The 57,671-nt window shown below is 37.4% G+C and carries 51 protein-coding genes, 1 tRNA gene, 1 other RNA gene and 1 pseudogene (1 of these 54 running past the window's edge); 27 read left to right on the forward strand and 27 right to left on the reverse strand.

Annotated features, from left to right (window positions below; translation table 11 throughout):
• Window positions 1-280: 280 nt before the first annotated feature.
• Together yajL and panE are read right to left on the reverse strand one after the other, a co-directional pair.
• Window positions 281-874 (reverse strand): protein deglycase YajL, encoded by a 594-nt coding sequence (yajL, locus tag PR767_RS15175; protein WP_004914556.1) that lies wholly within the window; start codon window positions 872-874, stop codon window positions 281-283.
• Complete coding sequence (panE, locus tag PR767_RS15180) at window positions 837-1,748, reverse strand: 2-dehydropantoate 2-reductase (protein ID WP_272520558.1); 912 nt, start codon at window positions 1,746-1,748, stop codon at window positions 837-839. Before panE ends, yajL begins: the two co-directional genes overlap by 38 nt.
• Before the next feature lie 187 nt (window positions 1,749-1,935).
• On the opposite strand from panE, the gene PR767_RS15185 reads away from it, so the two are divergent.
• Window positions 1,936-2,427: a YajQ family cyclic di-GMP-binding protein gene (locus PR767_RS15185; protein WP_109911888.1), complete on the forward strand. Its 492-nt coding sequence runs from the start codon at window positions 1,936-1,938 to the stop codon at window positions 2,425-2,427.
• Between the two features lie 46 nt (window positions 2,428-2,473).
• On the opposite strand, the gene PR767_RS15190 is transcribed toward PR767_RS15185, so the two are convergent.
• From PR767_RS15190 to PR767_RS15230, 9 genes and pseudogenes are all read right to left on the reverse strand, one after another.
• Complete coding sequence (locus PR767_RS15190; RefSeq protein WP_123382492.1) at window positions 2,474-3,835, reverse strand: MFS transporter; 1,362 nt, start codon at window positions 3,833-3,835, stop codon at window positions 2,474-2,476.
• A gap of 312 nt (window positions 3,836-4,147) precedes the next feature.
• On the reverse strand, window positions 4,148-5,035 hold the full coding sequence (gene cyoE, locus PR767_RS15195; RefSeq protein ID WP_004914545.1) for a heme o synthase: 888 nt from the start codon (window positions 5,033-5,035) through the stop codon (window positions 4,148-4,150).
• A gap of 12 nt (window positions 5,036-5,047) precedes the next feature.
• Window positions 5,048-5,380, reverse strand: a complete 333-nt coding sequence (locus PR767_RS15200; protein WP_004905459.1) for a cytochrome o ubiquinol oxidase subunit IV — start codon at window positions 5,378-5,380, stop codon at window positions 5,048-5,050.
• Window positions 5,381-5,995, reverse strand: coding sequence for a cytochrome o ubiquinol oxidase subunit III (locus tag PR767_RS15205; RefSeq protein ID WP_109911890.1), 615 nt, complete (start codon window positions 5,993-5,995; stop codon window positions 5,381-5,383).
• Window positions 5,985-7,976 carry a cytochrome o ubiquinol oxidase subunit I gene (gene cyoB, locus PR767_RS15210; protein WP_272520559.1) on the reverse strand — a complete coding sequence of 664 codons (1,992 nt, stop codon included), beginning with the start codon at window positions 7,974-7,976 and terminating at the stop codon, window positions 5,985-5,987. Before cyoB ends, PR767_RS15205 begins: the two co-directional genes overlap by 11 nt.
• Before the next feature lie 4 nt (window positions 7,977-7,980).
• A complete protein-coding gene (cyoA, locus tag PR767_RS15215) occupies window positions 7,981-8,952 on the reverse strand; it encodes a cytochrome o ubiquinol oxidase subunit II (protein WP_042851662.1) in 972 nt (323 codons plus the stop codon).
• Window positions 8,953-9,379: 427 nt separating this feature from the next.
• Window positions 9,380-10,150, reverse strand: a pseudogene (locus PR767_RS15220) (nucleoside-specific channel-forming Tsx family protein).
• Window positions 10,151-10,422: 272 nt separating this feature from the next.
• Window positions 10,423-11,925: a muropeptide MFS transporter AmpG gene (gene ampG / locus PR767_RS15225; RefSeq protein ID WP_272520560.1), complete on the reverse strand. Its 1,503-nt coding sequence runs from the start codon at window positions 11,923-11,925 to the stop codon at window positions 10,423-10,425.
• A gap of 130 nt (window positions 11,926-12,055) precedes the next feature.
• Complete coding sequence (locus tag PR767_RS15230; RefSeq protein ID WP_004914528.1) at window positions 12,056-12,637, reverse strand: YajG family lipoprotein; 582 nt, start codon at window positions 12,635-12,637, stop codon at window positions 12,056-12,058.
• 256 nt (window positions 12,638-12,893) lie between these two features.
• Between PR767_RS15230 and bolA the strand changes: the two genes are divergently transcribed.
• From bolA to PR767_RS15275, 9 genes are all read left to right on the forward strand, one after another.
• Complete coding sequence (bolA, locus tag PR767_RS15235; RefSeq protein WP_004914525.1) at window positions 12,894-13,232, forward strand: transcriptional regulator BolA; 339 nt, start codon at window positions 12,894-12,896, stop codon at window positions 13,230-13,232.
• 352 nt (window positions 13,233-13,584) lie between these two features.
• Window positions 13,585-14,889 carry a trigger factor gene (tig, locus tag PR767_RS15240; protein WP_004914522.1) on the forward strand — a complete coding sequence of 435 codons (1,305 nt, stop codon included), beginning with the start codon at window positions 13,585-13,587 and terminating at the stop codon, window positions 14,887-14,889.
• 540 nt (window positions 14,890-15,429) lie between these two features.
• On the forward strand, window positions 15,430-16,050 hold the full coding sequence (clpP, locus tag PR767_RS15245) for an ATP-dependent Clp endopeptidase proteolytic subunit ClpP (protein WP_004905443.1): 621 nt from the start codon (window positions 15,430-15,432) through the stop codon (window positions 16,048-16,050).
• A gap of 114 nt (window positions 16,051-16,164) precedes the next feature.
• The gene (clpX, locus tag PR767_RS15250; RefSeq protein WP_004914518.1) at window positions 16,165-17,442 is read left to right on the forward strand and encodes an ATP-dependent protease ATP-binding subunit ClpX; all 1,278 of its coding nucleotides are present in this window, start codon (window positions 16,165-16,167) and stop codon (window positions 17,440-17,442) included.
• A gap of 206 nt (window positions 17,443-17,648) precedes the next feature.
• The gene (lon, locus tag PR767_RS15255) at window positions 17,649-20,087 is read left to right on the forward strand and encodes an endopeptidase La (RefSeq protein ID WP_004914515.1); all 2,439 of its coding nucleotides are present in this window, start codon (window positions 17,649-17,651) and stop codon (window positions 20,085-20,087) included.
• A 226-nt stretch (window positions 20,088-20,313) separates the two neighbouring features.
• Complete coding sequence (gene hupB, locus PR767_RS15260) at window positions 20,314-20,589, forward strand: nucleoid-associated protein HU-beta (RefSeq protein ID WP_004914513.1); 276 nt, start codon at window positions 20,314-20,316, stop codon at window positions 20,587-20,589.
• Window positions 20,590-20,764: 175 nt separating this feature from the next.
• On the forward strand, window positions 20,765-22,636 hold the full coding sequence (ppiD, locus tag PR767_RS15265) for a peptidylprolyl isomerase (RefSeq protein ID WP_272520561.1): 1,872 nt from the start codon (window positions 20,765-20,767) through the stop codon (window positions 22,634-22,636).
• A gap of 144 nt (window positions 22,637-22,780) precedes the next feature.
• Entirely contained in the window at window positions 22,781-23,152 is a 372-nt protein-coding gene (locus PR767_RS15270; RefSeq protein WP_109911895.1) for a ComEA family DNA-binding protein, read from the forward strand.
• Between the two features lie 175 nt (window positions 23,153-23,327).
• The gene (locus PR767_RS15275) at window positions 23,328-23,756 is read left to right on the forward strand and encodes an acyl-CoA thioesterase (RefSeq protein WP_109911896.1); all 429 of its coding nucleotides are present in this window, start codon (window positions 23,328-23,330) and stop codon (window positions 23,754-23,756) included.
• 61 nt (window positions 23,757-23,817) lie between these two features.
• On the opposite strand, the gene queC is transcribed toward PR767_RS15275, so the two are convergent.
• Window positions 23,818-24,507, reverse strand: a complete 690-nt coding sequence (gene queC, locus PR767_RS15280) for a 7-cyano-7-deazaguanine synthase QueC (RefSeq protein ID WP_109911897.1) — start codon at window positions 24,505-24,507, stop codon at window positions 23,818-23,820.
• 277 nt (window positions 24,508-24,784) lie between these two features.
• Here queC and PR767_RS15285 point away from each other — a divergent pair, with 277 nt between their 5' ends.
• The 5 genes from PR767_RS15285 to amtB all read left to right on the forward strand — a co-directional run bounded on the left by PR767_RS15285 (window position 24,785) and on the right by amtB (window position 30,650).
• On the forward strand, window positions 24,785-25,246 hold the full coding sequence (locus PR767_RS15285; RefSeq protein ID WP_004905429.1) for an Lrp/AsnC family transcriptional regulator: 462 nt from the start codon (window positions 24,785-24,787) through the stop codon (window positions 25,244-25,246).
• A 75-nt stretch (window positions 25,247-25,321) separates the two neighbouring features.
• Entirely contained in the window at window positions 25,322-27,067 is a 1,746-nt protein-coding gene (locus PR767_RS15290) for a SmdA family multidrug ABC transporter permease/ATP-binding protein (protein ID WP_109911898.1), read from the forward strand.
• Window positions 27,064-28,848, forward strand: a complete 1,785-nt coding sequence (locus PR767_RS15295; RefSeq protein WP_272520562.1) for a SmdB family multidrug efflux ABC transporter permease/ATP-binding protein — start codon at window positions 27,064-27,066, stop codon at window positions 28,846-28,848. Before PR767_RS15290 ends, PR767_RS15295 begins: the two co-directional genes overlap by 4 nt.
• Window positions 28,849-29,020: 172 nt before the next feature.
• The gene (gene glnK, locus PR767_RS15300; protein WP_004905421.1) at window positions 29,021-29,359 is read left to right on the forward strand and encodes a P-II family nitrogen regulator; all 339 of its coding nucleotides are present in this window, start codon (window positions 29,021-29,023) and stop codon (window positions 29,357-29,359) included.
• Between the two features lie 10 nt (window positions 29,360-29,369).
• On the forward strand, window positions 29,370-30,650 hold the full coding sequence (gene amtB, locus PR767_RS15305) for an ammonium transporter AmtB (RefSeq protein ID WP_109911900.1): 1,281 nt from the start codon (window positions 29,370-29,372) through the stop codon (window positions 30,648-30,650).
• Window positions 30,651-30,788: 138 nt separating this feature from the next.
• Here the strand turns inward: amtB and tesB are convergent, their stop codons facing one another.
• Window positions 30,789-31,658, reverse strand: coding sequence for an acyl-CoA thioesterase II (tesB, locus tag PR767_RS15310; RefSeq protein ID WP_109911901.1), 870 nt, complete (start codon window positions 31,656-31,658; stop codon window positions 30,789-30,791).
• A 239-nt stretch (window positions 31,659-31,897) separates the two neighbouring features.
• Between tesB and PR767_RS15315 the strand changes: the two genes are divergently transcribed.
• Window positions 31,898-32,356 carry a YbaY family lipoprotein gene (locus PR767_RS15315; protein ID WP_004914482.1) on the forward strand — a complete coding sequence of 153 codons (459 nt, stop codon included), beginning with the start codon at window positions 31,898-31,900 and terminating at the stop codon, window positions 32,354-32,356.
• 141 nt (window positions 32,357-32,497) lie between these two features.
• Window positions 32,498-32,594: signal recognition particle sRNA small type (gene ffs, locus PR767_RS15320), an RNA gene on the forward strand.
• Between the two features lie 323 nt (window positions 32,595-32,917).
• Here ffs and PR767_RS15325 read toward each other — a convergent pair.
• The 4 genes from PR767_RS15325 to gloB form a co-directional block, all read right to left on the reverse strand.
• Window positions 32,918-33,121, reverse strand: coding sequence for an HHA domain-containing protein (locus PR767_RS15325; RefSeq protein ID WP_004905417.1), 204 nt, complete (start codon window positions 33,119-33,121; stop codon window positions 32,918-32,920).
• Window positions 33,122-33,194: 73 nt separating this feature from the next.
• Complete coding sequence (gene tomB / locus PR767_RS15330; protein WP_004914480.1) at window positions 33,195-33,563, reverse strand: Hha toxicity modulator TomB; 369 nt, start codon at window positions 33,561-33,563, stop codon at window positions 33,195-33,197.
• Window positions 33,564-34,085: 522 nt separating this feature from the next.
• On the reverse strand, window positions 34,086-35,456 hold the full coding sequence (gene mltD, locus PR767_RS15335; protein WP_109911902.1) for a murein transglycosylase D: 1,371 nt from the start codon (window positions 35,454-35,456) through the stop codon (window positions 34,086-34,088).
• 81 nt (window positions 35,457-35,537) lie between these two features.
• Window positions 35,538-36,293: a hydroxyacylglutathione hydrolase gene (gloB, locus tag PR767_RS15340; RefSeq protein WP_117162848.1), complete on the reverse strand. Its 756-nt coding sequence runs from the start codon at window positions 36,291-36,293 to the stop codon at window positions 35,538-35,540.
• 40 nt (window positions 36,294-36,333) lie between these two features.
• On the opposite strand from gloB, the gene PR767_RS15345 reads away from it, so the two are divergent.
• On the forward strand, window positions 36,334-37,068 hold the full coding sequence (locus PR767_RS15345) for a class I SAM-dependent methyltransferase (protein ID WP_109911903.1): 735 nt from the start codon (window positions 36,334-36,336) through the stop codon (window positions 37,066-37,068).
• On the opposite strand, the gene rnhA is transcribed toward PR767_RS15345, so the two are convergent.
• Window positions 37,065-37,535, reverse strand: coding sequence for a ribonuclease HI (rnhA, locus tag PR767_RS15350; protein WP_004914473.1), 471 nt, complete (start codon window positions 37,533-37,535; stop codon window positions 37,065-37,067). The two genes, PR767_RS15345 and rnhA, sit on opposite strands and share 4 nt — an antisense overlap.
• Before the next feature lie 54 nt (window positions 37,536-37,589).
• Here rnhA and dnaQ point away from each other — a divergent pair, with 54 nt between their 5' ends.
• Both dnaQ and PR767_RS15360 read left to right on the forward strand, forming a co-directional pair.
• Window positions 37,590-38,351 (forward strand): DNA polymerase III subunit epsilon, encoded by a 762-nt coding sequence (dnaQ, locus tag PR767_RS15355; RefSeq protein WP_004914471.1) that lies wholly within the window; start codon window positions 37,590-37,592, stop codon window positions 38,349-38,351.
• 153 nt (window positions 38,352-38,504) lie between these two features.
• A tRNA-Asp gene (locus PR767_RS15360) sits at window positions 38,505-38,581 on the forward strand.
• Window positions 38,582-38,878: 297 nt separating this feature from the next.
• Here PR767_RS15360 and PR767_RS15365 read toward each other — a convergent pair.
• From PR767_RS15365 to PR767_RS15405, 9 genes are all read right to left on the reverse strand, one after another.
• Entirely contained in the window at window positions 38,879-39,160 is a 282-nt protein-coding gene (locus tag PR767_RS15365; protein ID WP_004914468.1) for a helix-turn-helix domain-containing protein, read from the reverse strand.
• A gap of 550 nt (window positions 39,161-39,710) precedes the next feature.
• A complete protein-coding gene (locus tag PR767_RS15370) occupies window positions 39,711-40,205 on the reverse strand; it encodes a FidL-like protein (RefSeq protein ID WP_004914465.1) in 495 nt (164 codons plus the stop codon).
• Window positions 40,198-40,923: a winged helix-turn-helix domain-containing protein gene (locus tag PR767_RS15375; protein ID WP_162598834.1), complete on the reverse strand. Its 726-nt coding sequence runs from the start codon at window positions 40,921-40,923 to the stop codon at window positions 40,198-40,200. The genes PR767_RS15370 and PR767_RS15375 overlap by 8 nt, the downstream gene beginning before the upstream one ends.
• Window positions 40,924-41,447: 524 nt before the next feature.
• Complete coding sequence (locus PR767_RS15380; RefSeq protein ID WP_442959516.1) at window positions 41,448-42,077, reverse strand: fimbrial protein; 630 nt, start codon at window positions 42,075-42,077, stop codon at window positions 41,448-41,450.
• 142 nt (window positions 42,078-42,219) lie between these two features.
• Window positions 42,220-43,836, reverse strand: coding sequence for a fimbrial protein (locus PR767_RS15385; protein WP_272520564.1), 1,617 nt, complete (start codon window positions 43,834-43,836; stop codon window positions 42,220-42,222).
• Between the two features lie 25 nt (window positions 43,837-43,861).
• Window positions 43,862-46,357 carry a TcfC E-set like domain-containing protein gene (locus PR767_RS15390; protein WP_272520565.1) on the reverse strand — a complete coding sequence of 832 codons (2,496 nt, stop codon included), beginning with the start codon at window positions 46,355-46,357 and terminating at the stop codon, window positions 43,862-43,864.
• A 19-nt stretch (window positions 46,358-46,376) separates the two neighbouring features.
• Window positions 46,377-47,060 (reverse strand): hypothetical protein, encoded by a 684-nt coding sequence (locus tag PR767_RS15395; protein ID WP_272520566.1) that lies wholly within the window; start codon window positions 47,058-47,060, stop codon window positions 46,377-46,379.
• Between the two features lie 94 nt (window positions 47,061-47,154).
• Complete coding sequence (gene ecpA / locus PR767_RS15400; RefSeq protein ID WP_004914448.1) at window positions 47,155-47,763, reverse strand: common pilus major fimbrillin subunit EcpA; 609 nt, start codon at window positions 47,761-47,763, stop codon at window positions 47,155-47,157.
• A gap of 97 nt (window positions 47,764-47,860) precedes the next feature.
• Window positions 47,861-48,166, reverse strand: a complete 306-nt coding sequence (locus PR767_RS15405; RefSeq protein ID WP_004914446.1) for a helix-turn-helix domain-containing protein — start codon at window positions 48,164-48,166, stop codon at window positions 47,861-47,863.
• A gap of 1,811 nt (window positions 48,167-49,977) precedes the next feature.
• Here PR767_RS15405 and PR767_RS15410 point away from each other — a divergent pair.
• From PR767_RS15410 to tkt, 7 genes are all read left to right on the forward strand, one after another.
• Window positions 49,978-50,298 (forward strand): helix-turn-helix domain-containing protein, encoded by a 321-nt coding sequence (locus PR767_RS15410; RefSeq protein WP_198641857.1) that lies wholly within the window; start codon window positions 49,978-49,980, stop codon window positions 50,296-50,298.
• A gap of 135 nt (window positions 50,299-50,433) precedes the next feature.
• The gene (ecpA, locus tag PR767_RS15415) at window positions 50,434-51,039 is read left to right on the forward strand and encodes a common pilus major fimbrillin subunit EcpA (protein ID WP_272520567.1); all 606 of its coding nucleotides are present in this window, start codon (window positions 50,434-50,436) and stop codon (window positions 51,037-51,039) included.
• Between the two features lie 22 nt (window positions 51,040-51,061).
• Window positions 51,062-51,745, forward strand: a complete 684-nt coding sequence (locus tag PR767_RS15420; protein WP_272520568.1) for a hypothetical protein — start codon at window positions 51,062-51,064, stop codon at window positions 51,743-51,745.
• Between the two features lie 19 nt (window positions 51,746-51,764).
• Window positions 51,765-54,263 carry a TcfC E-set like domain-containing protein gene (locus PR767_RS15425; RefSeq protein ID WP_272520569.1) on the forward strand — a complete coding sequence of 833 codons (2,499 nt, stop codon included), beginning with the start codon at window positions 51,765-51,767 and terminating at the stop codon, window positions 54,261-54,263.
• Between the two features lie 7 nt (window positions 54,264-54,270).
• Window positions 54,271-55,887: a fimbrial protein gene (locus PR767_RS15430; protein WP_272520570.1), complete on the forward strand. Its 1,617-nt coding sequence runs from the start codon at window positions 54,271-54,273 to the stop codon at window positions 55,885-55,887.
• Window positions 55,874-56,596, forward strand: coding sequence for a fimbrial protein (locus PR767_RS15435; protein ID WP_272520571.1), 723 nt, complete (start codon window positions 55,874-55,876; stop codon window positions 56,594-56,596). Before PR767_RS15430 ends, PR767_RS15435 begins: the two co-directional genes overlap by 14 nt.
• A 579-nt stretch (window positions 56,597-57,175) precedes the next feature.
• Window positions 57,176-57,671, forward strand: the beginning of a protein-coding gene (gene tkt, locus PR767_RS15440) for a transketolase (protein ID WP_109911908.1). The gene runs 1,499 nt beyond the window's last position; 496 of the gene's 1,995 nt are visible here — the first part of the coding sequence; it begins with the start codon at window positions 57,176-57,178; its stop codon lies off the right edge, out of view.

Raw genomic sequence — 57,671 nt, forward strand, 5'->3', positions numbered from 1 at the left:
CAATTTTGGCCATTCCTCTTGACTCCTTTTCTAAAAGGAGACAGAATCAAATTGTTGAGATTTGGAAACTGCCTCGGATTAAGATTAACATCTAAATTCGGGGCTTTCGTCTTTTTGGCTCTCACAAATGCTTGAACTAAAATGATCCAAGCACCCGCGACAATCATAGCAAAAAATGGTGATAAACAAAGGTTTTTTGTTGAGGGTTTTTATTTTAATCCTTTATTATTCAAACGATTAAATGATTTTAATCATTCGTTGTTAATAGCGGATTTTTCCGTTAATCCTCTAAATAATCATTAATACCATTAGGTAAAACTAATTGGGCTGCAACTTGGCCTGCAATTTCGCGCCCGACCAATAACTCAATCAATTTTAAGGCAAAATCAAAGGACGTTGCGGGCCCTTGACTTGTTAATAAATTAACGCGTTCATCAAAGTAGACTCGGCGATCGACCCATTTATGGGCTGGAATTTTATCTTTCATTGATGGAAAACCAGTCATATTACCTAGCGGAAACAATTGGTGATATTCAAGTACAAGCGCTGGCGCCGCACAAATAGCCGCCACAATTTTACCATCAAGATGCATTCGGCGAACTTTTTCCACAACCAGTGGGCTATCACGAAATGTTTCCGCTCCAGTCATACCACCAGGCAGTACAATGGCATCAAAAGGTTCATCAGCAACTTTAATCAATGGGGTATCGGCACTAATTTTTAGCCCTCGTGAAGCGGTAATGGTTAAAGAACCATCTTCCGTCACGCTCGCTAAAGTCACATCAATACCTGCTCTAACTAATAAATCAGCAGTAATGGTAAATTCAATTTCTTCACTACCATGAGCGATGCAGATTAGAACGGATGTCGTCATATTGTTGTTCTCTATTTTTGACTAAATGGTAAAGGCGATCGTTTTCAGGTGTACTGATCCCATGAGCTCGTGCTTGTTTGATTAAAAAGCCAGTGATGTAATCAATCTCTGTACGGCGATTGTTTCGTATATCTTGTAACATAGAAGAATAGTTATCAGCGGTATTATTAATAATGTCGTAAATATACTCTGTTAGCTCTGCTTTATCCGTATGCAGCCCTTCTGCCGCCATAGCATGACATATTTCATCAATGATCCGAGATATTTGTGCAGAATGTTGGATTAATTCACCATTTTTACAGTCATGTTCTACTGTTAGTGGGTTAATGACACAGTTTACAATCAATTTACGCCAGCAAGTGGTTAAAATATTATTATGCCAAGCCACATCAGGTAAGGCTTCATGCAAGATATCTGCTATTGGGTAGTATGCTTGTGCTTGGGAATTGATAGCGCCAATATGTGTGATCCCATTTGCGACATGAAATACTTGGTTATTTTCTTGCCAAGCCGCATGGGTTGTGACGCCCGCTAAGATAGGATGGCGTAAAGGCGTCAACTCTTCAACCGTTCCCATGCCATTATGCAGTAATAAAATAGGCGTATTTTCTGGGATAGTATTAATCAAAGGTAATAAAGCATCAGAAACTTGCCATGCTTTTAAACAGACAATGATTAATTCACTGGTTTGTAAGTGGTTAATATTATTAGAAGGAATCAGTTCTCGGAAAGTACGTCCATCAGGTTCATTAACATCGACGAATAAATCAGACTGTGCAACACGTAGCCAACCTTGTATGTCATGCCCTTGTATTGCAAGTGAAGCAAGCCACAGTTTACCTATCGCACCACAACCAATTAGAGTTATTTTCATTGTTTCCCCTTTGAATATGGGACTTTAACGTCTTATAAGGTAAGGCGGAAGTGATTTATCACCAGTATAACCTTTTACCATACGAAGTTGTAGTTAACGAAATATCATAGGCTCCGATAACTTGAAGTAATGTGAGTAAAAACGTTATCATGCGCACAATCTAAAAATTATCAGTGAGGTTCTAGCTATGCCATCATTTGACATTGTATCTGAAGTGGAAATGAATGAAGTACGTAATGCGGTGGAGAATGCGCAGCGTGAGTTAACCAGCCGTTGGGATTTTAAAAATGTTGAAGCCAGTTTTGAGCTCAATGACAAAAATGAATCAGTTAAAATCACTAGTGAATCTGATTTCCAGGTACTTCAGTTAGTTGATATTTTAAGAGAAAAAATGGCAAAACGTGGTATTGATGGTGCGGTATTGAATGTGCCTGAAGATATCATTCATAGTGGAAAAACCTATAGCGTTGAAGTTACGTTCAAACAAGGTATTGATGCTGCAATTGCCAAAAAAATCGTTAAATTGATTAAAGACAGTAAATTGAAAGTCCAAGCACAAGTTCAAGGTGACCAAGTGCGTGTGACAGGCAAAGCCCGTGATGATTTACAATCGGTTATGGCATTAGTACGTGGCGGGAACTTAGGCCAACCTTTTCAGTTTAATAACTTCCGCGACTAGTTATTTTTCAAGTATTCGTTTAAAGCCCGCGCTAGCGGGCGAATTTTTACTGATTTATTAATGCTTCAAGTTGTTCTCGATTGATGATTTTTCTATCAACTTTAACATAAGCACTATATTCTTCGTCAACGACGAGTGCTTCCATCACCCCTTTCTGGGCTTGTAATTTCTTCTCAAGAGCCCTTGTATCTCCAATATGATTGGGTAATTCAATACGAATACTGCTGACATACGGAGGTTGCTGCATAGTTAAGCTAATGATAAACCAGATAATGGTTAATATTAGTCCGCCAATAAAAACCGTATTAGCACCTTCAAAGCTGTACAACCACCCACCGACAATACCGCCAATGGCAACACCTAAAAACTGGCTGGTGGAGTATACGCCCATGGCAGTTCCTTTATAGCCAGCAGGTGCCTCTTTGCTTATGAGTGACGGTAAAATGGCTTCCATAATATTGAAAGCAATAAAAAATAGTTGGATACCTAAGAAAATCACCCATAAGTGATTACCAGAAAACCATAAGGTAATTTCAGCCAATGCCAAAACGACAATACAAAATAAGAAGACCTGCTTCATTTTGCGGTATTTTTCCGCATAAATTATGAAAGGAAGTACGGTAACAAAGGCGATTAACATCGTGACTAAATAGGCTTTCCAGTGGTCTTTCGCTAAAAAACCAGAATCAGTCATAATAAGAGGTAGAGCAACAAAACTGGACATCAGTAGGGTATGTAAGCTGAGGATACCTATATTTAACTTGAGTAGCTGAGGGTGCATTAAAACCGTTTTTAAATTACCTTGTACAAATGCAGACTCACGGTTTAGAACATGAGTATTGGTACTAGGAACAATAAAAACCGTCACTGCAATAGCACCAGCTGCAAGTAGTGCAATTCCCCAAAATAGGCCACTTAACCCCACCACGTTGGTGAGTATTGGGCCAAGAACTAGGGCAATGGCAAAAGTTAAACCGAAACTAATACCCAAAAATGCCATGGCTTTAGTCCGATTTTGCTCTCGAGTTAGGTCAGAGAGTAGCGCCATAACGGCAGCTGAAATTGCTCCGGCGCCTTGTAAAGCACGCCCAATAATAATTCCCCAAATAGAATCGCTTAATGCTGCAACGATACTTCCGATAATAAAAATGACTAACCCAATAATAATTAAAGGCTTTCTTCCGATTTTGTCTGACATCAAACCAAAAGGGATTTGGAAAATAGCTTGGCTAAGACCGTAGATACCAATAGCGACACCTACTAAGAACTCGTTAGCTCCCTGTAAATGCATCCCATAGCTGGTCAAAATAGGTAATACCATAAACATTCCAAGCATTCGCAAGGAGAAAACAGAGCCTAATCCCCAAGTGGATCTAAGCTCTGCGGATGTCATTTTGTTATCATTCATTTTTATTCTTCATATTTCGTGCTGTAGCGGTGTTGGCTTCTCTCTGCTACTTAGGTCACATATTAGTAAATACAACAACTTGAACAAATATGCAGTACGTTGTGGTGTTATATTTTTAGTATCAATCTATTAGAATTTTAATAGTGCATTTAATATCTAGCTTATCAATGGCAAGCGGCTATTTAACCATAAAATAGATTCATAAGGATAGGCAGAATAAGTAAAAGTGAGTTGTAAAAGCAGTTAGAGACAAATAAAAACGGCGGGGAAGGCCCGCCGTTTAGACATTGTTATCATCAGTAAACAGATAAGTTATCTGACGAGAGCTATAACAGTATCGCTTGAGACTATAGGATCAACTGACATCATTACACTCAATGAAGTAATTGCTACGATTGAGAAGATGAATAGTTTTCTTGCCCAGACTCGGTCGTCATTTTCGGTTTTGAAACCCGAAATTGCCATACCTAGCCACCATAAGCTGACTGCTGCACCTACGATGAGGTACTTATAGCCCGCGTATCCGCTGATAGCTAACATTAATGTTGCGACCATAAACGCTAGGATATACAGGAAAATGTGCGTCTTCGCGACGGAAATTCCTTTAATAACCGGTAACACAGGAATGTTTGCGGCTTTGTAATCCTTAAAACGGAAGATAGCAATGGCATAAGAATGAGGCATCTGCCACAAACTGAATATCAATAACAGGATAAGAGCACCCATATCGAATTCATTTGTAACAGCGCAGTAACCGATAACCGGTGGTGCTGCGCCTGAAAGGCTGCCAATCAGCGTGCCATAAACGGATTTACGTTTCATATATAGGCTATAAACACCTACATAAACAATGAAACCGATAACTGCAAGCAGCATTGCCAGCGCATTGGCTGCTACAAGTAGCAGCACCATACCAGCAATACCCAATGCAGCAGCGTAAATCAGGCTAACTTTCGGATCAATCAACCCTTTAACTAAAGGGCGATTCTTCGTTCTCTCCATGATACGGTCGATATCACGGTCGATGTAGTTGTTAAAAACACAACCAGAAGCCACGACCAGTGATACACCCAGCAAAGTCGCAACGAACAGTGGGTAATCAATTGACCCTTTTGAAGCCAATAAAAAACCACCGATCACAGAAATCAAGTTTCCGAATATAATTCCTGGTTTGGTCACTTGCAGGTATTGCTTAAACATATCGGCAACTCTTTAGTCGAGCATCATATTGATGTTCAGGTTGTACATAATCCACAGCGAGCCGATGACCACGATACCAACAATTAGCATCGTGAACAGGAAGGCAACTAAATTCCAGCGCTCATCTGATGATGTATTCATATGTAAAAAACAAACCAAATGAACTAGAATTTGCACAACAGCCATACCTACTACAGTCCAAAGGATTGCTGAGGTTGACGCTGTACCTTCCATCACCATCCAGAAAGGAATCACTGTCAGGATAACTGATAGAATAAAGCCAATTAGGTATGTTTTAACGCTACCGTGGCTTGCTCCAGTGTGAGCATCTTTTGCATGACTCATTTAAATAGCCCCCAGAAGATAAACAACGGTAAATACACAAATCCAAACAACGTCTAAGAAGTGCCAGAACAAACTTAGGCAGTTTAAACGTGTTTTATTGACATCAGTTAAGCCACGGCGAGTCACTTGAATCATCATAATGATAATCCAAATCAGACCTGCTGTTACGTGTAGACCGTGTGTTGCAACAAGTGCAAAGAAGCCAGATAAGAAACCGCTACGGTCAGGGCCAAAGCCTTCTGCGATCAGTTCATGGAACTCATAGACTTCCATGATCACGAAGCCAAGGCCTAACAGGAACGTTGCAAACAGCCATAAGTTAACGGCAGCAATCTTACCTTTATGCATCGCGATCATTGCGAAGCCGTAAGTAATACTACTCACTAACAGTAAGAAGGTTTCGCCTAATACGAACTTCAGACTGAAGATATCTTTACCAGCTGGTCCGCCGGCAGTTCCATCGGCCAAAACAACATAGGTAGCAAATAAACAAGCAAACAGAATCAAGTCGCTCATAATATAGAGCCAGAAACCGAATACTTTTGTTCCACCTGTATCGTGGTGCCCATGCTCAGCATGGGCGATATTTTGGTTAGTCATTGTATTAGTTGACATCGTTCACACCTGCCTTACGCAATTCTTCAAAGTGCTTATTCTCGATTTCTTCGATTTCAGCCACAGGTACGTAGTAATCAACATCTTCGTCGAAGCTTTTTGCAATCCAAGTTACGATCATTCCACCGAAACCAATGATTGCGAGCCACCAGATGTGCCAGATCATTGCGAAACCTAAAATCAAGCTAAATGCAGCTATAATAACGCCAGCGCCTGTATTTTTAGGCATATGAATTTCTTCATATGAAGCCGGTTTCTTGTGAGCAAGGCCTTTTTCTTTTAGATCCCACCACGCATCACGAGTTTGAACGTGAGGTTCAATCGCAAAGTTATAGAATGGTGGTGGAGAAGATGTCGCCCACTCAAGTGTACGTCCACCCCATGGGTCACCGGTTAAATCACGGTTTTCATGACGGTCACGGATACTCACGATGATTTGGATAACTTGGCATGCAATACCGATTGCGATTAACGCAGCACCACCCGCAGCAACAACTAGCATTGTGTGGTAAGTCGGGTCAATATTCTGACTTAAACGACGGGTCATACCCATAAAGCCAAGAATATACAGTGGCATAAAGGCCATGAAGAAACCGATGATCCAGAACCAGAAGGCACGAACACCCCATTTCTCATTTAGCGTGAAGCCATATGCTTTCGGGAACCAGTAAGTCATACCCGCGAAGCATCCGAATACAACACCACCAATAATAACGTTATGGAAGTGAGCAATCAGGAATAAACTGTTATGCAGAACGAAGTTTGCACCTGGAACAGCAAGCAGAACACCCGTCATACCACCGACAGAGAAGGTGATGATGAAACCGATAGTCCACAGCATAGGTGATTTAAATTCGATACGACCTTGGTACATGGTAAACAACCAGTTGAAAATCTTAACCCCTGTAGGGATTGCGATAATCATTGTGGCGATACCAAAGAAGGCGTTAACGTTCGCTCCTGAACCCATCGTAAAGAAGTGGTGCAACCAAACGATGAAGGACATAACGGTAATCACGATTGTCGCCCAAACTAATGAGGTATAACCGAATAAACGTTTTTTCGAGAAGGTTGCTGCAACTTCAGAGAATACACCGAACACAGGCAGAACAAGGATATACACCTCAGGGTGACCCCATGCCCAAATCAGGTTGATGTACATCATCATGTTGCCGCCCATATCATTAGTGAAGAAATGGGTACCTAAATAACGGTCTAACGTCAGAAGCGTTAATGTAACAGTTAAGATAGGGAAAGCAGCAACAATCAATACGTTAGTACATAACGCAGCCCAGCTGAATACAGGCATTTTCATCATCGACATACCCGGCGTACGCATACGGATAATAGTCGCGATGAAGTTAACCCCTGTTAATAGTGTACCAATACCGGATATCTGGAGACTCCAGAGCCAGTAATCGACCCCGACCCCAGGGTTGTACTCCAAGCCTGATAACGGCGGATAAGCCAACCAACCAGTCTGTGCGAATTCACCTACCCCTAGAGAGATGTTGATTAATACAACACCAACAACAAAGAACCAGAAGCTCAATGAGTTAAGGAATGGGAACGCCACATCTCGTGCACCAATTTGCAGAGGTACAACTAAGTTCATCAGACCAACAACGAATGGAGTTGCCATGAAGAAAATCATGATAACGCCGTGCGCGGTAAAGATTTGGTCATAGTGATGAGGATTTAAGAAACCCTCTTGGCCAGCAGAAGCTAGAACTTGCTGCCCACGCATCATGATTGCATCAGCGAAGCCACGGAATAACATGACCATCGCCACAATGATGTACATGACACCAATTTTCTTATGGTCAACAGAGGTTAACCATTCTTTCCACAGCCATTTCCACTTACCGAAGTAGGAGATCACACCGACTAAGCCAAGCCCACCAAGGACAATAGCAATCAGTGTAACAACGATAATCGGCTCATGGAGCGGAACTGCATCTAGTGTTAATTTTCCGAACATGCCCTTATTCCTCAGCGCCTGCTGCATGAGCACTGTGGCTCATTTGCATTGAATTGCCTGTAGCATCGTTATGGTCAGTCATTGAATGACTTTGATTTTCTACAGGAGCGTGACCTTTATGGTGCTCATGACCAAACTTCAGAACGATATCTTCATAAAGTTTAGGCTTCACGCTAGAGAAGTAGGTAACAGGAACGTTCATGCTTGGCTTAGCGACTTCGTCGAATGCCTGCATGGTGTCCATTGTTTTAGGAGAAGCTTTTACCTTTTGTACCCACTCATCAAAACCTTGACGATCTGGAGTTGCAATAGCATTAAACTTCATATCAGAGAAACCGTGGCCACTGTAGCTTGCAGAGAAGCCTTTATAAGTACCTGGTTCGTTAGCGATTAAGTGAAGCTTTGTTTGCATACCGGCCATCGCGTAGATTTGGCCACCTAAAGATGGAATGAAGAAGGAGTTCATCACCGAATCTGACGTGATTTTGAAGTTAACTGGCACACCTGTAGGGAATGCGATTTCATTAACTGTTGCAATTCCTTGCTCTGGATAAATGAATATCCATTTCCAGTCAGCGGAAATAACTTCAATAGTGACAGGTTCCTGATCACTCACTAATGGCTGATATGGGTCCAGCTCATGTGTCGTCTTCCAAGTGATAGCACCCAGAATAATGATAATGATGATAGGAACAGTCCAGCAGACTAACTCAATTTTATTCGAGTGAGCCCAGTTAGGACGGTAAGTAGCTGACGTGTTGGATTCACGGTATTTTCTTGCGAAGATAATCGTCATGAAAATAACAGGAATAACAACAAGTAGCATTAAGCCAATTGCAATAAGAATTAGCTCTTTTTGTTTAACGCCAACGGCGCCTTTTGGATCCATCAACACCATATCGCAACCACCTAATAGTAAGGTAGCTACAACGAGTGAGATTGCTCCAATGCTTTTTTTGTAGTTCATAAGTCTCATCCACGACCCCAAATGACAAAGATTCTAATTGTCGTTTCATCAGTGCGGGCATTTTACGGTAAGGTTATGCGAGTGTAAATGATTGTAAGGCAAAGAAACGGAATTGTTAGCTCTTTATGTTAATATGATCACATGTAAAGAGCTTATAAAGAAAACGTTAAAATTGATGCGATTTATAAGTATGCATTGATAAAACTCAATTAATAGTAAATTATCTTAGTAATTTTTCAAAGAAAAATATATACAAAAGAAATGAAAAAACAGTGAAACTGATATAAATGATTAGCAATATGCTAAGGGAAGTTACAGTTTTTATTGCCGATAAAGCTATTTTGGTTGCTTTATCGGCTAAATCATAAAAAAAAATTCTTATTTTACTGATAAAAAAAAGAAAACTATTAACTCTGATACAATTTTATATCGAGCGCTAAAAGGTATACTTTAATGTATAAATGATTGCATCTTGGTAGAAAGTATCGCCTAATTTATTATCAGCATAGCGGTATTGTACCCCAGCAGAAACATGGTTTGTGGCATTCCACCAAAAAGCGAGAGCGCCATTTATGCCATTACTCTTGTCCCCGTTATAGCGTTTGTTCCTAGCAAACTCCATTTCATGCCAGTTCGTTATCATGAAATTTTCGTCAAATACGCTGAAATTATAACCGGCTACCCAACCCGCTACATATCCATTATTACCTGAATAGAATGTCTGGTCGGTGTAATTAAGAGCAATAAAAGGTTTAAACCATAAGTCACCGAATGCCGTGTTATAGCCAATACCATATAAAGTGTTCACATCATGGAAATTACCACCATATTTGGCACCAGGTAATGACCAAGTACCATAAACGTGGCCATATAGGTTGAAACCAGTGTCACCTAAATAAAAGCGGCCTGTTGTTTTAATGGTATAACGTTTATTTCATCCTGAATCGGTGTGTTGGCTGTGGAATGGGTTTTCGAGATCAAAAAAACCATATAACTCCCCCCAATTAAAATTGGCACCTCCTTCAAGTTCAATATAGGCAAAGTCTTTTTTACGTGTCGTATTTTCTGTTTTATTTTCAGTACGATGTGACCAATCTAAATAGTTTACATTGACATCAGCAAAGCCATTTTTATAGCCAATAATATCGTCAGAATATGCCGTACCTGCTAGAGAAATTAAGGTGGCAATGTAAATGATTTTTTTCATATATAGATTATTTTCACTTATAGATTGATGGGGTTTAGTAAAGCGTTAGTTATTAACATTTTAGCTAACCAACTTGTAACTTGTGATATATTAGACTTGAAAGTTGCAATTAAGAAATATTTTACACGCATGAAGTGATCGCAATCACGATATTCTGACATTATCGCTTTATTTTGTTATTTGGATCTAATTTACAGGAAAAGATCAAATTACCTAAATAAATAAACTTTATTTAGGTAATTGTTAGGTTAATGAGAAAAGTATAGAAAGGGTTATTGTTTTACTGTCTTGCGAACGGCGAGGTAGTCTAAACTACCACCAATAACTAGGCTGATAGCACCAATACTAATGCCTGTATTAAAAATAAGATTTTGGTAGCGAGGTAAACTCAGCCAAAATTCAATTTGTGTAGTAAATAGGTAAACTTTCATACCACTAAATGAAAATACAAGTAATGAAAGTAACCAAATAGCAAGGAAGCTAACGGCAGTAATAAGTGCATATACGGCAATGCGATAGCCTTTTGCATACAGCTGGCGCCGCTGAAATAACCCTGTTGCTTGTGTGTATATTAGGGATGTCCGGCAAGCTAATAAAAGCAAAACACCTGGAACCGCAACTGCGATTGAAATAAGGTAGAATAGTGGCCAGCCATAATTACTGACGAAAATACTCGCAACTGGGCCAATATAAACACGGCCTACAGCCGAAAGAGCGGAAAGAAGTGCAAATTGCGTTGCGGATAACGATTTATTACATAGTGTCATTAATAGGGCGACAAAAGCAGCGGTTCCCATACCAGAAAAGATATTTTCTAGAAATATAATCGACCCCATGGTTAGGATATGAGGTGGTGTTATCGCTAAGAACCAATAGCCTATATTAGAGCCACCTTGTAGAAGCCCAAAAATAAACAGAGCTTTAAATAAGCTCATGTTTTTCATTAAGTAACCACCAAGTAACGCTCCAATAATGGTTGCGGCCATACCGACAGTTTTATTGACGGTACCCACTTCACTTAAACTAAAACCAAGGGCATTTAATAGAAAATTGGTGTTGAGCGCCATCACAAAGGCGTCACCAAGTTTGTAAAAAACTAACAGTAGTAAGATTAGCCAAGCATTGTTCCGGCTAAAGAATTCAGCGAGTGGTTCGTAAATCGCTTTTTTTAGTGACGTTGGCGCAGCACAACTCTCTTCGGGTTCTTTCGCAAGTAATGTAGCAATAACACCGATAATCATTAGCCCTGCCATGACTAAATAAAGTTGTTTCCACGTTAAAAACTTATCCGCTAACCAAAGTGCAAGGCCGCCTGAGACTAACATACTGATCCGGTAACCCATAACTGAGGTTGCAGCGCCAATTCCACGTTCTTCTGCACTCAGCAAGTCGGTTTTATAAGCATCAAAAACAATGTCTTGCGAGGCTGAACAAAATGCAACAGTGACCGCCAGTGCAGCAAGGTACCACAAATGTTCTGACGGGTTCATAAAACCCATAGCCGCAATGCTGATAATCAACAAAATTTGAGTGGTTAATAGCCATCCTCTTCGGCGACCAAGAAAGGGCGGAGTGTAGCGGTCCATCATTGGAGACCAAAGAAATTTCAACACATAAGCCTGTCCGACTAATGAAAAGAAACCAATGGTTTTTATATCGACATTTTCAACAGTTAGCCAAGCTTGTAATGTACCTGCAGTTAAAGCTAAAGGTAGACCAGAAACAAAGCCTAAAAGGATTAAAGTGATGTTATTTGGTAGAGTAAAACGAGGCATTATTTCCCTCTAAGCCAGTGTGATATTGCTGCAATACATTGCGCTGCAGAGGTATTGGCTGCGCTATGCTACCCAAGCTCAATCAATGAGAACTTAGGTAGCTTAATACTTAATGATAATGATTGCTCAATTAATAGCGTGAATTTTGTCTGATAAAATCGGTGATTTCTTGGTCTGTTGCCATATCTGCAATTAAATCAGTTAATGCGCTATTGATAGCCGTTTCTATCTTGGCATTATTGGCAGCCAATAATTCTTGTGTATTAAAATTACGGGTAAATGAACGTGTTTTTGTCGAGCCATTTGGCGCTGTTGCAATAATACTGACACTGGAGTTTACAGTAATATTATGGCGCAGGCTGCCTTCACTTACTTTGGTATCGAGTTTATTCAATTGAACGACTAAATTCACATTTGCCGGTGATGTCACCATAAACCCACGTGCAGCCATTTGCTTTTCGACGGCTTCTTGCATCAGATAACGAGGATCGCGTGAAGGGTTCAGTACAACTAAACTACCATTACGATTAACTTCTGCTAAGGATTTATTCGTACGGTTATCGACACTGCTGACACTAATTGAAGTTGCATTCAGTGTAGGGTTTTTCGCAGGTAAAGCTATCTTAGGCTCTAGTGATAATGTATTGCTGCTGGTTGCGCAGCCCGCAAGAAGAAATAACCCTAAAAGTGGAAAACACAGTTTTCTTAACATAATTTTTTCCAGTTCATCTTTCCTAATTGAAAATGTTTCGTTATGGTGCGGGTAGCCGTCGTTCAATATAAAGCTTAGCGGCTTATTTATCCTGAACTATTAGACAACAATTTTTGAAAAAATTCGCATCAATGTGCCGCTATCATAACATTGGCAAGTTATTATCGGATATTTCTATAATAAGAAGATAGCAATAATCAACGCGTACAATAAAAATAATTGCCTCTGGGCATAATTTTTAATTAAGGAACATTTTATGGTCGCTAATGCAGCTCAAAGTATGCAATCTCTCGTGAACCAAAAGTTACACGTTGCTTTTGAACCTACACATTTGGAGGTCATTAATGAAAGCCACCAACACAATGTGTTACCGGGGTCTGAAAGCCATTTCAAAGTTATTTTAGTGAGTGATAAATTTGAAAATAAACGAATGCTTGCCCGTCACCGCGAAATTTATGCTATTTTAGCGGACGAATTATCGGGAGGGATCCATGCCCTTGCTTTGCATACATATACACAACAAGAGTGGAATGAGCTTGCTGACACTGCGTTAAAATCACCAGCTTGTCGTGGTGTTGGCGGTGTTAATCGGTAGTTTTTCGTTTCAGTTAATACACTGAGACTATGCTTTACATAATCAGCCATGCTCAATGATGAGCTTGGTGAATGTTTTTTCTTCACTTTAGGTGAAAAAACAAAAAATTTAGTCAGAAAAGTCACAAATAATGAGGAAAAAACGCTTCTTTTCTCAGCTTTTCTCGACTCAGGGCGCATGCATCGGTATAATGCTGCGTCTAATTTTCAGTAAGGTTTCGGGACGCTTCTGATATCAGGGATTGACCGTTACGAAAGTAACGCCCCCGGTTCTGGAAGGGAGACAGCCATTATGATTTAATGGCATAACTCTGGAGTAGACCGATCACTAAGATTTATTTTGAGGTAAGAAGATGCAAGTTTCTGTTGAAACGACTCAAGGCCTTGGGCGTCGTGTAACAATCACCGTTCCTGCCACTGATATTGAAAAAGCAGTTAATAGCGAATTAGTTAGTGTTGCTAAAAAAGTACGTGTTGATGGTTTCCGTAAAGGAAAAGTACCAATGAACATCGTTAAACAGCGTTATGGCGCGTCTGTTATGCAAGACGTTCTGGGCGATGTAATGCAACGTAACTTCATCAACGCAATTATTGAACAAAAAATCAATCCAGCGGGTGCGCCTAGCTACAAGCCTGAGCAACTCGAAGATGGTAAAGATTTTGTTTATTCAGTTGAATTCGAAGTTTACCCAGAAATCGAATTAGCAGGTTTAGAAACTATTGAAGTTGAAAAACCAGCAGTTTCTGTAAAAGACGAAGATCTGGAAAATATGTTAGAAACTCTGCGTAAGCAACAAGCGCAGTGGAAAGAAGTTGAAGCGGCAGCAGAAGCTGACTCTCGCATCACTATCAACTTTACCGGTTCTATCGATGGTGAAGAATTCGAAGGCGGCAAAGCAGAAGATTTCGCTCTGGTTATGGGCGAAGGTCGTATGATCCCAGGTTTCGAAGAAGGTGTTGTTGGTCATAAAGCGGGTGAAGAATTCGATATCGAAGTTAACTTCCCAGAAGACTACCATGCTGAAAACCTGAAAGGTAAAGCTGCGAAATTTGCTATCGTTCTGAAGAAAGTAGAACAACGTGAACTGCCTGAATTCACTGAAGAATTTATCAAGCGTTTTGGTATCGCTGATGGTTCTTTAGATGGCCTGCGTGCAGAAGTACGTAAAAACATGGAACGTGAGCTGAAAAATGCCGTGCGTAACCGTGTTAAAGCACAAGTTCTTGATGGCTTAATCAAAGCGAATGACATCGAAGTTCCAGCTGCAGTTGTTGATGGTGAAATTGATGTTCTGCGTCGTCAAGCGGCACAACGCTTTGGTGGCGACGAAAAACAAGCGATGGAATTACCTCGTGAACTGTTTGAAGAACAAGCAAAACGTCGCGTAGTGATTGGTCTGCTGTTAGGCGAAGTGATCAACAAAAACGAACTGAAAGCTGATGAAGATCGTGTTAAAGCGCTGATCGAAGAAATGGCTTCTGCGTATGAAGATCCAGCTGAAGTTATCGAATACTACAGCAAAAACGAAGAGCTGATGAACAGCGTTCGTAATTTAGCTTTAGAAGAACAAGCTGTTGAAACTGTATTGGCAGTTGCTAAAGTGACAGAAAAAGAAACTAACTTCACTGAACTGATGAACCAAGTTCAAGCAGGTTAATTTTTTCTTGCTGTATAAAATAATGAAACCCGTGGTGTACTGCTACGGGTTTTTTGTCAATTAAAGCCTTTAAATTATCACTTTAGCGAATTTAATTAGGATACCCTTGAAAAACACATTTAAACCCTAATTATATTATCTATACTTCAAGTAGTCTAAATGGGATTTTAATTGCAATTTGAACTATTTTGAATAGCTTAACATTGTCGAAAACGGTGATATTAACCAACTGAGTTATTTTGTTTCCCTTGAAAATCAAGTATGGTTTTCTAATGGTATAATTCCATGTAACCCAATAGACTTGTGTTAAACTCTTTTAAAGAGCGTCTTATTTACTGCAGCATACTTAGCTGCATTTTCTTCTTATTTCTGCAGTTATTTGGTTAAATATTAGCTAAACTAGAAAAATAAGAGAATTGAAAGAGCCTGCAGACACAGGAATTTTTTAAAACCGTTGTTTGTGGCATGATCTCTGCTCAAAATAGCAGGCAGACAGCAAATTAGGCGCAAGCACCAGAACGTTTTTAATAGGAGATTTCGATGTCACATTTTGGCAGTCAGGAACAATTAGCATCTCAAATGGCCCTTGTGCCTATGGTCATAGAGCAAACTTCTCGTGGTGAGCGCTCGTATGATATTTACTCACGTCTATTAAAAGAACGTATTATCTTCCTGACCGGTCAAGTGGAAGACCATATGGCGAATTTAATCGTCGCTCAGATGTTATTTCTTGAAGCAGAAAACCCTGAAAAAGATATTCATTTGTATATTAATTCACCAGGTGGCGTTATTACCGCAGGAATGTCAATTTACGATACGATGCAGTTTATCAAGCCTGATGTAAGCACTATTTGTATGGGGCAAGCTTGTTCCATGGGGGCTTTTTTATTGACGGCGGGTACCAAAGGTAAACGTTTCTGCTTACCAAATTCACGCGTGATGATCCACCAACCGTTAGGGGGTTATCAAGGCCAAGCGTCAGATATCGAAATCCATGCCCAAGAGATTCTTAAAGTGAAATCTCGAATGAACGAGTTAATGGCTCTGCATACGGGAAAATCCATTGAAGAAATTACTCGAGACACAGAGCGTGACCGTTTCTTATCTGCAAATGAAGCAAAAGAGTATGGTTTAGTCGACCAAATTTATAGTAGCCGTTAATGGGTTAACTTTTGGTATAATTAGTTCATACCATAAACTATTTTAAAGAAAATCGTTGTTTTGTTTTTTTAATCAACGAAAACAAAACAATATGGATAAAAGTGAGGTCAACTGATGACAGATAAACGCAAAGAGGGGACAGGAAAACTGCTTTACTGCTCTTTCTGCGGAAAAAGTCAGCATGAAGTACGTAAGCTGATTGCCGGTCCGTCAGTCTATATTTGTGATGAATGCGTAGATTTATGTCTCGATATCATCCGTGAAGAAATCAAAGAACTTACGCCGCATCGTGAGCGTAGTGAACTGCCTACACCACATGAAATTCGGCAGCATCTTGACGACTATGTCATCGGTCAAGAAAAAGCGAAAAAAGTTTTAGCTGTTGCGGTATATAACCATTACAAGCGCTTACGTAATGGTGATAAAACCAGTGATGGTGTTGAATTAGGTAAAAGTAATATTTTGCTAATTGGACCAACAGGTAGTGGTAAAACACTTTTAGCTGAAACTTTAGCGCGTTATTTGGATGTACCATTTACAATGGCTGATGCAACGACATTAACTGAAGCTGGTTATGTTGGTGAAGACGTTGAAAATATTATTCAAAAATTACTGCAAAAATGCGATTACGATGTTGAAAAAGCCCAACGTGGTATCGTATACATTGATGAAATTGATAAAATTTCACGTAAATCAGATAACCCATCAATTACCCGTGACGTTTCCGGTGAAGGTGTGCAACAAGCACTTCTGAAACTAATTGAAGGAACTGTTGCGGCAGTACCACCACAAGGGGGACGTAAGCACCCTCAGCAAGAGTTTTTGCAGGTTGATACCTCAAAGATCCTCTTCATTTGTGGCGGGGCATTTGCAGGGCTCGATAAAGTGATCGGTCAGCGTTTAAATACCCGTTCAGGTATCGGTTTTGCTGCAGAAGTGAAAGGTGAATCAGATAAAGCAACGGAAGGCGAATTGTTAACGCAGGCAGAACCAGAAGATTTAATTAAATTTGGTTTAATCCCTGAGTTTATTGGTCGCTTGCCTGTTGTTGCAACATTAACTGAATTAAGTGAAGAAGCATTAATTCAGATTCTGAAAGAACCTAAAAACGCATTAACTAAGCAATACCAAGCCTTATTTAGTCTTGAAAATACAGAGCTTGAGTTCCGTGAGGAAGCATTAAAAGCCATCGCTAAGAAAGCCATGGCACGTAAAACCGGAGCTCGTGGTTTACGTTCTATTGTTGAAGCTGCATTGTTAAATACGATGTATGACCTTCCTTCAATGAGTAATGTTGAAAAAGTTGTCGTTGATGAAAACGTCATTAATGAGCAATCAGAGCCGCTATTGATATATAGCAAACCTGATGCTCAAGCTTCCGGCGATAACTAATCCCATATAAAACGTTCAATAGTTAATCAAACGAAATGAGGGGTTTCCCTCATTTTGTTTTTTATGTTCAACTAGCCATTGAATGCTAAAATCTTGTCCCCATATAGTTTATATTCTGAGGTGTGGTTTCCTTGTTTTAGAAAGCAATTTTAAAGCAAGAGACAGAAACCCTTAAACTAGCGTGAGCTAAACGAAGAGAGAGCTTTATGAATCCTGAGCGTTCCGAACGCATTGAAATACCAGTATTGCCTCTGCGTGATGTAGTGGTATACCCACATATGGTGATCCCACTGTTTGTTGGACGTGAAAAATCCATTCACAGTCTGGAAGCAGCGATGGATCATGACAAGCAGGTAATGCTGGTTGCACAAAAAGAAGCCTCGACTGATGAGCCAGGGGTGAATGATTTATTTGCTGTCGGTACAGTTGCATCCGTTATTCAGATGTTAAAACTACCTGATGGTACCGTTAAAGTCCTTGTTGAAGGCCTACGACGCGCACGTATTACCAGTTTGACAGATAATGGCGAATATTTCTTAGCGCAAGCAGAGTATTTGGCAACAGAGCAAAATAGTGAATCTGAACACGCACCGTATGATGAAACGGCAGCGGGTTCTCAATCATCAGATGCACTTGATGAAAAAGAAAACGAAGTATTGTATCGCACTATTGTTAGTCAGTTTGAAAGCTATATAAAACTGAATAAAAAGATTCCACCTGAAGTACTAACTGCGTTACATGCAATTGAACAAGATCAGCTAGATAAACTGGCAGATACCATTGCCTCTCATATGCCATTAAAATTAGCAGATAAACAACGCGTTTTAGAAATGGCAAATATTGCTGAACGCGTAGAGTTTTTGATGGCCATGATGGAGTCAGAAACTGAGTTGCTGCAAGTGGAAAAACGCATTCGTAACCGCGTTAAAAAACAGATGGAAAAAAGCCAGCGCGAGTATTATCTGAATGAGCAAATGAAAGCTATTCAGAAAGAGCTGGGTGAAATGGATGATGCGCCAGACGAATATGAATCGCTAAAACGTAAAATCGAAGAAGCGAAAATGCCAAAAGAGGCACAAGAAAAAGCCGAAGCAGAATTGCAGAAGCTGAAAATGATGTCTCCGATGTCAGCAGAAGCTACTGTTGTCCGTAGCTATATTGATTGGATGGTGCAGGTTCCATGGCATAAACGTAGCAAAGTCAAAAAAGACTTAGTTAAAGCACAAGAAGTGTTAGATACCGACCACTACGGTTTAGAGCGTGTGAAAGACCGTATTTTAGAGTATCTGGCAGTGCAAAGCCGCGTCAGCAAAATTAAAGGGCCAATCCTTTGCTTGGTTGGGCCTCCGGGTGTAGGTAAAACCTCTTTGGGGCAATCTATTGCTAAGGCTACGGGTCGCCAATATACACGTATGGCATTAGGTGGGGTGCGCGATGAAGCTGAAATCCGTGGTCACCGTCGTACTTATATTGGTTCAATGCCAGGTAAGCTGATCCAAAAGATGGCAAAAGTCGGCGTCAAAAACCCACTATTTTTACTGGATGAAATTGACAAAATGTCATCTGATATGCGTGGCGACCCAGCCTCTGCATTACTAGAGGTGCTTGATCCAGAACAAAATATTGCCTTTAACGACCACTACTTAGAAGTGGATTACGATTTGTCTGATGTGATGTTCGTTGCAACATCGAACTCAATGAACATCCCTGCACCATTGTTAGATCGTATGGAAGTGATTCGCCTTTCTGGTTATACAGAAGATGAAAAACTGAATATTGCGAAAAGACATTTGCTGTCTAAGCAGATTGAACGTAATGCGTTGAAAAAGAATGAGTTAACTATCGATGATAGTGCTTTAATGAGCATCATTCGCTATTACACTCGTGAGGCTGGAGTTCGTGGTTTAGAGCGCGAAATCTCTAAATTATGCCGTAAAGCGGTTAAAGCGCTACTTATGGACAAAAAGCTCAAGCACATTGAAATCAATGCGGACAACCTGAAAGATTATCTGGGAGTTCGTCGTTTTGATTACGGCCAAGCAGACACAGAAAACCGTGTTGGGCAAGTTACAGGCCTTGCTTGGACTGAAGTTGGTGGTGACTTACTCACTATTGAAACTGCTTGTGTGCCTGGTAAAGGCAAACTAACCTATACCGGTTCTTTAGGTGAAGTGATGCAAGAGTCTATTCAAACCGCATTAACGGTTGTTAGAGCTCGAGCGGAAAAACTGGGTATTAATAGCGATTTTTATGAAAAACGCGATATCCATGTGCACGTACCTGAAGGGGCAACGCCAAAAGATGGTCCAAGTGCAGGTATTGCGATGTCTACAGCATTAGTTTCTTGCCTAACGGGTAATCCGGTGAGAGCAGATGTTGCTATGACGGGTGAAATTACATTAAGAGGGTTAGTTTTCCCAATTGGTGGCTTAAAAGAGAAATTATTGGCGGCACACCGTGGAGGGATTAAAACAGTATTAATTCCTAAAGAAAACGAACGTGATTTAGAAGAAATTCCTCAAAATGTGATCGCAGATCTTGAAATTCACCCTGTGAAAACGATTGAAGAAGTCTTATCTTTGGCTTTAGTTAATCCTCCTTTTGGAGCTGAAGTAGTTAAAAAGAAAGCTAAAAGAGTGAGCTGAATCAAGAAGTTTGTATAAAATTAAGGCTGACAGCTAATTTAGGGCTTGTCAGCCTTTTTTTTCATCGCTAATTTAACGATGATTCTGATAATTGTTTGTATGCAATCTGTTCTCTTGCCATTGGTAATCAGGATTGATATAACGGCTGCATCATTAATTAACTATACTAATAACTGCTATAGTTAATTAAGAGATTTATAGTCCAACTAATATGGGGATGATAAGAGTGAATAAAGCTCAACTGATTGATCAAATCGCTTCTGATGCGAATATTTCTAAAGCTGCAGCAGGTCGTGTTGTTGACGCGTTCGTTGCTACCGTAACGGGTTCTTTGAGTAAAGGGGACGATGTTGCTCTAGTTGGCTTTGGGACTTTCTCTGTTCGTGAGCGTGCAGCACGTACAGGCCGTAACCCTCAAACGGGTAAAGAAATTAAAATAGCTGCGGCGAAAGTTCCTGCTTTCCGTCCAGGTAAGGGTCTTAAAGACGCTGTAAATAGCTAATTAGGTATTTAAGTTTGTCTTTCTCGTATTTTTGCGAAAACTCAAACTGACGGAATGTCTTTAATCAGCTAATATATAAGCGCACCATTGAAATGGTGCGCTTTTTTTTCTTTCTGAGTTAAGATTAGCGTATTATCAGGAAATTGAATTCAACAAAGCGGAGTTAAGCCTTTTTATGATGGAAAATTTACGCACAAAGGCGAATAGTCCTTTGCTCAAAATAATACTGGCGCTGATTATCCTTTCATTCGTGTTGGGTGGCGTTATGATGGGTGGCCTTGGTGGCAACAGTGCAAATAATGCCGCTGAAGTTAACGGGCAGTCAATAAGCCGAGAGCAGCTACAGCAGGCTTTTCAACAAGAGCGCCAATCATTACAAGAGTACCTGGGGGATAAATTTTCAGAAGTCGCTAGTAATGAAGAAAGCATGAATTTACTGCGCCGCCAAGCTCTTGATAACTTGATTAACAATGAATTGATTAATCAGTATGCTAATGAACTACAACTCTCAGCAAGCGATCAGCAAATTGAGCAATATATTTTCTCAATGCCTGTTTTCCAAACAGATGGCCGGTTTGATAGCGAAAAATATCGTGAGATCTTAAGCCGTAACAACATTAATGCAGATAGCCTTGCGGCTCAAATTCGCCAAGATCTTACACGTGCTCAGCTAGCTAAAACCTTTACTGGAACGGATTTCGCTTTACCATCTGAAGTTAAAGCGTATGCTGAATTATTTATGCAAGAGCGTGAAATTCGCACTGCAATTTTAGATTTAGCAGAGGTTCAAGCAAAACAAACAGCCTCTGAAGAAGAATTAAAGTCCTATTATGATGCTAACCAAAATAGCTTTATTTCACCTGAGAAGGTGCAAGTAAGCTATGTTGAAATGGATGCAGCATCGATGGCACCAGCGACAGTGTCTGATGAAGAAGTAAAAACCTATTATGAGCAAAACCTGAAAAATTATACTCAAGCAGAGCAAAAGCAGTACAGTATGATTCAGGTTGCTTCTGAAAAAGAAGCGAATGATATTCTGGATGAATTAAAACAAGGTGCAGACTTTGCAACGTTAGCCGCTGAAAAATCAACGGATAAATTCAGTGCAGGGCAAAAAGGCCTGATTGGTTGGATGGAAGCTGCATCAACGCCAATCGAAATTGTGGATGCTAAATTAACAGAAAAAGGGCAACTTTCGGCACCTGTTAAATCACAAAATAGCTATGTTATTTTTCGTTTAGATGATATTAAGCCAGAATCGATTAAACCGTTTGAGCAAGTTGAAGAAAGTATTAAAACTAGCTTGCTTCAAGATAAAAACATTAAGCAATTCTATGACTTACAGCAAAAAGTCAGTGAAGCGGCCACGAGTGATATGGAATCATTAGTATCAGTTGAATCTGTATCTGGTTTGAAGGCTGTGACAACGGATTGGTTTGATAGAACAAACCCACCTGCTGCGCTTAATTTCCCTAAAGTGGTCAGTGAAGTATTTAGCGATCGTTTAGTGGATAAAAATGGTTCTAAAGGAATCAACTCAGACGTTATTAACGTGGAAGGTGACCGTGCATTTGTTGTGCGTGTTACAGAGTACAAACCTGAAAGTGTTGAACCTTTTGAACAGGTTAAGTCAGAAATTGAAACACTGGTTAAACGCCAAAAAGCCGAAGCAGAGTTGAAAGCTACGGGCGATAAATTACTTACTGAGTTAAAAGCGGGTAAAGGGGCTGAAGCTCTAAGTGCCACGGGTGTTAAATTCTCTGATGCTCAAACCGTTTCTCGTTTAATGCCACAAACAGCGGTTATCAATGCGACAATGGAAATGCCACAACCTGTTGATGGTAAACCAAGCTACGCACTTGCGCGTGATGAGTCTGATAACTATGTGGTTATTCAGCTAGATAAAGTAACATTAGGTCAGCCAACGGATGACGAGTTAAAACAACTAACTCGTGAATACCAAGGCGCTATGAGTTCTGCGGTTAACGAAGCTTTGATGCTTAACTTGCGTGAAAATGCAAAAATTGAAGTGCTGAATATTGAATAATTGCGAGCAGCTTCGCAAGTAAAATTGTAACGTTATGAATAGAAGGCCACCTTTGGGTGGCCTTTCGTATTTTTAATTTTATTAAAAAGTGTTCCATATTTTTCTATGGCATCGTTGTGTCTCAACATACACAGGAGAACAAATATGTTATGGAATTCAGTCAATAAATGCAGATTAGGTATTGTTCTGCTCCTTTCTTTATTATGCTCATTTTCTTCTTTTTCTTTGGCTAAGAAAATTGAGCCAGAAAAAGCCACTACGGCTGTCACTCAAGAAAAACAAGTAAGTAATAACTCACCATCAACTAACCATGAGCAGTCTGACAAGGTAAATATTAACTTAGCAGGTGAAGAGGAACTTGCCGAAAAACTTAATGGCATAGGTAGGCAAAAAGCTAAAGCTATCGTTGAATATAGGCAAAAATATGGGGCTTTTAATTCCATTGAGAATATTTTAGAAGTTCAGGGGATAGGTCCTGCATTTTTAGAAAAGAATAAAGATAAGTTAACTTTGTAACTAAAATCCCCCATACAAAGTATGGGGGAATATATTTAAGGTTAATAATTAAGCAGAAAACTAAGCATCTTGTAAATAATTTGGGAGCTAAGTCTTATTCTTGATAATCATTCAGCACATTTTCCGTACATTTGTTATTTTTATGTTATTAAAAAATAAACTGGTCGGAGTAGTTATGACAACACACATTAAAGTTCATGGTTATCATATAGATGTTTTTCAGCACGTTAATAATGCACGTTACTTAGAATTCTATGAAGCAGACCGCTGGGAATGGATGAATAAACGCAATTTTATTAGGTGGGCTATAGAAAACAATTTAACAATAGCTGCGGTGAATATTAATGTAAATTATATACAAGGTGTCTTACTCGGTGATGAGCTGACTGTGGTGACCCGTATGGACAAAATAGGCAGTAAAAGCGCAGTATGTTATCAACAAATTATTCGCACTAAAGCAGGAATTCAAGAGGTTGTTTCAGATGCTTATGTGACATTTGTTTTTATCAATAATATCGAGAATAAAGCAATTATTATCGATGAACAGCTGCGTGAGAAGTTAGAGTCATTCAAGGTGGGTTCTGAAGATTTTATTCAAAACTAGCCTACCATTAGCTTGAATATTACGAATAAGCTAATGATAGGCTGTGTGTTTGACTAATTCATTATGGCTTTTGCTTTAATGAGAGCATGATGGCTTCTTTATCATTTAAATATTCATTTAAGCCCTTGCTCCTTAAATGGCAGGCAGCACATTCACCGCAACCATCACCTTGAATACCATTATAACAAGTCAGTGTTTGCTGCCTGATGGTTTCAAGGTGGCCATAACTGTCGGCAAGAGCCCATGTTTGGGCTTTATTTAACCACATTAATGGGGTTTCAAAGCGAATATTTTTGGCAAGACCGAGGTCTACAGCATGATTGAGGGCTTTGACAAATTCATCTCGGCAATCTGGGTAACCTGAAAAATCAGTTTCACAAACACCGGTTATCACCGCTTCTGCTTTTACTTGGTAAGCATAAATTGCTGCTAATGTGAGGAATAAAATGTTGCGCCCTGGAACAAAAGTGCTGGGTAAAGTACTGGACTCGCTTTCTGAAAAATCAGGAACTGGGATGTTATCTCGAGTTAAGCTGCTGATTGCTAATTCATTGAGTAATGTGACATCTAACACTTTATGTGCTGTAGCACCTAAAGATACGCTCAATTTCTGTGCGACTTCGATTTCAAAACGATGGCGCTGGCCGTAATCAAAAGTAACACAATGAACTTCATCATAGTTTTGCAAAGCTTGAATAAGACAGGTTGTTGAGTCTTGGCCTCCGCTAAAAACCACAACTGCGCGTTTCATAGGTACTCCTTGGTGATATATCATTATCAAAATGTGATGGAAAGAGAGTAAAGCATGTTAGCGATACTGGGATGTAATTCATAGTTCTATTTTTATCAAATTAGTTTGATTGAAGGACTATTTATATGCTGATTTGGTTATCTGTATAAAAATATTCTATAATCATGGTATTTGGTAACATTTTTATTGTTTTTTAATTATTCAATTTTGCATAATATAGTTATACAGCTAATAAAATAACGATAAAAGCACTTACACCCAAGCCAAGAGAGTAATTATGTTAGATAAAATAGACAAAAAACTGCTTTGTTTATTGCAAAATGACAGCAGCTTATCCTTAAATACCCTTGCGGAAGCTGTTAATTTAACCTCTACTCCGTGCTGGAAAAGATTAAAAAGGCTTGAAGATGAAGGTTATATTCGAGGGCGAGTCACTTTACTCGATGGTGAGAAGTTAGGTTTAGGTTTAACGGTGATTGTGACAATTAAAACACAGCATCATAATAGTGAGTGGTATGAGCAATTTGTTTCTTTTGTTAGTCAACTTCCTGAAGTTCTGATGTTTTATCGTATGGCTGGGGAGTATGATTATCTTATGCAAGTGGAAGTTCATGATATGAAATCATATGACTTGTTTTATAAAAAGTTAGTTAATGGTGTTCATGGTTTAATCGATGTAACTTCAAGCTTTGCAATGGAAAAAATCAAGTATACGACAGTATTGCCTATTCCTGATTAACCCTGTAATAACTTAGATAATTACGGGCTCTCATTCTTAGGCATCAATAAATCAATATATTCAAGGCAGTATTACGTGCGATTATTTTCACAACTAAGTTGGTATTTTTTGAGTGAATGGCGGCGCTATCTCGGCGCTGTTTGCTTTTTAATTATCATTGCTATCTTACAATTAGTTCCCCCACGCATTGTTGGTGTTGTTGTTGATGGAATTAGTAAAGGGGCAATGTCGACAAAGCAATTGATCACTTATGTTTTAGTCATGCTGTTGATTGCATTGGTTGTGTATGGTTTGCGCTATGTCTGGCGTTTATGGTTATTTGGTGCTTCTTATAAGTTAGCCGTACAACTACGACAAAAATTTTATCGGCAACTAAGTCTGCAAAACCAAGCATTTTACCTTAGGTACCGAACAGGAGATTTAATTGCACGTACAACGAATGATGTTGACCGAGTTGTGTTTGCTGCAGGAGAGGGCGTTTTAACATTAGTTGACTCATTAGTGATGGGGTGTGCGGTGCTCATTATGATGAGCGTTGAAATTAGTTGGCAGCTTACTTTACTTGCACTTATTCCAATGCCAATTATGGCATTAGTCATTAAACGTTATGGGGATCAGCTTCATCAGCGTTTCAAGCATGCCCAAGGGGCATTTTCGTCTTTAAATAATCATGCACAAGAAAGTTTAACAAGTATTCGCATGATTAAAGCTTTTGGCCTCGAAGATCATCAATCAAATCAATTTGAACAGGTAGCTACCGAGGCAGGGCGTCGCAATATGCATGTTGCTAAAGTTGATGCTCGTTTTGACCCCACTATTTTTATGGCGATTGGTATGGCCAACTTACTCGCTATTGCAGGGGGAAGCTGGATGGTATTAAACGACACACTGACGCTAGGCGAATTAACGAGCTTTGTGATGTATCTAGGGTTAATGATTTGGCCGATGTTAGCGCTCGCATGGATGTTTAATATCGTTGAACGGGGTAGTGCAGCTTATAGCCGTATTCTTAGTTTACTCAATGAACCGTTAGTCATTCAGGATGGTTCGCATTCATTACAGCCTGAAAAGGGAAATTTGAATGTAAATATCATCAAATTTAGTTATCCAGAAACCTCGAGAACAGCATTACATGATATTAAGTTTGACCTAAAACCTGGGCAATTTTTAGGGATATGTGGGCCAACAGGATCTGGAAAATCAACATTGTTGACGTTATTACAACGTCAATTTGATATTACGGAAGGGGTTATTTTCTATCAAGGTTTACCGTTACCCGAAATTCGTTTAGATGAATGGCGTGCTCGGTTATCTATCGTAAATCAGTCTCCATTTTTGTTTTCAGATACCGTCGCAGGCAATATCGCGCTTGGGCGACCTGATGCCACTCAAGAAGAAATTGAACAGGCTGCACGCATTGCTTGTGTACATGATGATATTTTACGTTTACCTGAAGGCTATTCCACTCAGGTTGGTGAGCGAGGCGTCATGTTATCAGGCGGGCAGAAACAACGAATTTCTATTGCGAGGGCTATCTTGCAGAATGCGGAAATCTTGGTGCTAGATGACGCACTTTCTGCCGTTGATGGGCAGACTGAGTTTACAATTTTACAAAATTTAAGCCATTGGCGACAAGATAGAACCATGATCATCAGCGCCCATCGTCTATCTGCATTGGTAGAGGCGGACAATATTTTAGTGCTATCTCAAGGTGCTATTGTTAGCAGAGGTAGACATGACGCGCTTATTGAGCAATCGGGTTGGTATAAAGATATGTATCAATATCAACAGATTGAAGCAGCTTTGGATGGTGATCTATGAGCCAAAAGAAACCGCTGTGGCCAGCACTTAAGCGTTTACTTGCTTATGGAAAAGCGTACCGAGGAACCATGGCTATTGCCATTGCAATGCTATGGCTAGCTGCTATTGCAGAAGTTAGTGGGCCTCTGCTAATCAGTTATTTTATTGATAACATGATAGCGAAAAAACAAATCATCATGCCACTGGCTTTATATATGGCTGTTGGGTTTATATTGCTCCAAGTTATTGCTGCACTATTACATTACTATCAAATTATTTTATTTAATAAAGCTTCTGTGGGGGTAGTGCAAACATTACGAACAGATGTGATGTTTGCTGCTCTAAGGCAGCCTCTAAGTGCATTTGATAAGCAGCCAGTTGGTCAGTTAATTTCACGAGTTACAAATGATACTGAGGTTATTAAAGATCTATTTGTGATGGTTGTACCAACCGTGTTTCGTAGCTTAGCACTGATCTGCGCTATGCTGGTTGCCATGTTTTCATTGGAATGGCGTATGGCATCAATTGCAGTGATGATTTTTCCTGCTGTATTTGTGGTAATGCTTGTTTATCAGCGTCTAAGCACACCGATTGTACGTCGTGTGAGATCTTATCTTGCTGATATTAATAACGGTTTTAATGAAGTTATTAATGGAATGACAGTTATTCAGCAATTTATCCAGCAAGCTAGATTTGGCGAAAAAATGCAAAGTCTTAGCCAAGACCATTATTTTGCAAGAATGAAAGCATTAAAGCTTGATGGCTTATTATTAAGGCCATTGTTGAGCTTACTTTCTGCCTCAGTATTATGTGGTTTACTATTGCTATTTGGATTCGAAGGAACGACCACCATTGGTGTTGGTGTTTTATATGCTTTTATTAATTATTTAGGCCGCTTGAATGAACCGCTCATTGAATTAACTTCTCAGCAGTCAATGTTGCAGCAAGCCGTTGTTTCTGGTGAGCGTGTTTTTGAATTAATGGATAGCCCGCAACAAGGCTATGGCGCAAGTATTGAGCCGTTACAAGGTGGTTCAATCTCAATTAACCATTTATCCTTTGCCTATCGTGATAACAACATTGTGCTTAAAGACATTAATTTACAAGTGCCTGATCATAATTTTATTGCGTTGGTCGGCCATACAGGAAGTGGTAAAAGTACCATTGCAAATTTAATTATGGGATATTACCCATGGCAAGAAGGGGATATTTTATTAGATGGGCGTCATTTAAGTTCACTATCTCATCAAGTATTACGTAATGGTATTGCAATGGTGCAACAAGACCCTGTTGTTCTCGCCGCTTCTTTTTTTGATAACGTCGCATTAGGACGTGAAATTAGCCAAGATAAAGTCTGGGAAGTTCTTGAAACTGTTCAGCTTGCTGAGTTGGTTCGTGCGTTACCTGATGGTTTAGATACCGTGCTCGGAGAACAAGGAAATACGTTATCTGTTGGGCAAAGACAATTACTAGCGATGGCTCGAGTTCTTGTGGTGACACCTAAAATTTTAATTTTGGATGAAGCAACCGCGAACATTGACTCAGGAACAGAGCAAGCGATACAAAAAGCATTACGTATGATCCGCCAACATACTACTCTAGTTGTGATAGCTCACCGTTTATCGACGATCGTCGATGCTGATCAAGTCGTTGTGTTACATCGTGGTGCAATTGTTGAGCAAGGTAAGCATTCACAGCTTTTGCAACAAAAAGGACGCTATTATCAAATGTACCAGTTGCAACAAGTTGGGGAATCACTGAATGCCCATAGTGATGCTGAAGTTGAGGCTATACCTAGTTAATTGTTCTGCACTCTTATAATGCATCCTCTAAAGCCACTCATCCGAGTGGTTTTTTATTTTGCCCTTTCTTATTGAATTATATGAATAAATATATTTTGGCACACGGTTTGCTATAACGTCAGTGCTGTTCAAAGCATTGAGCAGTTTATTCACCTGACTTATAGGAGTGAACATGAAATATATCATCGCGATCATTAAGCCATTTAAATTAGATGAAGTCCGAGAAGCGTTATCAGATATTGGAGTTCAAGGGCTTACCATTACTGAAGTTAGAGGGTTTGGGAGGCAAAAAGGGCATGCCGAGTTGTACAGAGGTGCTGAATATACTGTCGACTTTTTACCTAAAGTACGTATGGAAATAGCCGTTTCTGATGAGTTAGTGGAGCAGGTAATTGAAACAATTGAAAAAAAAGCTTATACGGGCCAAGTTGGGGATGGAAAAATATTTATTTTGTCATTAGAACAAGCGGTACGTATTCGTACAGGTGAAAAACAAGACGAAGCACTGTAGGAGAACAACTATGCGCAAAGGGTTCCAATACTTATTCTTATTAATGGGTGGTTTTCCAATAACCGTGTTTGCTGCAGAGGAAGCTCTGGATAAAGCGGATAATGCATTCATGATGATAGCGACTGCTTTAGTTATCTTTATGATACTGCCAGGTATCGCATTATTTTATGGTGGGCTACTAAGAAGCAAAAATGTCCTTTCTTTGATGGCTCAAACTGCAGTTATTTTTGCTTTGGTGTCTGTTATTTGGATTGTTTATGGATACAGTTTAGCTTTTAGTGAGGGAAATGATTTTATCGGTGGTTTTAGCCAGATCATGTTGAAAGATATTACTGTAGAAAGCTTATCTGGACCGATCCCTCAATTTATTCACGTCGTGTTTCAAGGTGCATTTGCATGCTTAACGGTTGCATTAGTGATTGGTGCATTAGGAGAGCGAATTAAATTTTCTGCAATTCTAATTTTTACCCTTATTTGGACTACATTTGCTTATTTGCCAATGGCACATATGGTGTGGGGAGGTGGTATTTTATCGCAAGATGGCGCATTAGATTTTGCTGGAGGTACGGTTGTTCATATCAATGCGGCTGTTGCAGGCTTAGTTGGTGCTTACTTACTGGGGCATCGTACCGGGTTAGGGAAAGAAGCCATTAAACCTCATAACCTACCTATGGTATTTATGGGAACTTCCATATTATTCATTGGCTGGTTTGGTTTCAATGCAGGTTCGGCTGGAAGTGCAAATAGTATTGCTGCACTCGCGTTTGTGAACACTATCGCAGCTGCGGCAGGCGCTATCTTATCGTGGACTTTAGCGGAATGGCTTTTCAGGGAGAAACCTTCATTATTAGGGGCTTGCTCTGGGTGTTTGGCTGGGTTAGTCGGTGTTACGCCTGCTGCGGGTACTGTGGGTGTTGGCGGGGCATTAATCATCGGACTACTTTCTGGATTGGCAGGTTTATGGGGGGTAGTGATTTTAAAACGTCGGTTAAAAGTTGATGATGTTTGCGATGTTTTTGGCGTTCACGGAGTCTGTGGCATTTTAGGGTGTTTACTCACGGGGGTATTTACCTCAACGGTATTAGGCGGAAGTGGCTATGCGGAAGGTATTACGATGATGAAACAAGTAGGAATTCAAGCCGTTAGCATCCTAGTTTGTGTTGTTTGGACTGCAATTGTTGCTTATATCGCATTTAAAATTGCAGAGAAAACGTCAGGCTTACGAATTAATGTTGAAAAAGAAAGGGAAGGCTTAGATATTACTTCTCATGGTGAAAGTGCCTACAATTAACCTTCATGTAAAGATAATTACAGGATAATACTGTGTTTTATGTAAATTGATAATGGCAGCTTATTGCTGGCTGCCATTACCTTTTTAAACTGACTAATATATTTTTCTAAGTAAGTAATCACTTACTTTAAATAGCGGTTATTTACGAGGTTGCCGTTGACGAATTACGCCTTCTTGGACTGCAGTTGCAACAAGATCACCTTGTAAATTATAGATTTGTCCTTTCACAAAACCCCTCCCACCTGATGCCGAAGGGCTTTCTACAGCGTACAGTAACCAGTCATCAATTTTAAATGGGCGATGGAACCACATTGAATGGTCAATAGTTGCAACCTGTAAGTCGCGTTCCATAAATCCTCTACCATGCGGCTGTAATGCGGCAGGAAGGAAATTGTAATCAGAGGCATAACCTAATAAATAGTGGTGTAGTGAAGGTATATCAGGCAGTTGCCCTTTCGCTTTGAACCAAATATAACGAAATGGTTCTTGAGGTGCGGCATCGAATGGGCTGTAAAATTCAACGGGACGAAATTCAAAAGGAGTTGGCCGAAGAGCATACTTTTTAACTGCTTCTGGTAATTTATCAGCCAAACTTTGAACAATATCATCTTGAGAAATTAATTTTGTAGGTGGTGGTACATCTGGCATTAAGTTCTGATGGCTATAACCTTCTTCTTGAGATTGAAATGATGCGGTCATAAAGAAGATAGGTTTACCATTTTGAATGGCACTTACTCGGCGTGCGCTAAAGCTTCCGCCATCGCGTAAAATTTCCACGTCATAAACAATGGGACGTGAGCTATCGCCTGGGCGTAAAAAATAACTATGAAAAGAATTAATCGCTCTTTCTTCAGGTATGGTTTGCTTCGCTGCATACATGGCTTGTCCAACAACTTGTCCACCAAAAACTTGAGGTAAACCAAGGTCTTCGCTTTGTCCACGAAAAATACCTTCTTCAATTTTTTCGAGTTCAATTAGGCTAATTAAATTCTGTAATTCTGGGCTCATAGTCATCTTAGTTCAGTTATACGTAAATGAGATATTGGTATTTTCCCATTATTTACCCTGAATAGGTAGATTAATTACTAGCGAATAAATTGGGGTTACGTATTGTTACATTTGGAAATATAAATGTATTATTCTACCAATATTAGTTATACTTTTTATTATTCCCTCATCAGAAAATGACTTGTCTATTCCGATTATTTTAAAATGTTTTAGTAAACATTGTGTTATAGGTAATAACTATGAAGTTTTTTCGCTATATTGTTAGCTTATTAGTGATTTTAACGTTGGTTAGCTGTGAAGGGAATAGCACCAAGCCCAGCGAAAAAGCACTTAATGCTCAAAATAGTAATAATAACCAGACAGTCGATTCAGGAAAAATCGAGGGCCGTGTGGTGATTTTACAGGATACTGTTTTACCTGAAGACGCAGTTGTTACAATTACGTTGGCAGATACAACGGTTGCGGACTTACCTGCACTGATATTATCTCAAAAATATTACAATTCAGTGAATAATCGTCCAACCATTCCTTTTGAACTAACTTACCAAAAAAATGAAGTTAGGCAGGAAGGCTCGCTAGTTGTTAATGCAACCGTGAACGCGAATGGAAAACTTTTATACATTAGTGATAGCGTTGTAGAGGTTATCAATAATGGCGTCACAAAAAATGTTGAATTGTTGATGGTACCTGCGAACTAGCCAATAAGCGACTTTTTAGTTGAGTCGCTATTTTTATATGAGTTTGTGTAATAAAACGTCACTTGGTCAGGGGTTTCTTGCTATTTCAATGACTATCAAGCATAATGCCCCTGCTTTGAAAGAAGCAATCAATGGGGGCTCTGTTGGTTCTCCCGCAACGCTAACTTGTTAACTTGGTCAGGTCCGGAAGGAAGCAGCCATAGCAGGGGTCGTGTGTGCCGGGATGTCGCTGGCAGGGCTCCCACCCAACTCAGCATCTTTTGCCTTTCCTCTCATCTATATATTCTAATTTATTATAAATATGTTATTTAATTATATTTTATAATTGTTAATTAAACTCTAAATCTCAAATAAATTCTGAAGTTAAAAAAGAAAGGTTAAGAATACAACATTCATTGTTGATTATTGTAATAAGAAAAGTTGATATGCTAAAATTAAAAGCAATAAATTTCCATTAGCATAATTATAATGCCAATAATAAAACGATAATTGCATTGCGTCCAGCCGATAAGGGGATTTACCGGCTACAACCATTCACTATCTGTGCGTGTTAATAAGATATTACCTAACAAATTTCCAAACAGAAGCTGGAATTTTATCATAAAGCTTATTCATTGTGAGCTCAGCTAAGCGGTGATCTGCAGCTGAATAGAATAGCTCTAGCTCATCATCAGATAATTCATACTTATTTTTTTCAATGACACGCTCAAGAGTTTCAATTGTTGTGCATTTTCTTAAACGCATCAGATAATCAGATTTGGTCATAATACCCTTTCTTTTGTGCAAAATTACTTATTTATATACGGTTTTGTAGTTGAGCTAAAGATAAATAATATCTTTAGGTTTTGCTGGTTAGACACTTTAGGTCATCATCCAACACAGTGACAAGACTCTGATTCATTGCTTCCCAGTCTATAATTTCACTGAGCGTGATGACTGGGCTGCCGAATAAATCGTAGGTCTCATCGAGATACTCTTCGATAAGTGATATAACAAGATTTTCTTTTGGATATTTGATTTTAAACCGCCATACAAATGCAGCGATATGTTCAATAAGTTCATTCAAGGCTGCGCTTTGCGGGGAGCTTAAATCATTAATCCAGTGTGTATTTGTTTTTTGTAAGCTTAAAATAGCGTCTCTATTGAGGCTATTACATAAGTATTTTAGTTCTGCTATATCGTGTCTTTTGGGTGAGTATTCATCCATAATCACCTCCGCAGGCGAATCTGACTTTTGCTGTGTGTATTTTTTATCAATAATGTCATGTTAACTAATTAAAGCACCTATGTTCAATATAAAAGGTTGTATGTTAATATATTGAAAAATATAAGATTATTGCTAGTTCGTTAAACTTTCGAAGATTATTAATATAATACATAAGCGATATTCGAATACGGACTGGCAGCTCGGACTAAACTAGCCGCGATATAATAATAGCATTATTATCACATATGTCACCAGCAATAAACTACTTTTTCTAGTTTATTAGCAAGTTGTTGGGGGCTGGGTCGCGTATGTTCTGCTTAAACTCAATTTTATGAAGTATTTAAATTATAGTTTAACCATCAGTTATTCTAGTACAGTGAATATGAAGTGTTTATACAAAAGATGTTATAAAAATTATTTTCCTATTTAATTCATTCAAATAATTTATTTTTACTAATAAGAGAATTAAAAATAAAAAAGCTTTTGCCTGAAATAGACAAAAGCTTTGTTGATGAGAATAACTTAAAGATAGAGGTTTAAGGTTACCCCTGGTTTCAGGTCTGCCATTTTAACACCTGAATTCCAAGTCATTAAATCATTGAGCTTTATGCCATGATGTTTCGCAATGCTATAATAGGAGTCGCCTTTTCTTACTTTATAGGTTTTTGCCTTACGGTTACTTGCAGTAGGCGCTGAGCTCGTAACTTTTAATACTTGTCCTGGTTTGATAACACTCGCAGTTTTTAACCCATTTAGCTTTTGAATATTTTTGGCGGTAGTATTGAATTTTTTTGCAATACTCGCGACAGATTCGCCTTTGCGTACTTTATATGTAGCTATTTTAGCTCGATTTTGACGCGCGCTAGAAATTGCAGTGGGTTGTGCTGTTTTTATCTGTTGGTTTTGTTGTGCGGCTAAACGAATAGTGTTTAAAACATCTTCGTCTGAGAGTGATGTTTTGAATTGTTCAGCTTTTGCTGTAGGTAACATAATATAATGAGGGCCACTTGGCGATGTTATGCCGCGTGTATAACCAGAATTATACGTTTTTACCGATTCAACAGTTAACCCAGCCAACTCAGCGGCTTGAGATAACGTGATTTGTTGACCAACATCGATTTGAGTGAGTGCTCGATTTTTATTACTTGTTGGCAAATTAACTTGGTACTTTTCAGGATTTTTCAATACTTGGCTAAGTGCTAAGATTTTTGGTACGTATTGTTTAGTTTCTTTTGGTAATGAGAGTGACCAAAAATCAGTAGGTAGCCCGGCAGCTTCGTTTTTCTTGATAGCATTTTGAACACAGCCTTCTCCACAGTTATAGGCAGCAAGGGTGAGCTCCCAATCGTGGCCAAACATAACATTTAAGTTTTCGAGAAGATCAAAAGCTGCTTTAGTTGAAGAAACCACATCCCTGCGCTCATCAACCCATTGTGTTTGTTTTAGTCCATATGAGCGTGCAGTGATAGGAACGATTTGCCATAGACCCGCAGCTTGTGCAGGAGAAGTTGCTTTAGGATTAAATGAGCTTTCAATAATAGGAATTAAAGCTAATTCCATAGGTAAATTGCGCTCATTAATTTCGTCTACGATGAGGTACATGTATGGCTCAGCTCTTAATGCCACATCGTAGACAAAACGTTGTTTATTTAAATAACTATTTGCGAGTTCCCTAATTTGAGGTTTATCAGGGATATCCATTTTTAGTTCATCACTAATATAGCCCCATAGGTCATAGTCGACTTTAGGTAATTGTCGGCTGGCTGCTTGGTTGTGTGATGCAACAGTTTCAATAGTATGATTAGTTGGAGTTTTGTTCTGCTTAATTTTTTTCGGGGCAGTTTGGCATCCGGCCAACAGAACAATGGCGATAAGCGTCGCGATTATCTTCATTCTTTTCTATTGTTCTTCATTTTGATGTTTAAAAGTCGAACAATAATACTTATCCCACCCCGATATGACAATCATTAAACTTTAATATTGGTCTTTTAATTGACGCAACAGGGTAAAAACTGCTCTTAAAGGTGGATTTTGTACATTAATATCGAGTTTTTTCTGTAATTGGTGGTTATCGCATTGCAGAAAAATATTTATTTTTTTCTCTGTTTTCAATGTAGTAGGTACTGTTGGTTGATTTTTGTCACGTATTTGCGTTATTTTTTGTAAATATTGTGTAATCGCTTCATTTTCAGGCCATACATGGTGTGCAAATTTTAGATTAGATAAAGTATATTCATGGGCACAGCAAATTAAGGTTTCATCAGGAAGCTCAGCAATTTTTTGGATAGATTCGAACATTTGTTCCGGTGTTCCTTCAAATATCCGCCCGCAACCGGCAGAGAACAGCGTGTCGCCACAGAATAAATAAGGTGCTTGGTAAAAGCCGATGTGCTCAGAAGTATGGCCTGATAATGCAATAACTTGTAGGTTGAACTCGTTAATTATGACCTTATCACCGTTTTCGACTATTTCTGTCGCCCCTTTAGATTGGGTTTCTTTTGGGCCAAAAACAGGAAGAGTTGTAAATTTGCTTAAAATCCCTTTTACACCACCTGTATGGTCATTATGGTGGTGAGTTAATAGGATGGCGACAGGCGTCAACTGTTTAGCTGTAATTATTTCAAGCACAGGCTCTGCCTCTGCGGGGTCAACGATGATACACTGTTGGTGGCCATCGACTAAAACCCAAATGTAGTTATCGTTTAAAGCTGGTACTCGAATTAACTCCATAATGACCTCGATACTTGTTAATAGTTAATAGGGGAATTTCATGAAGCCTGCGCGTATTGATAAAAAAATTCAAATGCCAGTTAGTTGGTCTGACATTCCTTTTGGAGAACAATATCGTCAAGCCATAGAAAATCAACTTAGCCCTTGGTGGCCGAAGATATTTGGCTTTCATTTGCTTAAGTTAGGCCATTTAAGTACTGAAATCCATACCGAAGGCTGCTTAATCTCCCACCAATTTAATGTTGGTACTGGTGATCCTCGTTTTAATCTTATTGCAAAGCCCGAGGCATTACCATTAACCCAAAAATCGATAGATGCCTGTCTAATGACTCATTGTTTGGCATATAGCCATGATCCTCATTGGCTTTTACGGGAGGTTGACCGGGTGTTAATCGACGATGGCTGGCTAATTATTTCAGGTTTTAACCCTTTCAGTCTTGTCGGAATGGCGAAACTCGTACCTGTTTTACGTAAACGGCAGCCTTATTGTAGCCGTTTTTTCCCCTCTGTTAGGGTATTTGATTGGTTAAGCTTATTAAACTATGAAGTTTTGTATCATCGTAATTGCCAAATATTTCCTTGGTTGAGTGCACAAAGACGAATGAATAAAAACTGTGGGGGAATTGGGGCTTTAAGCGTGATTGTGGCGCGGAAACGGACTTATCCACTGACTCCGACACCACTAAAATTCAAGCAACCGAAGGTTAAGATTGGAACAGCACTCGGTGCGGCGAAGGAGATCAGTAAATCAATGAAGATAGACGACCCTTCTTAGTTTTGTGCAGGCTGGTAACCTGTATCTTCTTTAGTCGGCGCTGACGCGGCAGCTCGAGCCAGTTCATCACATTTCTCATTTTCAGGGTGGCCTGCGTGGCCTTTAACCCAACGCCAATCAATTGTATGTCGTTGGATGGCGTCATCAAGGCGCTTCCATAAATCAACATTGACGACAGGGGATTTATCCGCTTTTCGCCATTGTTTTCGTTTCCAGCCATGGATCCATTGTGTGATTCCTTGTCGTACGTATTGGCTATCAGTGGTTAAAATAATATCACAAGGCCTTGTTAGTGATTCCAATGCAACGATGGCTGCAAGTAGTTCCATGCGGTTATTCGTGGTTAAAAAATATCCATCACTCAATGTTTTTTCATGTTGTTGGTAGCGTAGAACAACGCCATATCCACCCGGGCCAGGATTGCCCAAACAGGAACCATCCGTGAAAATTTCTACCTGCTTTGTCATTTCTGTTACACTCTATATTATTCGTTCCTTTCTAGTTTGACACAAAAAAACATTATGAGCACGGTGATAACCAGACAAATTGTCCTTGATACTGAAACAACCGGTATGAATAAACTCGGTGTTCATTATGAAGGGCACAACATAATTGAGATTGGTGCGGTTGAAGTGATTAACCGCCGACTCACAGGGCGTAATTTTCATGTGTACATTAAACCTGACCGTTTAGTGGATCCTGAGGCATTTGAAGTGCATGGGATAAGTGATGAATTTTTACAAGATAAACCTGTTTTTGCTGACATTGCGGATGAGTTCCTTGAATTTATTCGTGGTGCAGAACTTGTTATTCATAATGCCCCCTTTGATATCGGTTTTATGGACTATGAATTCCGTAAACTCAATAAAGGTATTCCGCCTACGCAAGAATTTTGTACTATCACTGATAGCTTAGTATTGGCTCGCAAACTTTTTCCTGGTAAACGGAATAACTTGGATGCGTTATGTGACCGTTATTTAATTGATAACTCTAAGCGTACACTGCACGGGGCTTTACTCGATGCTGAGATTCTGTCAGATGTCTATTTGGCAATGACGGGCGGGCAAACTTCATTATCATTTTCGATGGATTCAGAATCAGCTAATAATGAGCAAGAGTATGAAATTCAAAGGATTGAACGTCCTCAGAGCGGTCTTAGAGTGATTTTTGCTTCTGATGAAGAAATAATTGCTCATGAAGCTCGGTTGGATATTGTTGATAAGAAAGGCGGCAAACCTTGTCTTTGGCGCCAACCTTCTGATGAAGCTGAAAATTTACACTAATAATTGATTTCATTATTTATACTTGCTTAGGAAAATGGATAGAAAAGCCTCTCAAGGCTAAAAACTGTTCAACTGTGCGATTTAACAAGAAAAAGTGTTGACGGGGTCCTCAAGTATTCGTAATATGCATGGCGTTCCCAGCAGGGAACATCAGGAGCGGTAGTTCAGTTGGTTAGAATACCTGCCTGTCACGCAGGGGGTCGCGGGTTCGAGTCCCGTCCGTTCCGCCAAATTATAACGCCACGCTAATTTATTAGCGTGGCGTTTTCTTTTTGAATGACTGTATTCAACTGCACTGAGAGTTCCTTTCTATAGATATCATTTGCTGCTTCTAATAACTTCTTCGAGTTAAGTTTTGATATAATGAGATTTGTAAATAGTAAACTTGCGAGAATAATTCGCATTTTTTTCAATCATATTAACTACTTTAAAATTTTTCATGTTGTTATTGATATGTGATTTTGAGCACTTATCTTAAAATTAATTTCTTATTTAAAATAATTAATTTAAATTTTGTATTGCTTGTATTAATAGTAATTCGCATGAACTCTAACTAAGATAACAGATCTAAAGTAATCTAACCAATCTTTTCCTAATACTTTAAGATATGTATGAAGGCTATCAATAGAAATAGCAGATTGGCCATTCTCATATCTTGATATTTGTTGTTGGCTCAAATTTAATAGATTTCCTACCTCTGTACCCGTTAATGATCTTTCAATACGTGCAGATTTTAAGTATTTTGCGGTGGCCATAACAATATCTAGGTCGTTATTTATATTCAATTCTTTAGTATTGATATGTTTCATTTTATATTCTCTCTATTATAAATTTATTATCTAAAAGTTAGCTATTAATGATAGCACTATTTTAAATTTTTTGGCTTTCTCAATGAAGGGTAGATTATATTTTTTAGTTACTAATGTGAAATTGTTTTAATGAATCAAAAATAGTTTATTTAATAGGCCCTGACTATCAATATAGATATTAATAATGACTATAAGCTATTAAACTAAAGTATAGGTTTTTATAATTCAATAAAAACAATGCGTTATGTTAACTTGAAGGGGGGCTTAAAAGTAGAAATATAATAAATAATAAATGAAAAAAATGCATTTATAGTCATATAAAAGTAATTATTTATATTTTTACATAAAATTACAGAAAGTATTTATAGATTAAGTTGAAATGGTGACTTATTAAGGGTTGAGTTAGTACTTATCGATAGGTAGCATACAAATTTAATTCTAGATAAAAGTATAATCAAACCTAATTAGTTGGAGATAAATAGAAATGATAATAAGAAGCAAAGATGCAATACTTGCTATTATCTAAACTTTATAAGTGGAACGCTATATATTAAATTGTATTTAATTTGGCTTGTCTGCTACAGACAAAATAAGGGCCAAACGAACTTGAAAAAAGGTACCAATCAGGAGTTATCTCATCAATTTCTACATATGCAATTGAATTTAGGTTGAATGCTTTGAAATATTTTTCGAATATATCATCAGGGACATTATCATTTGTAGATTTTCTGTCATAACTTATGGTTAATTTTAAATCTTTTATATACTGTCTTGATGATTGATTGAAATGAACAACTCGATTGACAGTATATGTCTTATCAGTTGTAATTGTTCCTAATAATTTAATATACCCACTGTTATCATTGTTTTTTACTAATTTCATATCTAGTGCATATGATGATTTATTATTAGCCAATATGAAATTAGAGGAAACAGTTGCTTCGCAATATTGCGCTTTATTTTTTTCTAAATTCAAGTTAAACAACAAGAAAACGATGATTAATGAAAATGTTAGTATCAATGAGTATAGTGTTTTATTAGTCATTTTTTTCCTGCCAGTTTATTCTTGTTGAAATGCAATCTTTGTTTTTTTTGCATTTTACTAATAAGCTATGTTTGTTTTTTCCTAAGTTTTGTATGTTGTTGTAATAATAAAAGATATCAGAATCTTCACAGGTTAAGTTAAAATCAATTGCTTGTTTGCCTATTGTATCACTTATGTTTTTTTCATAGTTATCTTTGAATCCATAAACAGGACAATCACCAATTGTGCTAATTTTGTATGATTGTATTGATGTATATGGGTATTTTACTGCGTAAATTTGATTTACAAGGTAAATAATCACCAAAAGTAAAAAAACACTAATTATCAATAATATTTTTTTAATAATATGATTTTTATTACTAAGTAATAGTGATTTGGCAGATTTTTTGCTTGAAATGGGAGGGTTAGCTAGGCTTTTCTCTATTTTGTTATTGAACTTGGCAATCGATTCTTCAATTTGAATTTCAGAAGAGATAACAAGGCCTTTTTTTGATATGCTTAGAATTGCATTTTCAACTAAAAGCTGTTGATGTAATACTTTTCTTAATGTACTAATGTATTGGTTAAGTGTGTTTATCGAAACTTTTAAGTCATATTTATTTAGTATTTTTTTTAGTATCTCTTCACGAGTGATAGTCGTTTTGTTATTTTGAATTAGTATTATAAAAATATAATTCAATACGGGGGTTAATTTCATTACACTGAGTTCTGTATCCACCCTAAATATTTCACCTAAGTCAGAGTTATATTTTATTATGTTATTCAGTATATATATCATACATGACTCTTATTTAGTTATTAAAATATGTGCTTAGTTTGGTTACTTTTAGCTAACATGATAGTCATTGATTTTAAAGTAATTATATCAGTGTAATATACTACTCTTTTTTTGAGAAGAAAATATGAAAATAAATTTTTGTTTATAATGATTGGTTATATATGTAATGGTGAAAAATTTCAGTGTATCGTATTAATGAAACTGACATTTTTTGTTTTGATGTTTTATATTTAGGCAAAAAACAGTATTAATCACTATTTCAAGTCATAGATGCTTAAATTAATTTATTTTTAAATTGTCTGAAGCAATTTTATATAACTGAGTTTTATGAATTTGTAATGCTTTTAGGTAATTATAGATACAGAGTATCTATCGAATTATGATTAGATAATTAAATTTTTTTTAAACAATAGCATAGTCAAATTTGTCATTTTATTTTATAACAAATTGATATTATTGGTTTTTTATTCACAGTTGCCAATTGGGTAATATTTATCAAAGATTACAATATATTTACGGCTCTTCTTTTTAAGACGCTCATCTTTAGATTCTTGGCCAGGTAATAAGTAAAATACATAAGGCTCGGAATCATCATTAGCATCACAGTTTTCATGTAAGAGCACTCTAAAATAGGTATTTCCCGTATTTTTTAGAATACGAGTACTGGGATTAAGCTCATATTTGAAATCTGGTTTTTTGGGTCTTACAACGAAATAGGTTTCTAGGCTAACCGTTGGGTAAAATAAAGGTCGCTTTTTTTGTTCATCATCATCACGCATATCAAGAGGCGTTTCGCTAATGATGATTTTATAATAGCGCTCAGTCTCATCGGTTTCTCCTCGATAAAAAATCTTAAAAAACTCTTGTTCTCCAGGTAATAAAATTTTCTTCAATGGAGTAAAAATAATCTCGCCATTATGGAGAGATGTTCCATGTTCTTGGTTACCTGGTTTATCAATTTTGTAAGCACTAAAATTATATAAATTAGTTTTATTTGTGTCATTGATGTATGGCTTAGAAAAAAACTCTTGTCCTGACTCCATCGAAGAAATATCTGCATTGATATATAAAGCAACAGCACTATTGCAAAGCATTGATAGCACAATCAAGAATAGGATTTTAAGTAAATAAAATGGTTTCATATTAAAAATCCAAGCCAAAGTTTAAGTATATATGAGGTTCAATAAAAGGGCCATTTGAGCTTTTACAAGTAGCCCTATAAGTCGTCATTAGATATTATTGAATATCGGGTCCAGTCCAAATTGCTTTGACAGTTATTGTGCCACTTGCAGAAACAGTTCCTAACCAATCAATGCCATCTAATGTAAAAAATGATTCAGAGTCATTCATTGGGAATGATAAATCTAAGTTAGTCCGATAAAAAGATCCTAAATCCTCATTAGGCCTATCCCATGGTGTTTCAGACCATAATGCATTTTTTAATGAAACTTCATTGCTATCACAACTTGCTCGGTGTGATTCTCTAGCGCCATTTTCATTTTTAAATGAAAGATAAGCGGAAAAAGGGACATTAAGTTTATTATCACTCGAGGTAAATAAACAGTATGATTGTCCTTTTAATGTTGTGTTTGGTCCTTCAACTTTTGCCGTAATAGAATCCGCTTGTCTTGGCCCGCTAGTTGTGACGATATAACTAAATTCTATTGGTGGTTCATCATTGCCGACTTTGCCCGTTTTCGATTGGTTTGGGTTAAAATCTGCAGGAATAATGCTGATTCCATAATCCCTCGGTTTAATTATTAAGAAATTTGAAGGCGAAAATTCATAAAATCCCGATTGAGGAAGTGGTGATTGAAAACCAAAAGTATACACGCTATCAGCGAGTGTGACGGTTGAATTAGGTGAAGCATCAACAATTGACTTTAAATACTCATTTGAGAGGAAAACCTCAATATTTTGTGAGCCATTATTAAAGATCTCTGACATGTTGGTTGTTGAGGACCAATTCGTCCAGCGTGTGCTGTTACTCCCTTTATACTGAATAAGTGCAGCCCGGGGGTCCCTAGCTAAGCCTAATTTTGCGCTATCAATATACATACGAACTGTAAATGTACCGCCGATAGATTGCCCTTGGGTTTCTAATTCAACTAACTTACAAATAATTCCAGATGTATTTCCAACAATTCCTGTTGAGCAAAAGTTAGAACCAAGTCCAATAGTTGGATTGCCATTGCTATCCACAAAAACTTCTTGTAAGGCTCCCGTTCCTTTTAGAATAATATTGCCTTTTTTATTGGTTGGAATGTAATGTTGTTGTGTTGTTGTTCTTCCGCCACTCGTCATACAGGTTGCGTTACTTAAATCATAATCATCGCGGCTTGTACAGGTTCTTAAATCAAAAGTATATTCTGTTCCTGGTGGTATTTCGGCTAACCAGCGATAAAAAGATTCAGAAAATATCGGTCTTGAATATCCAGACTCACCCGGTGTTCCTGTTTGTTGGATTTTATACGCACCATTATCTCGTAACTGCTGAGCTGACCAATAAGACGTCGCCGGGCAATTTCGGTTATTTGTCATACAACGATTCCCGATAAAAGGTTGGCTTACGGGAGAATTTTCTAACCAAATATCACCTGTATTATAAGTTGAGCTAAAAGGTGTTCCTGTATATCCCATATAACCTAAGCTGTATTGCCTATTGCGCTGGTATTTTGTGAATACATTTGAGCCCGAGAAGCGTGGGTCAACTCTATTAGCAACAATAAAGAATTCGTTATCAACTTGGTTTTCGACAATGACATACTCTTGTAATGGTGCTGTTGCAGAAAACGAATTCGGTATTAGAGCCGAAAATGAAATAAAAAGTGCTGTTATCGATAATAATCGCATATTAAATTAGCCTTTAAAGTGATAATTAACGTTTAGCAAATGCTTCTTGAGGTTCACATGTCACCTCACCGACCCACAATGCACCACGTGCACCTTGAAGGTTTAAATCTGCTTCACAAATTGTTTGCTGATCATCTTGTAATAGCGATATCACTGGATATCGGACGTCAACATCCATGGAAAATTCACCATTTTGATCTGTTTTTGTGCGACCAATATGATTTCGAATTGAGGCATATTTTATGTATTCACCATTTGGTGATTTCAGACGGCCAAATACCGTGACTAATTGCCTTACCTCTGGTTGATAAAGAGCAATGTTTCCTGGGTATAATGTGACGGATTTATTTCGCCCTGAGACAATATCAAAGCTGTCTTTTGATTTTCCGTCATTCATTAACTGAATGTCATAATCCGAATAAGGGGATAATGGAATAAAGGTATTTTTTCCGCTAATTGGGTAATTTTGCCCATTTACTTTTGCGACCATACTACCGCTACCTTTTATATCGGAATTAATAATAACGCCTGATTTGCCTTGCTGCCCACTTGGCATGATCATGCCGTCGCTATATGCCACTGAGCCACGAGATGTTAAGTTGCCATTAAGCCTGTTATTATCGGGGCGATTAATCGTCACTGTACCTGAATTATATTTAGTATCATAAGAAGCATAGCCTAATGTTGAAAAATTGGATTCACCATTATCTTTATCTCGGACTAATTTGGAGACAGAAACCCCTGCATTGGTAATCACCGAATTTTCAAAATTTTTATTCGCATAAATATTCGCTTTCACATTACCATTTGTTGAGGAAACACCTGTACTCAACCATGTTGATAAGGGTAAGGAAAAATCGAGGTTAATATATTTTTCGTTGGTACTATTTTGATTATCATAATGATAACGCTGTACACCTGCTCTTAGCCCCACGGTTCCATAACGGCCAGAGAATAATGTATTCGCATATTCATAGTTAATTGAATCACTGCCAATACGACGATCTTTAGTATTACTAATAGTCAGTGACCCAGTTCTATCAATTATTTTGTCAAAATTAATGGTTCCGCCATAAGAATAACTGTCAGCATCATAAAGTGGTAAATCACCAGTCACTACAGTTTTTTCTTTAGATGCCCATAAAGAACCGTAACCTTCCGGTATATTGACAGAAAGAGTCGCAATATTACGATAACTGCCATGGTTTTCTAGCATGCCTTGCCAGTTAACTGAGATATAGTTATTTAAAGCTGCATTGATACTCGTTTCTTGTACAACAAATTTATCAAACCCATAATTTGACATTTGAAAACGCACGCCAGACAACACAGGGAAGTTATAAGCGAAAGAGGCTCCGATTAAATGGCTTTTACCAGGAGTTTGGCTCGTTGAGCCTTCATTTCTTACATAATGGCGCTTATCAAAGTCAATATAACCACCATAAATTTCCCAATTGAGTTTATCAAAACCGCCTGTTATCGCTCCGAAGGATTTATTAATTGTTTGGTGCTGTGTTGTGACAATTTTGCCATCGATTACCGTCTCAATAGTGACGTCGTAAATGCCATAAGGCAGTATACTTGTATCAATTTCAAAATTACCCATGGGAAAATTTTGAATATTTAATAATTTACCTTGTCGATAAATACGTACTTCACCTGGGCTATTTAAAAAAGCATAAATCGGCGTGAGTGATTGCTGCTTATTTGTCACCATACTTGAGGAATTGTTTCCTATTGATGCCGCATAAATTTTACTGCTGCTAAGGGCAGTTAAGCTGGCAATAGACTGCAAATTCCATGTACTCATTAGCCCAAGTGCAAAACGGAATCCATTGAAATCACGCTCATACATTGCACGATACAGTTCAACATTAGAATTAGATTTTCCAATGCTATATGCTGATGCATTTACATTAAAGTGATGTTCCGCAGCTGCGAATAATGTATCTAAATTGAAATAGCTACTGGATGTATCTTTTGAATCTTTAACACGGCTCTGAAATACCCCTAAATCATAGTTAGCTACTGCTGAAAATGAATTGACTGAAGAATTTCCTAGTACAGATTGCCGCGCATGTTCTTTTGGCGAAAAAGCAGCTTTATCAACATCTAATGATAAATTAAATGAAGAGATGTTTAATTGAAGGGTTGCATTATTATCAATAACAATGCCATTACTTTCATTAAAAATGGCATCCTTTTTTTCTTCAAGTTTATCGACTAGTAAATTATTTAGTTTCGCACCGTGCTCATTTTCAATGAGATGAATACTTGATAATTTAATATTATCATGGTCGATTACAATAACTGCATCTGCAATTTTGCTTTCGCTCTGATTGGTTATCGTATCATCATTTAGTCGTAAAAAAACAGGTACAGACATTCCTTCTTCCAATGCACTAACAAATGCAGGAGGAATAATATATCCACCGATCTTAACGCTTTTCATTTCATTGGCATTAATCGTATTCGAAAAAATAATACTTAATATTGATAAAGCAATAGCACTTTTACGCATAATTTAAGTCCATTCTTAATTATTTGACAACAATGAACTCTCCTTTGTGCCAAATACCTACGCTTGATTTTTTATTTGTGACATCGACAAATTGTAATTTGACAGCTAAATTTGGCATGAGGTAATAACGCTCGCGACAAATACCATCCGCTCCGTATTTTTGTTTTTCTACTAAACAAGGGCCTGAAGCCACTACACGGAAGGTGCTGTTTCCAGTATTTGAAACTTGGGAATTAGAATATTTATAATTAAAGTTTTCAATTCTTGGTGCGACAACGAGAATTGTGCTAATTGTTGCCGATGTTGTTGCTGATGCCGATTTCGCACTTTGTGTAACACCACTCTCGCCAATAGGATCATCTTTCCAATTTAATCGATAGTAACGTTCTTTATTATCTTTTGGGCCTTGATAAATTATCTTAAATATATCTTTTGCATGCCCCGGAAGAATTAAGTTAGCGGGGGTTGATAATATTTCATTGGGATCAGTAACTGGAATTACTTTTCCAGTATCAAGTGGTGAATCTATTTTTTCTATCGTTAAATTTACCAATCTTGCCGTATCTACTGTATTTTCAATTTCTTTAGATAAGGTGTCTTCATCCGATGATATTATTTCAGTGATATTTCCCACATTGACAGCAAAACTGCTTTTTAATGGTAACCATGATAATAAAATTAATGCTAATGTTATCTTTTTCATAATCATAAATTTATAAAATGAATGACGATAAAGATATTATTTCCCTATAGTATCTTTATCGTAATATTTAGTTATCTAATAAGGGGATATTGAATTAAGGAGCTGGAGTAAACTCACCGTCCCAAGTTGCAGTAAACTGAACTTTCACATCACCATCCCATGTACCGTCAGTCAGTGCTTTAAAGTCAGTCGCTGCGCCATCAGCTTCAGCGCCAGCAATAACAAAGGTGAATTCACCGCGATCTGCTGCACGCTCTGAGCCATTATAGATACCATCAGCCGCTAAATTATCTAAACCAGAAGTTAAACCGGTTGATGTATCAATTAATACTAAATCATTATTTTTAGTCAGATCTTCACCATTCCATTTAACACCAACAGTTAATTTAGAATCGTCGGTAGTTCTTGCTAATGTATTAGCAATAATTTTTGACGCTAATTTAAAGTCAGTTGCACCAGCTTGGCCTTGAATAGCGATATCAAATGCGCCATTTTGTTGGTTAAAGCTTTTTTGGCCTTCGGCATAATTAAAGGTTAAACTTCTTAATGGAGTCACAACTAACATACTTGTCGTGTCTTTAATTGCAGTTGCTTGCCATGTAGCTGTTGCTTGAGCGGTACGTGTATCTGCATTTGCAACGGTAGCAAAAGAAGCTGCAATAATTGTTGATAACAATACAGAAGCCATTTTTTTATTTAACATACTAATCTCTCTTTTTATATTGATAGAAAACAATAGTAAAAATAGTTATTTAATTTTTACATATTGATATGGTTTTATTGAATTTAAAATGAAAGGTTTAAATATCTTTCATGCTATTTAGTAATATTGCGATTGTTTTTTTACTTAAATTTATATTGTTTCTTTTATTTTCTTCAGAGAAACAATCAATATAGTAAATCATTTCAATCCATCTTTTGTCTAAAACAGTTAAGATTTCATTTAATTGATCTAGCGATAATGAACTGGTACCAGTTTCATAGCGAGATACCTGTTGTTGGCTAATATTAATTAATTCTGCCAACTGTTTTCCTGTCATGTTTTTTTCTTTGCGTGATTTTCGTAAATAATTTCCTACATGACTACTAATTATATTAGCTTTCATTTTTTCAGCCTCTAATATTAATAGATCTATTTATGTGATATTCGTTAGCTCACTCGCTTGCTTAATTGAGTGTTATAATAAATACATTAAAAAAAGAGTAAATGGCAGGGTTTCTATTAAAGATTTACTTTCAATAGGTTTTTTCTATTAAATCTGTTTTTTTTAGCATTATTCAATTAAAAAATATCTCTTCACCAGTTTAATTGGTTAAAAATACACTTCATAATGTTGAAAACAGGGTATTCAATAAAAAAATACACCAAATAAGTGTAAAATTATTATAATTTTTAACAAATGTATATTTAATTAAGAAGCATAAAGAATCCACATTGAAAGTTACAATTTATTACAATTAAAGAGAGGGAAGAATTGAGAATAAAGGTAGGAAACCAGTTATATTGGTAGAATTGTAATTTTAAATGTGTATTTAACCCTCTTATCTATTAATAACTCAGTTAACTAATTTAATGTGTATGATGTTAAAGTCCCACTTTGATAATTAGATATATGATATAATATCAATGTCTATTAGGTGAATAAATGTAAGATAAAACAAATAGTTGATTTGCTTTATCCACTATAGTATCAACTTTCTATATCATGAACCTATTGTGGTACATAGGGAGTAGGAGCTAATACTTCGTCCTACAGACCTGTTTATCTTCTATAATTTCATAAAGTACTTTACCAGTGATAGTTGAATCAGGGGTGGGGGGTTATGTCCTCCATTGCCTTTCATTTTACCGATTTTGCAGTACCTAATACTATGCGCGTTTGTTCCAAACCCAATTCATCACCTAAAGCTACTCTAAATATTACTTATAAATTAGATATAACTATCTACATAGCAGCTAATCTAGATTTTAATCCTTTCTTTTGCACTTAGCTTTCCACTAGAGATTATACTTTTGGGTATAGTAACAGAGCATAGGAATGTCTGTTAGTAAAAACGTTGGTTGTTAGAAGTCCATAAGCTATCTATACATGATGAGTAATATCGATAAGCTATCCTGGGATAGCTAGCCAGATTGTTTTTTGAACGATTTTCTTTTTCTTCTTGGTAAGTGTGAATTATAATTTATAAACGTTACTATTTTTCTTTGGTATAAATAGAACAAAATAGATGGTTTTTTGTGCTTTATTTGAAGGGTTGAAATGATGTTTTTTTTATATCATTGATGAACTGTTTCAGTAGGGATAGTTATTATAGTCATTGTTTTTATTTTTTTAATTCTTTAAAAAAATAAAAATTAATGAGTATGTTTTGATATGTATCAATAAAAATAGCATACTCGATCTTAACGCTAATCAATGAGTATTTTATAGCGAAAAATCCTTAATACTCATATTAAGCGTTATTTTAAATTACAAGTAATACATTGCATTCCAAATTGTAACAAAATGAAACTTGGCATTAATTAGCGTGTCACTGTAATCTATATTGTTTTATAAGTAATAATACTTGCAACATATTGAGTTAATAACTGCAACAATATTATCACATCTAAAATTAATTGATTAATCACATAGTTACTTATCATTTTTCTACTCCAATTGCGTGTTTTATTCGGTTGTATATCTCAAAATATGGGTACAAAAAAAAATCAAAAAGCCCAGACCTATTGATTTTAATTCTATTGATAGGTTTAAACATTTTTACTCGTTTTTTATTCAATTTATATTATTAAGCATAAATTAGTAGTTAATGAATTATCACTAGAATAATTTAGCCCATTAAATAAATATACTAATGCTTATCATTTGATAAAAATTTATTGATCTTATACATCGGGAAAATTCTGGAAATGCTTATGGAAGTAAATAGGTTGAGTTATTATGCGGGAATATTTTTAAGGAAATCTAGAAAGGAAAAGAATTTGACGGGTAAGCAATTAGCAAAGCTAATGCACGTTAGTCAGCAACAAATATCTCGTTATGAAACAGGAAAAACATCATTAACAATAGACCAATTAAGTCATCTTTTACATCTCTTAGATAAGAATTGGGTTGAGCTTATTTTATTTGTTCAAAGTGAATGTGATATCGATATAAAATTGGAAAAAGAAAAAAGCAAAAGAAATTACTTATTAAGTAATTACTTAATTGATAATTTAGTAAATAAAAAACAGTAATTTTATTTTAATTTTTTTTAGCTCTATTCTCATAGTGGTCAAGATTATATTTTATAAAAAACACAGTTAAAAGTGTTTTTTATACTAAGTAATTTTTCATTTGTTGTATATTGAATTTAAATTAGAGAGAATAAAATGTTTAATAAGAAAATATCATCTGTATTATTATCTGGGATTATTGCTGCTTCTTTTGCTACGGTTGCAAATGCAGATACACGTACTGCTCAAGCAACAGCGACATGGCAAGCGACTGCAATTAAAGACACGACAAGTATGTTAGTTGTGACTCCACTAAAAAGCTTAACTTTTAATTACGCCGAAGGCCAAAAAAGCTTTAATCAGCAAAATGGTGCATTCGATGTCGCTATTCAAGGACAATCCGGCGCAACTGATTTTAAATTAACATCAAAAATTATTGCTAATACATTAGCAAGAACTACCGACGATTCTACATTAGAAGTTGGCGTTAAATGGAATGGTACTGATTTAAACACTGCAACGGATACTACGTTAATCAGCGTTGCTGACGGTATTACTTCAGGTTTAGATAATTTAGCGGCTGATGGTGTTTATAATAGTTCAGATCGTGCAACAGATCGTGGTGAGTTCACCTTTGTTATTGCTAAAGCTAAAGCAGCAGGCGCAGTCGCTGAGTTTAAAGACTTAGATGATGGTGTTTGGGATGGTGATGTGAAAGTCCAGTTTACTGCAAACTGGGAAGGAACTTTTGTTACTCCATAAGTTTTTTATTTTGAGTTTTATTATGAAAAAAACAACAATAGCAGTTATTCTATTATCAATTCTCCCACTAAAAAACATCTTGGCTGTTAATGTTGGTAATATCACAGAAATTATTTCATCTGATGAAAATTCACTTTCTAAGGAAATTGAAAATACAGTTGATGCGGCTAGATTAGTAAACTTAACGATAGAAAAAATAGATACGCCATTAGAACATGGAAAGGTAATTTCAACTAACGATCCTAACGAAATATTGTCAACACCAGCGAATATTATTCTTCCGGGGAATTCACGTGATGTATTTAAAGTTATCTACAATGGCCCGAAAGACGATAAGGAACGTTATTATCGGCTAAATTGGAAAGATGATCCAATTAGCGAAAGTGGGATTACGAAAAGTTCAAAATCAGCATCAGCAACAACATCAGCAACGATTAGTACAATACTTGTTGTTGCACCTAGAATAGAAAATTTCCAATACAAATATGATAATCAAAAAGTTGCTAATTTAGGGAACAGTTCTTTTCGTGTTGTTGCTTCAGGACCCTGTTTACCTGAAAAAATAAATCTTGGTTCCGATGGGATCTGTAAAGAACGTTATTACTTGATGCCAAATTTAGCTGTAAAACTTCAGTTGGTTGATATAAATAATAAAAAAACAAGTGTTGGTATTTGGCACAAAGGTGATTTTATTGTGGTCAAATAGCTAATATTGGGTCTTAATTATGCATAAAAGTATTATTGCATTATCAATAATGAGCTTTATTTTTTCAAATGTTGTTTATGCTAAAGATATCAAGCGTATTAAAATTGGTGGGTATATTATTCCGCCAGCTTTTGTTATGGCACTGGAAGAGGGAATGTCAGTACCTGTTTTTTTACGATTAAATACTTCTAGAGAAAAAAATCAAAGTGAAGATAAAATTGCTGATGCCATCATTATTGTTGAACAAGGAAAAATTAAACTTGCGAATATTAATTTTATTGATAATAGCCAAGGGCCAAAGTTAAGCTCACTATTGATAGATGAATTAGAAAACAGTAAAGATAATTTTTTCAATGAATCAAATAATATTAAGATTGATAAAGATGCATTACTTCAGTTAGATATTTCTTCATTTAATTTGTCACTCAATGTTGACCAAGATGCTTTTGTGCCTAAAGAAAAAGTTAGGCAATTTTCTCTAGGTGACTCATCGGTAAATGATTTTTCTGCAGTAGCTAATTATGATTTAGGTGTTTTTGGAAGCCAGGTAAAAAAAGGGAAAAATTCATCGAGTAGCTATTTTAATTTAGATACTTTGTTGGCTATAGCCGAACACCACATTAACATTAATGCATCAGCCTACAGCATTGGTAAATCAAACTCTGATATTGAATTATATCGTGCTATGTATGAACGTGATTTTAATGGAATACGTTATGCGATTGGATTAATGAGTACGTGGAATTTACAGTCTATTGCGAGCCTAACTACTCTAAATAGCAGTAAAATTTATGCAGTTACACTAGGAAATAATGCATCTAGTGTCGTGGTGAATTCAAAATATTCGTTAACACCAATTTATGTATTTTTAAATAGTCCAGGTGAAGTTCGTATTTACCGTGATGGAAAGTTATTAAATATTCAAAATTTTCCGATGGGTAGCTTTGAAGTCGACACGAGTATTCTTCCATTTGGTATCTATGATGTCACGATTGAGACGGTTGTAGATGGTAAAATTGTGACGACTCAACATCAAACAATTAATAAATCCTTTGGAACTAGCGGCGCTAATTTTGAAAAGTTAAATTGGGAAGTCTATGGGGGATATGTTGATTTCGATAAGAAACGTTATGTAAGAGGAAAATATTCTAAACGTGAGCCACTGAAGCAAAGTTATTTAGTCGGTGCGTCCGTGGCAAAAGGTTTTCCTGTTTTATCTGGATTAAATATTCAGATGTCTAATTATGGCTATGACAATTTTTTAATTAATGAAAGCAGTATTAACTTTTCTTTAAATCAGTATGTATCACTGTCTTGGCAGGGAATGATTGAAAACCATGGAAGCCATAGAAATATTGCTACGCTATCGACAAGTATACCTGATGGTTATGGATCTGTTTGGGCTTCGAAAGAAAAGGCCGTAGTAAAAGGTGAATTACCGATTTATGACTCTGATAGCTATTCTTATGGCGCAACTTTAAATTTTGACAAGGTATTTGAGCGAGCGGGAACATTCACTATTAGTAGTACAAAAGATAAACGCATTGGTAGTGATTCAATTAACTATGAATATTCAAATACATTATTTTCAGGCCGTTACGGCACTATTGGGTTAAGAACAGGCGTTCAGCGTTATCACTATGATGACCAAAAAAGTATGAATGAAAAATTTATTAGCCTCGATTTTTCATTACCTTTATCAACATGGTTGAGTACAGGTGTTTCATCGAGCAATGGCAATGTGAAAGCCAATATCTATGCGAATAAGAGCTTTGATGATTCGGTTATTACAAGTGTCGGAGGTTCGGTATCAAAGCTAGTTAAAGATAAAAATAACGGTGAGTCTAATATTTCAACAATGGGCTATGCCTCTTACGAGACTAAATATAACTCAGGTATGGTGACACTTAACCGGCCCGATAGTAATAGGCTTAATGGTAATTTGACGTCAAGAGGCTCAGTCGCTTATAGCAATGGAACTATTATGCCAAGTGGGCAGCAAGGGAAATCAGGTGTCATTATTAATTCGGATATTTATGGAGCTGGGAGTATGACTGCGCGTGTTAATGGGCAAAATTACCCTGTTAGTGGAGCAAATACCTTTATTCCATTATCACCTTATTCTGACTATGACATTCAATTAATGAATGATGCGAAATCTAAAGACAGTTTTGACATTGTCTCAGGGCGAAATAAGTCTGTCACATTATACCCTGGGAATATTGCTATTTATAAACCTGAAGTTAGGCAGCTCGTGACGGTATTTGGCCGTTTGAAATCGCCAACTGGCGAATTTATTAAATATGCGTCTATCCGTAACCATATTGGTCGAACGAAAACAGATCACAATGGTGAGTTTTCTATGGATGTCGATGTTCGCTACCCTGTTATTTCACTTCTACAAGAAGATGAGCAAACTATATGCGAAGCTGATTTGAATCTAGAGGGGGCCAGAGGTGCGTTATGGCTAGGGGATGTAACTTGTGACCCGCAAAGAACAGTCGCATTAAGGCAATGAGAGTTTCATGATGAATAAAAAATATTTCTTACTATTTTTGGCGAGTTGTTTGTTGAATGGCGTCTTTAGTTCTTCTGGCTTAGCTGTGGCTCTGAGTAATTCTTATGTGTTTATTGAAAATGGTGTTGATAATGAGTTTTTTGTAACACCAAGGTCTTTAGATCCTCGATTCACTGGCGCAAATAAATTTTCCCGTTATTCAGCAAGAAATCAAGAAAGCTTAGGTTATATGGGCTACACCAATACCTCGATTCGGGCCAACCAGAATGTAGATATTTGGTTTGAAAATTCACCGATTGATAGCCCATTTATTGGTAACCGCTGTATGCGTAATTACTGTAACCGCGATACGGGTTATTGGCCTGCACAATATGTTGGTCGAAATGGCGCGTATAAAATTGTACAGGATAATACCTTGGGGGAAGGGGCATATGCGCGAGGTATTTTTAGTGAGTCAACATACCAATATTTTCAAAAACTGCCTATTGGTACAGTGGAAACTTATAGCTATCGTGCATGTATGACTGACTTGGATTATGACCCTGCAAAAGGAGAAAGTTGCCAAAGTGTTGGTGGACGAATTATCGCATCTCATGAGTTTACAATGACGAAATCAGGGCATATTAAACTGAGTTCAACAGGAGCAATGCAAGAAGTTTATATTGATAGTAATGGTAATCCAAGCCTAGGTCCCGGGGAGCAATTTTGTCGTATTGGTATTGTTGCCAACGTGAACGGTTTAATTTGCCAAGTGGTAAAACATGAAACATCGGGGGATATTTTTGCGAATGTGTTGCTAACATTAAAAGTAAATTCAACATTAATTCCATTTACCCCTGCTGCTGCGTCAATAAAAATAGGCCCTGACGACGGTTCTAATGTTTGGCGAAATTACAACTCGGCTTATGCAGCGAACTCATATTTTAAAAGTTCAAATAACTATGTTTCTATCTTTTTCTCTAATACGTTTTTCAAACAATTAGTGACAAATAATATTGATTTCACCAATAGCCAAGACTTTTTTACGTTTTCGTTTACGAACCCTGCCGCTGCCCCACAGTCAGGCTATTATGAATTCACGCCATCGAACCAGTTAGTGATAAAGCCTAGGGACTACAGCATTAGTATTGTGCCTGCGGATTATATTCCTAACCCGTCAAAAACTGGGAAAATTGGCCCAGCGGAACCACCAATTGAGTTTAATTATATTGTGACGACAAGCGGCCCTCGACAAGCGGACGCGATCACTGCAAGAGTCGAGGGGCCGACAGTGAATGTTAACGGACAAAACTTTTGTTTGTTCAGCTCCGATGATGACAAATTTCGTGTTCCGTTTTCAGCTTACTTGTCATTTAAAAATGCTTCAGGTATTGAAGAGTCTTATCGCTCAAATTGTGATGGTACCGAAATATCAATGAATAATGCGTTGTGGGCGGAAACTCCGTGGGATATTCCTAACCAAGATTTAGGGTCATTCTATCGTACTAATTTGGATTTACGTTTCCCAATGAATGATTCAAACTCATTATTTACGTTAGATGGCATCGATTGGTTAGGAACGGTGTCTGCGAGTGGAACAGTTGTCGTGAAAGCGATTTGGACGGGGCCAGATGTCCATTTATAAGGTTGGCGCGATTTATACTGATAAGCTGAAGCGTATAGCGACTCAACTATTGATTAGCTCGCTGTTATTATTGCTTTTTTCATGTTTTGGTAAAGCCTATTCACTTTATTTGAGCTCAGATATTTCATCTTTAGAACCCAATAAAAGCTTTTTTTCAAAGTCCTATATCAATGATACGAAAAAGGTGAATTTATATACATTTAGCGCATACCAAATAGATAAGCCTGATAATAAAGAACAAGGGAAGCCAATAGAAGAAGGGGAAATTATTTTTACCCCATTAAAAAAAATCGTATTACCCGGTGAGCAAGAGTATTTTAAGATTTTTTATCGCGGTAAAGCGGATGATAAAGAACGCTATTATAAGATTGTGATCAGTGAAACGGCACTTGATGTGGAAACTGACTCTTTTCAGAATCAGCAACCGTTATTTTACCCCACAGTTAGTTTAGAAACCTATTTTGTGGTTAGGCCGAAAGATATTGCATTTAAATATGCGATGGATGTGGATGCGGGCATATTAAAAAATACGGGCAATACTTATTTTAGGGTGTTAATTCATGAAAGCTGTGAAGTAAAGGATGATGAACAGCCCTTAGTTCTTTATCTTTTACCACAACAAGAATTTCACCATGAAGCTTTAAAGAAAAAAAGCCGTAAATACATTGTTATATTTGATAAATACTATTCTATAGGCAATTGCGATTAGCTGATTTAAAATTTTATATTATATGATTAGCCAGTAATATTTGTTGTTACTGGTTTTTTTCAATTCATGTTACTTCTATCTATTAATAGTCATTAGAAAGGCTAGGTCTTTTACTCAACTCAAACAAAAATATTCGGGCATATTGCGCTTTTTTTTGTCTAAAACTTTGCCAATTATCACTAATGTGGCAGCTAAATGTGCTAGAAGCATAAATCACCTTGATCCCAGACACTGAACTCAGGTTTAATAAGGTTAGTCACTTGCGCAAAAATGTAAGTCTTAAGGGATATTTTGCGCAATGGAATGGATTCAGCTTTGCGGCAGTTCAATTTATTAGCGATCTGCTGCCATGAACATAGCAAATATTGCGGTATGGGTAGAATTGGGTTACTTTCAATCGCTCTATTCGTGAAATGCTCAGTTTGTTGTCGATGTGTTGTGGTTCCTTAGATAAGGAGACCGATGGCGATACCTCGGTAAATTGATACTTTCATGTTGCAGCGAAATTAAAGTAGCACTATCCGTATTGCGTTGTAAAAATTGGTTTAAGTACGTTTTTATCCTACCTGGAGTATACTGATGACGACTCGTAAAACCCTTGCTAATGCTATCCGCTTTCTAAGTATGGATGCGGTTCAAAAAGCAAAATCAGGGCATCCTGGCGCGCCAATGGGCATGGCTGATATCGCTGAAGTACTGTGGCGTGACCATATGAATCATAACCCAGCAGACCCTCACTGGGCAGATCGTGACCGTTTTGTACTGTCAAACGGCCATGGCTCAATGTTGATTTATAGCTTACTGCACCTCACTGGTTATGACTTACCTATCGAAGAGTTAAAAAACTTCCGCCAATTACACTCTAAAACACCGGGCCACCCAGAATATGGCTATACTCCAGGTGTTGAAACAACAACTGGTCCTTTGGGGCAAGGCATTGCAAACGCAGTGGGTTTTGCGATCGCAGAACGCACATTAGCCGCGCAATTTAACCGCCCTGGCCATGACGTTGTTGATCACCACACTTATGTTTTCATGGGTGATGGCTGTATGATGGAAGGTATCTCGCACGAAG

The organism is Providencia sp. PROV223 (assembly GCF_028479245.1).
Classification (GTDB): domain Bacteria; phylum Pseudomonadota; class Gammaproteobacteria; order Enterobacterales; family Enterobacteriaceae; genus Providencia; species Providencia rettgeri.

Coding starts and splice junctions, on each gene's coding strand:
- queC (WP_109911897.1), bottom strand. CDS start 24,507: ATGAAACGCGCAGTTGTGGTTTTTAGCGGAGGCCAAGACTCAACAACC.
- PR767_RS15275 (WP_109911896.1), top strand. CDS start 23,328: ATGACAACACACATTAAAGTTCATGGTTATCATATAGATGTTTTTCAG.
- clpX (WP_004914518.1), top strand. CDS start 16,165: ATGACAGATAAACGCAAAGAGGGGACAGGAAAACTGCTTTACTGCTCT.
- ecpA (WP_004914448.1), bottom strand. CDS start 47,763: ATGTTAAATAAAAAAATGGCTTCTGTATTGTTATCAACAATTATTGCA.
- PR767_RS15395 (WP_272520566.1), bottom strand. CDS start 47,060: ATGAAAAAGATAACATTAGCATTAATTTTATTATCATGGTTACCATTA.
- PR767_RS15315 (WP_004914482.1), top strand. CDS start 31,898: ATGAAGTTTTTTCGCTATATTGTTAGCTTATTAGTGATTTTAACGTTG.
- PR767_RS15370 (WP_004914465.1), bottom strand. CDS start 40,205: ATGACTAATAAAACACTATACTCATTGATACTAACATTTTCATTAATC.
- PR767_RS15410 (WP_198641857.1), top strand. CDS start 49,978: ATGGAAGTAAATAGGTTGAGTTATTATGCGGGAATATTTTTAAGGAAA.
- glnK (WP_004905421.1), top strand. CDS start 29,021: ATGAAATATATCATCGCGATCATTAAGCCATTTAAATTAGATGAAGTC.
- PR767_RS15285 (WP_004905429.1), top strand. CDS start 24,785: ATGTTAGATAAAATAGACAAAAAACTGCTTTGTTTATTGCAAAATGAC.
- PR767_RS15390 (WP_272520565.1), bottom strand. CDS start 46,357: ATGCGTAAAAGTGCTATTGCTTTATCAATATTAAGTATTATTTTTTCG.
- PR767_RS15345 (WP_109911903.1), top strand. CDS start 36,334: ATGAAGCCTGCGCGTATTGATAAAAAAATTCAAATGCCAGTTAGTTGG.
- ppiD (WP_272520561.1), top strand. CDS start 20,765: ATGATGGAAAATTTACGCACAAAGGCGAATAGTCCTTTGCTCAAAATA.
- PR767_RS15295 (WP_272520562.1), top strand. CDS start 27,064: ATGAGCCAAAAGAAACCGCTGTGGCCAGCACTTAAGCGTTTACTTGCT.
- PR767_RS15430 (WP_272520570.1), top strand. CDS start 54,271: ATGATGAATAAAAAATATTTCTTACTATTTTTGGCGAGTTGTTTGTTG.
- PR767_RS15190 (WP_123382492.1), bottom strand. CDS start 3,835: ATGAATGATAACAAAATGACATCCGCAGAGCTTAGATCCACTTGGGGA.
- PR767_RS15325 (WP_004905417.1), bottom strand. CDS start 33,121: ATGACCAAATCTGATTATCTGATGCGTTTAAGAAAATGCACAACAATT.
- tomB (WP_004914480.1), bottom strand. CDS start 33,563: ATGGATGAATACTCACCCAAAAGACACGATATAGCAGAACTAAAATAC.
- PR767_RS15365 (WP_004914468.1), bottom strand. CDS start 39,160: ATGAAACATATCAATACTAAAGAATTGAATATAAATAACGACCTAGAT.
- PR767_RS15405 (WP_004914446.1), bottom strand. CDS start 48,166: ATGAAAGCTAATATAATTAGTAGTCATGTAGGAAATTATTTACGAAAA.
- PR767_RS15270 (WP_109911895.1), top strand. CDS start 22,781: ATGTTATGGAATTCAGTCAATAAATGCAGATTAGGTATTGTTCTGCTC.
- PR767_RS15200 (WP_004905459.1), bottom strand. CDS start 5,380: ATGAGTCATGCAAAAGATGCTCACACTGGAGCAAGCCACGGTAGCGTT.
- panE (WP_272520558.1), bottom strand. CDS start 1,748: ATGAAAATAACTCTAATTGGTTGTGGTGCGATAGGTAAACTGTGGCTT.
- PR767_RS15425 (WP_272520569.1), top strand. CDS start 51,765: ATGCATAAAAGTATTATTGCATTATCAATAATGAGCTTTATTTTTTCA.
- lon (WP_004914515.1), top strand. CDS start 17,649: ATGAATCCTGAGCGTTCCGAACGCATTGAAATACCAGTATTGCCTCTG.
- PR767_RS15380 (WP_442959516.1), bottom strand. CDS start 42,077: ATGCTTTGCAATAGTGCTGTTGCTTTATATATCAATGCAGATATTTCT.
- mltD (WP_109911902.1), bottom strand. CDS start 35,456: ATGAAGATAATCGCGACGCTTATCGCCATTGTTCTGTTGGCCGGATGC.
- ampG (WP_272520560.1), bottom strand. CDS start 11,925: ATGCCTCGTTTTACTCTACCAAATAACATCACTTTAATCCTTTTAGGC.
- amtB (WP_109911900.1), top strand. CDS start 29,370: ATGCGCAAAGGGTTCCAATACTTATTCTTATTAATGGGTGGTTTTCCA.
- dnaQ (WP_004914471.1), top strand. CDS start 37,590: ATGAGCACGGTGATAACCAGACAAATTGTCCTTGATACTGAAACAACC.
- PR767_RS15205 (WP_109911890.1), bottom strand. CDS start 5,995: ATGTCAACTAATACAATGACTAACCAAAATATCGCCCATGCTGAGCAT.
- PR767_RS15435 (WP_272520571.1), top strand. CDS start 55,874: ATGTCCATTTATAAGGTTGGCGCGATTTATACTGATAAGCTGAAGCGT.
- cyoE (WP_004914545.1), bottom strand. CDS start 5,035: ATGTTTAAGCAATACCTGCAAGTGACCAAACCAGGAATTATATTCGGA.
- PR767_RS15385 (WP_272520564.1), bottom strand. CDS start 43,836: ATGCGATTATTATCGATAACAGCACTTTTTATTTCATTTTCGGCTCTA.
- bolA (WP_004914525.1), top strand. CDS start 12,894: ATGGTCGCTAATGCAGCTCAAAGTATGCAATCTCTCGTGAACCAAAAG.
- cyoB (WP_272520559.1), bottom strand. CDS start 7,976: ATGTTCGGAAAATTAACACTAGATGCAGTTCCGCTCCATGAGCCGATT.
- gloB (WP_117162848.1), bottom strand. CDS start 36,293: ATGGAGTTAATTCGAGTACCAGCTTTAAACGATAACTACATTTGGGTT.
- cyoA (WP_042851662.1), bottom strand. CDS start 8,952: ATGAGACTTATGAACTACAAAAAAAGCATTGGAGCAATCTCACTCGTT.
- ecpA (WP_272520567.1), top strand. CDS start 50,434: ATGTTTAATAAGAAAATATCATCTGTATTATTATCTGGGATTATTGCT.
- PR767_RS15185 (WP_109911888.1), top strand. CDS start 1,936: ATGCCATCATTTGACATTGTATCTGAAGTGGAAATGAATGAAGTACGT.
- clpP (WP_004905443.1), top strand. CDS start 15,430: ATGTCACATTTTGGCAGTCAGGAACAATTAGCATCTCAAATGGCCCTT.
- PR767_RS15230 (WP_004914528.1), bottom strand. CDS start 12,637: ATGTTAAGAAAACTGTGTTTTCCACTTTTAGGGTTATTTCTTCTTGCG.
- PR767_RS15420 (WP_272520568.1), top strand. CDS start 51,062: ATGAAAAAAACAACAATAGCAGTTATTCTATTATCAATTCTCCCACTA.
- yajL (WP_004914556.1), bottom strand. CDS start 874: ATGACGACATCCGTTCTAATCTGCATCGCTCATGGTAGTGAAGAAATT.
- tig (WP_004914522.1), top strand. CDS start 13,585: ATGCAAGTTTCTGTTGAAACGACTCAAGGCCTTGGGCGTCGTGTAACA.
- rnhA (WP_004914473.1), bottom strand. CDS start 37,535: ATGACAAAGCAGGTAGAAATTTTCACGGATGGTTCCTGTTTGGGCAAT.
- tesB (WP_109911901.1), bottom strand. CDS start 31,658: ATGAGCCCAGAATTACAGAATTTAATTAGCCTAATTGAACTCGAAAAA.